The sequence below is a fragment of the uncultured Eubacterium sp. genome (genome assembly GCF_937958975.1).
In the GTDB taxonomy this organism is placed as follows: domain Bacteria; phylum Bacillota; class Clostridia; order Lachnospirales; family Lachnospiraceae; genus Eubacterium_G.
In genome coordinates this window covers 1-40,699 of the sequence record NZ_CALGRE010000058.1, presented here as the reverse complement: position 1 = coordinate 40,699, position 40,699 = coordinate 1, and the positions used below count along the sequence as shown (strand labels likewise).

29 protein-coding genes, 1 tRNA gene and 1 other annotated feature are annotated in these 40,699 nt (G+C 36.2%); of the genes, 27 read left to right on the top strand and 3 right to left on the bottom strand.

Going from position 1 to position 40,699, the window contains the following annotated elements:
• Positions 1 to 2,512: 2,512 nt before the first annotated feature.
• Positions 2,513 to 3,892: a citrate/2-methylcitrate synthase gene (locus Q5O86_RS10730; RefSeq protein ID WP_302627147.1), complete on the bottom strand. Its 1,380-nt coding sequence runs from the start codon at positions 3,890 to 3,892 to the stop codon at positions 2,513 to 2,515.
• A gap of 336 nt (positions 3,893 to 4,228) precedes the next feature.
• On the opposite strand from Q5O86_RS10730, the gene Q5O86_RS10725 reads away from it, so the two are divergent.
• The 16 genes from Q5O86_RS10725 to Q5O86_RS10650 all read left to right on the top strand — a co-directional run bounded on the left by Q5O86_RS10725 (position 4,229) and on the right by Q5O86_RS10650 (position 20,986).
• Positions 4,229 to 5,551 carry a replication-associated recombination protein A gene (locus Q5O86_RS10725; RefSeq protein ID WP_302627146.1) on the top strand — a complete coding sequence of 441 codons (1,323 nt, stop codon included), beginning with the start codon at positions 4,229 to 4,231 and terminating at the stop codon, positions 5,549 to 5,551.
• On the top strand, positions 5,552 to 9,088 hold the full coding sequence (locus tag Q5O86_RS10720; protein ID WP_302627145.1) for a DUF5717 family protein: 3,537 nt from the start codon (positions 5,552 to 5,554) through the stop codon (positions 9,086 to 9,088). It begins immediately after the preceding gene.
• A gap of 47 nt (positions 9,089 to 9,135) precedes the next feature.
• Entirely contained in the window at positions 9,136 to 10,374 is a 1,239-nt protein-coding gene (locus Q5O86_RS10715; protein WP_302627144.1) for a DUF5716 family protein, read from the top strand.
• A gap of 21 nt (positions 10,375 to 10,395) precedes the next feature.
• Positions 10,396 to 11,175 (top strand): tetratricopeptide repeat protein, encoded by a 780-nt coding sequence (locus tag Q5O86_RS10710; RefSeq protein WP_302627143.1) that lies wholly within the window; start codon positions 10,396 to 10,398, stop codon positions 11,173 to 11,175.
• A 133-nt stretch (positions 11,176 to 11,308) separates the two neighbouring features.
• Positions 11,309 to 11,986 (top strand): SatD family protein, encoded by a 678-nt coding sequence (locus tag Q5O86_RS10705; RefSeq protein ID WP_302627142.1) that lies wholly within the window; start codon positions 11,309 to 11,311, stop codon positions 11,984 to 11,986.
• Positions 11,983 to 12,735: a DUF3307 domain-containing protein gene (locus Q5O86_RS10700; RefSeq protein ID WP_302627141.1), complete on the top strand. Its 753-nt coding sequence runs from the start codon at positions 11,983 to 11,985 to the stop codon at positions 12,733 to 12,735. The genes Q5O86_RS10705 and Q5O86_RS10700 overlap by 4 nt, the downstream gene beginning before the upstream one ends.
• 60 nt (positions 12,736 to 12,795) lie before the next feature.
• Positions 12,796 to 13,005, top strand: a binding site (T-box leader).
• 125 nt (positions 13,006 to 13,130) lie between these two features.
• Positions 13,131 to 15,770 carry a valine--tRNA ligase gene (locus tag Q5O86_RS10695; RefSeq protein ID WP_302627140.1) on the top strand — a complete coding sequence of 880 codons (2,640 nt, stop codon included), beginning with the start codon at positions 13,131 to 13,133 and terminating at the stop codon, positions 15,768 to 15,770.
• 12 nt (positions 15,771 to 15,782) lie between these two features.
• A complete protein-coding gene (locus tag Q5O86_RS10690) occupies positions 15,783 to 15,926 on the top strand; it encodes a hypothetical protein (RefSeq protein WP_302627139.1) in 144 nt (47 codons plus the stop codon).
• Positions 15,927 to 15,950: 24 nt separating this feature from the next.
• The gene (locus tag Q5O86_RS10685; protein WP_302627138.1) at positions 15,951 to 17,429 is read left to right on the top strand and encodes a tetratricopeptide repeat protein; all 1,479 of its coding nucleotides are present in this window, start codon (positions 15,951 to 15,953) and stop codon (positions 17,427 to 17,429) included.
• 84 nt (positions 17,430 to 17,513) lie between these two features.
• Positions 17,514 to 17,843 (top strand): anti-sigma factor antagonist, encoded by a 330-nt coding sequence (locus tag Q5O86_RS10680; protein ID WP_302627137.1) that lies wholly within the window; start codon positions 17,514 to 17,516, stop codon positions 17,841 to 17,843.
• Positions 17,844 to 17,852: 9 nt separating this feature from the next.
• Positions 17,853 to 18,323: an anti-sigma F factor gene (gene spoIIAB / locus Q5O86_RS10675; protein ID WP_302627136.1), complete on the top strand. Its 471-nt coding sequence runs from the start codon at positions 17,853 to 17,855 to the stop codon at positions 18,321 to 18,323.
• A gap of 2 nt (positions 18,324 to 18,325) precedes the next feature.
• A complete protein-coding gene (locus Q5O86_RS10670) occupies positions 18,326 to 19,039 on the top strand; it encodes a SigB/SigF/SigG family RNA polymerase sigma factor (protein ID WP_302627135.1) in 714 nt (237 codons plus the stop codon).
• A 196-nt stretch (positions 19,040 to 19,235) separates the two neighbouring features.
• Positions 19,236 to 19,862: a stage V sporulation protein AA gene (locus tag Q5O86_RS10665; RefSeq protein WP_302627134.1), complete on the top strand. Its 627-nt coding sequence runs from the start codon at positions 19,236 to 19,238 to the stop codon at positions 19,860 to 19,862.
• Positions 19,859 to 20,299, top strand: a complete 441-nt coding sequence (locus Q5O86_RS10660; protein WP_302627133.1) for a stage V sporulation protein AB — start codon at positions 19,859 to 19,861, stop codon at positions 20,297 to 20,299. The genes Q5O86_RS10665 and Q5O86_RS10660 overlap by 4 nt, the downstream gene beginning before the upstream one ends.
• A gap of 21 nt (positions 20,300 to 20,320) precedes the next feature.
• Positions 20,321 to 20,779, top strand: a complete 459-nt coding sequence (spoVAC, locus tag Q5O86_RS10655) for a stage V sporulation protein AC (protein WP_302627132.1) — start codon at positions 20,321 to 20,323, stop codon at positions 20,777 to 20,779.
• Between the two features lie 15 nt (positions 20,780 to 20,794).
• The gene (locus tag Q5O86_RS10650; RefSeq protein WP_302627131.1) at positions 20,795 to 20,986 is read left to right on the top strand and encodes a hypothetical protein; all 192 of its coding nucleotides are present in this window, start codon (positions 20,795 to 20,797) and stop codon (positions 20,984 to 20,986) included.
• A gap of 54 nt (positions 20,987 to 21,040) precedes the next feature.
• On the opposite strand, the gene putP is transcribed toward Q5O86_RS10650, so the two are convergent.
• Positions 21,041 to 22,570, bottom strand: coding sequence for a sodium/proline symporter PutP (putP, locus tag Q5O86_RS10645; protein WP_302627130.1), 1,530 nt, complete (start codon positions 22,568 to 22,570; stop codon positions 21,041 to 21,043).
• 138 nt (positions 22,571 to 22,708) lie between these two features.
• Here putP and spoVAD point away from each other — a divergent pair, with 138 nt between their 5' ends.
• The 3 genes from spoVAD (at position 22,709) to gdhA (ending at position 25,743) form a co-directional block, all read left to right on the top strand.
• Positions 22,709 to 23,716: a stage V sporulation protein AD gene (gene spoVAD / locus Q5O86_RS10640; protein ID WP_302627129.1), complete on the top strand. Its 1,008-nt coding sequence runs from the start codon at positions 22,709 to 22,711 to the stop codon at positions 23,714 to 23,716.
• 19 nt (positions 23,717 to 23,735) lie between these two features.
• Complete coding sequence (spoVAE, locus tag Q5O86_RS10635) at positions 23,736 to 24,089, top strand: stage V sporulation protein AE (protein WP_302627128.1); 354 nt, start codon at positions 23,736 to 23,738, stop codon at positions 24,087 to 24,089.
• Between the two features lie 319 nt (positions 24,090 to 24,408).
• Positions 24,409 to 25,743, top strand: coding sequence for an NADP-specific glutamate dehydrogenase (gdhA, locus tag Q5O86_RS10630; RefSeq protein ID WP_302627127.1), 1,335 nt, complete (start codon positions 24,409 to 24,411; stop codon positions 25,741 to 25,743).
• A 97-nt stretch (positions 25,744 to 25,840) separates the two neighbouring features.
• On the opposite strand, the gene Q5O86_RS10625 is transcribed toward gdhA, so the two are convergent.
• Complete coding sequence (locus Q5O86_RS10625; protein ID WP_302627126.1) at positions 25,841 to 28,399, bottom strand: transglycosylase domain-containing protein; 2,559 nt, start codon at positions 28,397 to 28,399, stop codon at positions 25,841 to 25,843.
• A gap of 147 nt (positions 28,400 to 28,546) precedes the next feature.
• Here Q5O86_RS10625 and Q5O86_RS10620 point away from each other — a divergent pair, with 147 nt between their 5' ends.
• From Q5O86_RS10620 to Q5O86_RS10585, 8 genes are all read left to right on the top strand, one after another.
• A complete protein-coding gene (locus Q5O86_RS10620) occupies positions 28,547 to 29,182 on the top strand; it encodes a YigZ family protein (protein ID WP_302627125.1) in 636 nt (211 codons plus the stop codon).
• 76 nt (positions 29,183 to 29,258) lie between these two features.
• On the top strand, positions 29,259 to 31,091 hold the full coding sequence (gene typA, locus Q5O86_RS10615) for a translational GTPase TypA (protein WP_302627124.1): 1,833 nt from the start codon (positions 29,259 to 29,261) through the stop codon (positions 31,089 to 31,091).
• Positions 31,092 to 31,093: 2 nt separating this feature from the next.
• On the top strand, positions 31,094 to 31,741 hold the full coding sequence (gene deoC / locus Q5O86_RS10610; RefSeq protein ID WP_302627123.1) for a deoxyribose-phosphate aldolase: 648 nt from the start codon (positions 31,094 to 31,096) through the stop codon (positions 31,739 to 31,741).
• A gap of 202 nt (positions 31,742 to 31,943) precedes the next feature.
• The gene (locus tag Q5O86_RS10605; protein WP_302627122.1) at positions 31,944 to 35,930 is read left to right on the top strand and encodes a glycosyl hydrolase family 18 protein; all 3,987 of its coding nucleotides are present in this window, start codon (positions 31,944 to 31,946) and stop codon (positions 35,928 to 35,930) included.
• A gap of 192 nt (positions 35,931 to 36,122) precedes the next feature.
• A complete protein-coding gene (locus Q5O86_RS10600; RefSeq protein WP_302627121.1) occupies positions 36,123 to 38,813 on the top strand; it encodes an ABC transporter ATP-binding protein/permease in 2,691 nt (896 codons plus the stop codon).
• 133 nt (positions 38,814 to 38,946) lie between these two features.
• Positions 38,947 to 39,957: a DUF5688 family protein gene (locus tag Q5O86_RS10595; RefSeq protein WP_302627120.1), complete on the top strand. Its 1,011-nt coding sequence runs from the start codon at positions 38,947 to 38,949 to the stop codon at positions 39,955 to 39,957.
• 111 nt (positions 39,958 to 40,068) lie between these two features.
• A tRNA-Arg gene (locus Q5O86_RS10590) sits at positions 40,069 to 40,140 on the top strand.
• Positions 40,141 to 40,230: 90 nt separating this feature from the next.
• Positions 40,231 to 40,699: hypothetical protein (locus tag Q5O86_RS10585; RefSeq protein ID WP_302627119.1), on the top strand; the 469-nt coding region annotated here is incomplete at its 3' end.

Sequence of the window (40,699 nt, the reverse complement as noted above, 5' to 3'; positions counted from 1 at the left end):
GGCATACGAGATCTGCGTATGTGACTGGAGTTCTGACGTGTGCTCTTCCGATCTCAGAAGGATTGAGTGTCGGAGATGAACCATATGTATTAACAACTCAATATGGTAAATTTGGTCTCGCTTTAGGACAGGAGTTTTCAGACGTTGCTGAACTTGGAAAATATTATTATGGTTCGTCTGTAAGGATGGTTCTGGTATCACAGTCTTATGGATATGAAACCGGAAATCATATAAAATTCAGTCAGGCAGAGTACGATATGTATACAACAACTTATGCTTATGTGAGAATGTATTCCAGATATGTTGCTGTTGCCAATTTGTATACAGCTGATGGAGATACAACATATTTTGGTGAAAGTCATGCCTGTACATCTTATGGAAGTGCCAGTGGATGGATTGCCGGTTGTGACGGAGGTGTGAAGCCGTCAGTAACAACAGAGGCAGGAGTTGTGAGTGGTAAAGTTTCTACAAGTTCCAGAGATACATCGAACGGAATGAGTTCCAGAAGATTAAATCAGTTAGCAGACTGGTATGGAAAGCTTACACATTACAATCTGCCGGCATATGGAAAAGAAAGCAAGTATAAAGATAATGTAAAGGTTGCATCTGTAAACTTTCATCCGGTATGGGGAGATTTAGATACCAATGTGAAGTTAATTAAAGATATTATGAAGAAAGCCAATAAGGACGGAATCGAGTTGCTGGTATTTCCGGAGATGGCACTTACCGGATATGATGTTGTAGTGCCGGACAGCTATGACGAGGAATTAAGGGCAAAGTTTGGTGACAAATATATGCAGCATGTATTGGCACAGACCGTTCGTGGTGATAAGCCGTCGGAGTGTATTACAGAAATTCAGAAGTTGGCAGAAAGTTATGGAATGTATGTGTTAATTGGTTTGCCTGAAAAAGATGAGGTGGATTCGGATTTGTACTGGAACTCAGTTGCTATTCTGGGACCGGATTTAATTCAGTCATATAGAAAAGTAAATCTGGCATCACCGGAACCAAACTGGGCTGCGTATGCAACAGAAAACGATGGTGTGTTTGAGACACCGTTTGGATATGTCGGTGTGGCGATTTGTGCAGATATTTATAATTATCAGGAATTACAGAGGACATATGCACAAAAAGGCTGTCGAATTGCAGTGAACTGTACAGCGGGTGCTGCAAGCAATAATTGTTTTGACGGTTCATGGCAGTTAACTTATCAGAACCGATTAGAAAGTTTCATGCTTAGGGATGACAGTTTTATGATAACATCTAATCTTGTAGGATATGAAGGACCTGTTACAGAGTCAGTCATAAATTTGCTTGCGGGTTATGGTTATACGGTAGACGATATGGATACAACATGGTTTGCAGACGCTGATAAAAAAGCAATATTTAATCAGGTTACAAATCTTTATGGACAGAATAATAATGGAAGAATATCGGCGAGAACTTATATTTTTCCAGGAGCGTCTGTTTGTATCGGATTAGACGATACAACTACAACAGGAACATATGTATTTGGTAATTATACAGAGTCAGGAGTTACATCAGATGGAACCAAATATCCGTATATGAATATCACACCGGATACATTCAATCAATATTATAGTGGAGAGTTTGATTTATCGAAGGCAACACTTTATAAATTCTATAGTGATAATCCGTATGATTATAGACCGGAACTCTATTATAAATGGTATACGAAATTGTTTTATGATACATATGGGTATACGGTTGATAGTAAGACATATGAAGACAAAGCAAGCGGAGTGACAATTTATGGTGATAAGATAATGAAGGAAACTGAGTTGTCAGTTACGAAATCAGAAGCAAAAACAGCAGACTATAAATTAAGTGGTTATACCCCAATATCTGCTGTATCATATACAGTGACAAGTAAGGCAGAGCTTACTACAACGTATAATAAGCGTACATTAACAAATACAAATGGAATAACAACGGAGACGGTTACAGGAGAGTATACAGGTAAATATATTCCGTATGAAGGGGAAATCCTCGTATCTGTTCCGGTAGATACAAAGGCAGATATCGTCCAAATTTATACTTTGAAGGGAAGGATAATAGCGCCTGTTTCAGAAGGATTTGCCACAGTAAAACTCACATCGGATGAGATTATTACAGTAGTTGGATTTACAAAGAACAGGAATAAAGTCGCTGCTCCTAAAAAAGTAACTGTGGGAAAGACCGGGATTAAAAAAGTTAAGAGAATAAAAAAGACCAGAGCTAAGATTACTTTAAAATCAGTAAAAGGGGCAACAGGGTACGTTGTTAAATATTCAACAAAGCGTAAATTCAGTAAGAAGACAACGATTACGAAGAAAGTAAAAAAAGCCATATTTACATTGAAAAAATTGAAGGCAAATAAGAAATATTATATCAAGGCAAGAGCTTATAAAATAGTAGATAAAAAAGAATACTACAGTAAATGGTGTGATTCAAAAATAATTCGCAGATAGGTGTGTAAAAGAACTCATTAAAAAACCGATAGTGCAAAGCACTACCGGTTTTTTAATGGAATATAATCTGTTGGTCTTGCGACATTCTTGTAAGCAGGACGAATGATTTTGCCTGCATTTATAATTTCCTCAATACGATGTGCACTCCATCCTGCCATTCGGGCAGCGGCAAACATAGGGGTATATAATTCGTCAGGCAGTCCCAACATAGAATAAACAAATCCGCTGTAAAAATCTACATTTGCACTGACACGTTTTTGTCTCTTATGAGATTTTGAAATAACTTCCGGAGCGAGGCGTTCCACATTCTGATATAATTGATATTCATCCATGAAGCCTTTTTCCTTAGCAAGTTTTTCGGTAAATCCTTTGAGTAATTTAGCTCTGGGATCTGAAATAGCATAAACAGCATGCCCTATGCCATAGATTAAACCTGATTTGTCGTAAATTCGTTTGTCAAGTATCGCTTTTAAGTAATTTGTAATTTCTTCATCATCATTCCAGTCGTTTACAGTTTCCTTCATGTGGTCGAACATTTTCTTGACCTTAATATTAGCACCGCCATGTTTTGGCCCTTTTAGAGAACAAAGAGAAGCGGCAATTGCGGAATAGGTATCTGTTCCGGATGATGAGACAACATGATTCGTAAATGTTGAATTGTTTCCGCCACCGTGTTCTGCATGAAGTACAAGAGCTAAATCAAGTATTTTTGCTTCTAACGCAGTGTATGAACTGTCCGGTCTTAAGAGTCTTAAAATATTTTCAGCGGTGGAAAGCTCAGGGTCCGGATTTATGATATGGAGATTGTCACCATAGTGATAGTGACGCATAGACTGATATCCATATACGGAAATAAGAGGTACTCTGGCTATAAGACTTAAGCTCTGGCGCAGGACATTTGAAATTGAAGTGTCGTCAGGGTTGTCATCCCATGAATATAATGATAAAACGCATCGTGCTAACAGATTCATCATATCTTTACTGGTAGCTTTCATGATAATATCACGCACAAATGATGATGGAAGATTACGATATTCGCCTAGGACGTGATTAAATTTTTTGAGTCTGTCATTGTTTGGAAGTTCTCCAAATAATAAAAGATAGGTTACTTCTTCAAAACCGAAGCGGTCTTCGGCAATAAAACCGTTTACAATGTTATTGATGTCGATACCACGATAGAATAACTGACCTTCGCATGGTACTGTATTACCATCAACAACTTCAAATGAATGAACATCTCCGATTTCTGTAAGACCGGTCAAAACGCCTTTACCGCCTTTCTCTCTGAGACCTCTTTTTACATTAAATTGGTCGTATAAGTCCGGGTCAATACAGGAATTATTGATACAGCGGTCTGCGTATCTGTTAATTTGAGCGGTAAGTTTATCTTCACTTTCGATTGTCTTTTCATTTATTAACATACATTCCCTCCTTTTCTTTTTTATTTACAATACAAAATGCACCATATGAAGGATAAGTTTACCATAAAATGCGAATTATCTCAATAAAACAGAGAAAAAACATTATTTTGTAGAATGACTGTATAATCAAGAAAGTTTAGAAATATTCTGTATATTTCTATAATTATATGTATTTTTGTGGTACAATAACGAGGAAAATACCGATTATGCTTGCATAAATCGGTATTTGACGACAAACTCCATGGAGATGGTAATCGACATGGTACAATAACGAGGAAAATACCGATTGTGCGAGTACAATCAGTGGATACATATGCGTTGTAATAGAGGTTAAGAATGGACATATTTGATTATGCAAGAAATATAAATAGTGAAAAGGAATCTCCCCTTGCCAGCAGGCTAAGACCGGTTACACTGGAACAGGTTGTTGGTCAGGAACATATTATCGGTGAGGGAAAGCTTTTATACAGAGCTATCAAAGCGGACAAGGTTCGTTCCGTTATCTTTTTTGGACCGCCCGGTACAGGAAAAACTACATTGGCAAAGGTCATTGCCAATACAACCAGTGCAGAATTTACCCAGCTCAATGCTACGGTGTCGGGTAAAAAAGATATGGAGAGTGTAGTGGAGAAGGCGAAACAGAATATGGCTATGAGCGGAAAGAAAACGATTCTTTTCGTGGATGAAATTCACCGCTTTAATAAGAGCCAGCAAGATTATCTTTTACCTTTTGTGGAAGATGGAACGGTTATATTAATTGGCACCACAACAGAAAATCCATATTTTGAAGTAAACACAGCTTTAATTTCCAGGTCAATTATTTTTGAACTCCATCCATTAAGTGTGGATAATATTAAAGAACTAATTTTCAGGGCTGTAAATGACAGTGAAAATGGAATGGGTGTTTATAATGCAGTAATCGAAGACGAAGCAGTAGATTTTCTTGCAGAAATATCTAACGGAGATGCCAGAATGGCACTCAATGCAGTGGAGCTTGGAGTGTTAACTACAGATAAAGCAGCGGATGGAAAAATACATATTACCTTGGATGTGGCAGAGCAATGTATACAAAAAAGGGCGCTTCGATATGACAAGTCGGGTGATAATCATTATGACACAATCTCGGCATTTATAAAGAGTATGCGGGGGTCAGATCCGGACGCCGCAGTTTATTATCTGGCAAAAATGTTGTATGCCGGAGAAAGCGTTGATTTTATTGCAAGACGAATTATGATTTGTGCTGCAGAGGATGTAGGAATGGCAAATCCTCAGGCATTAGTTGTAGCTAATTCAGCAGCACAGGCGGTACATCAGGTAGGTATGCCGGAAGCACAGATTATTTTATCGGAGGCTGTCATATATGTGGCAACATCCCCTAAGAGTAATTCTGCATGCAATGCAGTATTCAGTGCAATGGAAACAGTAAAGAATACAGTTACTGCTAAGGTACCGGCACATTTAATGGATTCCCATTATAAAGGTTCGGCAAAACTGGGACATGGATTGGGATATAAATATGCACATGATTATCCGAATCATTATGTGGAGCAGCAGTATCTTCCGGATGGTCTGGAAGACGAAACGTTTTATGAGCCCGGAAATCTGGGATATGAGATAGAAGTAAAAAAACATTTAAATAAGTTAAGAGGTATTTTTTAATTGAAAGCATTAATTGAAAAACTGGCATCGGGAAACGCGGTATTTGAAACGCCGGATGCAGAGATATCTGAAAATAGAATCGCAGTGGAACTAGAACAGGGAGAAAATTGGCGTGGTGAAATCAGTATAAAGGGAAAGCATGGAATGCCGGTAAAAGGTATTGTCTTTTCTACGGATAATCATGTTTCCTTTGAGAATAATCAATTTTATGGAATTCATAACACTGTAAAGTATGTTGTTTCCAGTAGAAATATGCTGGAGGGACAGATTATCAGTGGTACAATCAGTATAATTACGACGGCCGGGGATTATGCGATTCCATTTGCCATTACTATAAAGAAAAAAGAAATAAACTCTTCTATTGGTAATATTACTGATTTGAAAGGGTTTGTTCGGCTTGTAAAAAACAGTTATGATGAAGCATTAATTTTGTTTCTCTCGAAAGAGTTTAAAGATTTTTTCCTCAGGGATGATGACCATGCAATAACGTTATACAATCAGGTAATGAGAAATACAAACAGAAATATTGCATTAGAAGAGTTTCTTGTTGGAATGAAATTGAAAGATAGGGTTAAAATCAGCATTGTGGATAAAATTAAAGAGTACACGGATATTAAGGAAAATTATGGTGATATTCTTAATGTGTCAAGAAGCGGCTGGGGATATGTTGATATAGATGTGGAAGTACAGGGAGACTTTTTCTATAATTGCAAGGATAAGATATCGGGTGATGAATTTAATGGAAAAATTGCAGAATATCAATATTTAATTAATGCGGGCAGACTTCACGGTGGAAGTAATTGTGGAAGAATTATTCTTCGTACTGCAAATGAAAAACTCGTATATGATGTTGTAATTGTCAACCAAAAAGAAAGTATTGATGAATATTTGAGAATTAAAAAAAGTAATATTGATTTTGTAAAAAACTATCTGGATTTTAGGACTGATATTATCGATGGAAAAAGATGGAAGGATAGAGTTTTAGAGCTTGCGCAACAGAGGTTGATATATGATAAAAATGATATTACGGGAGTTCTGGCAAAGGCACAGATATCTATTTTGAATAGCAATGATGACCAGGCAAAAGAATATTTAAACAGAGCGGCACAGCTTGTTTCAACAGTGAATGAAAGAGATGTTGTGTATTACTGTTACTATCTTTATTTGAAATCTTTATATAAAAATGACCAAGGGTATACGCATGATGTGAAGGAAGAGATTAAGGGTTATTTTGAGGGAGGCTATGACAGGTGGCAGCTCCTTTGGATTTTATTCTACATGGACGAGAGATATGATGAAAATCCAAGTCTGAAATATACTTTAGTAAAGCGTATGTTTAACAGTGGATGTACCAGTCCGGTTATGTATTACGAGGCGGCAAAGGTATTAAATAAACAGCCTGAATTGTTGAGGATGATGAATAAATTTGAAGTTCAGGTGTTAAACTTTGCCGGTAAATATCATATGGTTGGTATTGAGCTGGCAAAGCAGGCAGCAGATATTATTGGCAGAGAAAGGGAATTTAATGAGAGTTATATAAAGATTTTAAGCAGACTCTATGAAGATACGGAAAGTACAGATGTGTTATATTGCATCTGTGGCGCCATTATTAATGGAAATAAGGTAAACAAAGAGTATTCTAAATGGATTAGTGAGGGAGTCAGAAAAGAACTTAAAATCACAAACCTTTATGAATATTACATTTACACAGCGGACACGGGAAAATATGAAATGCTTGAAAAATCGGCATATAAGTATTTCTCTTATGGAACAGATACCCTGGCATATAATAAAGATTATTTTTTTGCAAATCTGGTTTCGAACTTTAAAGAGACAGACGAGCTTTATGTGAAGTGCCGTGAGGATTTAGAAAAATATGTAACCGATGAAGTGAGGAAAGGCAATAATAACTGTCATTTAAGGGTGATATATGAGAGGGTTCTGACGGACGACTTTATTGTTGGTGAACTGATAAATAAAATGCCGGAAATTCTTCATACATATCAGATTCGGGTAGAAAATAAACATGTGAAGCATGTGATTGTCAATCATAAAGAAATTATGGAAGCGCAAACGGTTTCATTTAACGACAATGTGGCATACATACAGTTGTATACAGATAATCCTGTAATTGTATTTATGGATGGCAGGGGAAGAATTATATCTGATATTAAATATGAAATTACAAAGATGGATATTCATGTACCTTTGAAAAAGCAGGGAAGTAATCTTTTAACAGAACTTTGTGAGATAGAACAAATCATGAAGCTGCCGGAAAATAATACGGGGAGGATTATTGAATTAAAAGCGATGGTACAGGCGCCCGGACTTACCAAGGAGTTCCGACAGAGATTAAAAGAATTTATCGTTGATTACTATTATAAAGGATATGATAAAGGTGATTTAGATATTTATATATTACAGTTTAATATGTCAGAACTTTCCATGAGTGCCAGAAATAAAGTGATGGAAATCATGATACGGAAGGATTTCAATGAAATGATATATCCTTATATGGTGAAATACGGATATCAGGGTATCTGTCTTCCATTGTTAGAACGGGTTTGTATTGCGTTGTCTGTGGAACCGGAATATGATGGAAACGAATTGCTGATAGAGATGTGTGCAGATGTGTTTCGAAATGGATGCAGAGACGAAAATATTCTAATATTTTTAGGAAAATACTATGAGACAGGAACGTTAGAGCTTTATCAATTATTTCTGGCAATGAAATCTAAGGAAATCAAAGACAATACATTGGCGGAAAGGTTATTGGTACAATATATTTTTGAGGGAAATACAGAAAATAAAATTTATGATATTTATTTGGCCTATCTCGAAGGACCTACAGGAACTGTTATAAGAAAGGCATTTTATACCTATGTGACATATAACTATTTTATTAAAAAGCTGCAGTGTCCGGATATCATATGGGAAATTTTAGAGCAGGAATATGACAATGGCTTAAACACACCGGTGATATGCAGCATTGCATTTGTTGAGGCATTGTCGAAAAAAATGAATTTGACAGAACAGCAGATAAAGATAGTACAGTCTTTAATTGAAACGTTGGCAAAAAATAATGTAAATTTTGAATTTTATAAGAAGTTTAATAAATGGTTTAAGATTCCATTTAATCTTGTTGATAAGACCATTATCGATTTTCGCACGAATCCAAAGCATAGAGTGGATATCACCTATAGTATCAAAACACCTGAGGGAAGAACAAAAAAAGTGACAGAAGAGATGGGCAGCATTTACCAGGGGATTTTCACAAAAGAAATCATCATGTTCTATGGAGAAGAGATTGATTACAGCATTACAGAGTATTCTGATGAGTTTCCGCTTGGAAAAGTAGTAGATAACTATTCCGTGAGAATAACGGAAAAGAATATTTACAATGATGAAACCCGTTTTGGAATGATAAATGGAATGATGATTTGCAGAGCACTTGGAAGAGAAGATGCTGCAAGGGAAATTATGCACTCATATGCACTTTGTAAGGAAGCCGGAAAAGAGATATTTAAGCTTCTTTAATATACGAAATAACAGATATAAGATATCTGTCTTGGGAGGAAAAGACTTTGGGAAAAGGAATGATTCTTGGCATAGATTTTTCAATGGATTATGCACAGTTAGCATATTTGGATAGTGAGGGAAATCCTCAGTCGGTCAGTGTTGGAACAGGAGATAATTATTTAATACCTTCTGTTGTGTGTTACAACAGTGAATTACAGGAATGGTCAGCCGGGGAAGAGGCAATCAACAAAGGAAGGCTAGAAAAGAGTACGGTATATAAAAAACTTCCGGAGATTTTTAATGAGACAAGCGGTATAAAAAAAGAAGAGGCAAAAAAAGTAATAACAACATTTATGTCATATCTATTAAAGTTAGCCGTGAACTTTAGTAATGGCAGACTGATGAAAAATGTGCTGCTCACCGTAAATGAAGTAAATCCGCAGATAATCGAAGGGTTGACAGAGGTTTTTACTGATTTGGGATATAATGGAGAAGATATTAAAGTAATTAGTCATTCAGAAAGTTTTGTATATTATGTTTTGAATCAGAACAAAGATATATGGATTAATAATGTTCTGTTTTTAGAATTAAACAATAATGAATTTTCCTGTAGAAAATTAAATGTGATTAAGGGAAAACAACCTCATGTGGCAGATGTTTCGGTTACTGATTTGAGCAATCTTTTTTCTATGGAGTTAGTTTTCAAAGAGCCGCTTGGTGCAGATGAAATTCTTGCAGAATATCTGGAAGAAAAGATGAAAAAATATGTTGTATCCGGAGTGTATCTTTCCGGAGAAGGATTTTATCAGGATGGATGGCAGAAAACTTTGTCAGTTCTTTGTAGAAACAGGAGAGTATTTAAAGGAAATAATTTGATTGTAAAAGGCGCTGCATATGGGGCAAAAGAGTTTTTCCATCTTCCGGTTTTGGACAAATATCTTATTTCATGTAAAGGCAGAACAAGAGTGAAAGTTATTATGCCTGTAAAATATAAAGAGAGAGACAGTTTTATTACTTTGTCAAATATAGGAGATTATTGGCATCAGGCGGACTCTAAAGCAGAGTGTTTACTGGAAAAACCAACAGAGGCAGTATTTGAAATTCAGGATATTATGAATCGAACGAACGAAAGTTTTAAAATTGACTTGAGAGAATTTCCAAACAGAGCGCCAAATACAACGCGTATAGAGATTCATTTTAAATATCTTACAGAAAATACTTTTGAGATAGAAATCAGAGATTTGGGGTTTGGAGAGTTTTTTAAATCATCGGGAATGTCGGTGAAAAGAGAAATTACGTTATAAAGTTTTGACAGAGGAGACGCTATGAATTACATTACATTGTGTACGATACATACAGAAAAACCTTATTATATCAAGGAAGTAAATAAAAACATATATTCTATAGAGGAATTATGTTACTATCTTTCAAATTATTTATACCTGATTGATGACCAGTTTTTCAGTGATTCTTTAATTGATTATATAGAAACAGAATTAAAGCAGTCGACAATTGCTTCGGGATTAAAACAAATTATTGCGAAGAAAGGGCAGCTTGGAGAAAAGATTGCATTTGTGATTAAAAACGCCGGATACTATTCGGAGAGAGAAGCAGAAAAACTGGAAAATCATTTAACTGCATTGTGTTCTAAGACAACCGCAGAGCGAATAAAAGCGAAGGCCGACATTCTTATGGATACAGAAAAATATAATATGGCTATTAATTATTATAATAGTATTCTAAATAAGGCGATTAATAATGAATTGCCTGAGCGATTTTACGGTGATGTCTATAATAATTTGGGAGTAGCTTATGTAAGACTATTTGAATATGAGCAGGCGGCAACAGCATTTCGATGTGCATATAGATTAAACAAGGCAGCAGAATCCTTAGAATCGATTATTATGTGTGATTTAATTTGTGATAATGAAAAAAGATTGAAAATAGATAAAGAAAAGTATGGTGTTACAGATACTGTTATCAATCGTCTGCGTTCGGAGTTGATAAAGAGAAAGGTTCATATTCAGTCGGAATGGAATGTGGAAAATGAGGATTTGTTTGTAACTCAATGCAAGAAAGAGTATATAGTGGAAATAAATAGTTAATTATAGCCTTAATGGGCTATAAAACAAAAATATAGCCTTGAAAGGCTATAAAACAAAAATATAGCCTTGAAAGGCTATAAAACTTGATTATTTTCTCGGGAAAATATATAATTGGTTTAGGAGGAGATAGTCTATGTTTTTTTATTTTGATAAGAATCCATTTATTGCGATAATTGGAGATATAAGAGATTCCAGAAGCTTGAGTTTGAGAAATGGAGTTCAAGAGAAACTCAAAATAGTATTAGATGGAATCAATAATAAATATGAGCAAGAGATAGCATCAAAATTTGTTACAACCTTGGGAGATGAATTTCAAGGATTATTATCTAATGGAACAAGTGTATTGAAAATAATTGAAGAGATAAGAATGCAGTTATATCCGGTTGATATGCGTTTTGGCATTGGGATAGGAAAAATAACTACAGATATAAATACAGAAATGGCTTTAGGAGCAGATGGTCCGGGGTATTACAAAGCCCGTGAGGCAGTTGAGAAAATAAAAGAGAATGAGAAAAAAAAGAAGGCTGTAGTATCTGATATAAGATTAGAGCAGGAAATGGGCAATGAGCAGCAGATTGTTTTAATTAATACTGTTTTTGAATTGTTAAAATCAATTGAACAAAAATGGACAGAAAGACAAAGAGAAATTATTTGGAATATGTTGAAATACCAGGACGGACAAGAAAAGGTTGCCTGCCGAATGGGAATAACTCAGTCGTCAGTTCACAAATCATTGGTTTCGGGACAATATTATACATATGAGAAAGCAATGAAAAATGTACAGGATATATTAGGAGAAATTAGAGTATGATAAAATATAACTTTATAGTGTTGCTTATAATACATGTATTATGTGATTTCTACTTCCAGTCAGAAAAAGTGGCGGCAAATAAACAAAAGAAGTTTGTCTGGGTTGTATTACATTCTATATTATATGCATTGCCTGCAATGACTTTTCTTATCATTATAATGCCAGGACTGCCAATGAGATATTTAATTTGTTTTTTATCATCCCATGCAGTTCTTGATATTGGGAAATATGCTATTTGTAACTGCAAAAGTGTGAAAGGTGTCTTTTGGAAGGAGCAGAGAAATTTATTTATTATAGACCAGACACTACATGTTTTAGTAATTCTTGCAATTGTATATTTTTTGCGTGGTTTTGAAATGAATACATTGTACAATAGCAAAATAGAAAATGTTTTTGATACATTTGGTATTTCAGAAACAATATTGCTGATTTGGATAATTAAGATATTGTTGATACATAAACCCATAAATATATTTATTGTTAATGTATTATATAAGTATAAGCCCGATAATAAAAATCAGATTAATGTATCAGATAAAAATGCAGGAAGATTTATTGGCACACTAGAAAGAATTATTATGACAATTTTTATTTCATTAAATCAATATTCAGCAGTGGGGTTAGTATTAACTGCAAAATCCATTGCACGTTATGATAAAATTTCAAAAGAACAGGAATTTGCAGAATATTATTTACTGGGGACATTATTAAGTACGATATGTTCAATTTGCGTATCTATAATTTTTTAAAAGAAAAACATTTATAGGCTGTTGACAAACCTAAATAAAATAATTATGATGGACTATATGTAAAATGCATTGAGGAAAAGGAGTAGTAAATAACCTCCTATAGAGAGAAAGGGATGGTGGAAGCCTTTCGGAGAAGTGTTTATGAAGGTAGTTTCTGAGCAGTTATGGTGAGAAAGAGCAATAATAGTTGATTAGCCATAAACGGTTCATCCCCGTTAAAGATAAGATAAGTGATAAACAAAGGTGGTACCGCGAGAAATCGCCCTTTTGACCGTGCTGCCAATACATAAGAAAAAGAGTAGCATGTTGCTACTCTTTTTCTTGTATACGGCTGATGTCGCTTCTGGTGATTATATATAAAGCAGGTTACGAATTACAAGAATGGAGAAAAAATTATGAAAGAGTTTGAGAAGAATTATAATCCAAAAGAGATTGAAGACAGATTGTACAGTAAGTGGCAGGAGAAAAAACACTTTCATGCCGAGGTCGATAGAGATAAAAAACCGTTTACGATTGTAATGCCACCTCCTAATATTACAGGACAGTTACACATGGGACATGCTCTTGATAATACTATGCAGGATATTTTAATTCGATTTAAGAGAATGCAGGGATATGAGGCCCTCTGGCTTCCGGGAACAGACCATGCATCAATTGCTACGGAAGCAAAAATCGTAGAAAAAATGCGCGAGGAAGGTATTACAAAAGAAGAAATCGGAAGAGAGAGATTTTTAGAGCGTGCGTGGGATTGGAAAAAGCAATATGGTGGACGCATTGTATCACAGCTTAAAAAAATAGGTTCTTCCTGTGACTGGGACAGAGAAAGATTTACGATGGATGAAGGCTGTTCCAAGGCAGTGAAAGAAGTTTTTGTTAATCTTTATAATAAAGGTCAGATTTATAGAGGAGAGAGAATTATTAACTGGTGTCCTCATTGTCTTACATCTATTTCAGATGCAGAGGTAGAATATGAAGACCAGGCAGGCAAGTTCTGGCATTTAAGATATCAGTTGTCGGATGGAAGCGGTTATGTAGAACTTGCTACAACCAGACCGGAAACATTACTTGGAGATACGGCTATTGCTGTAAATCCAAATGATGATAGATATAAAGATATTATTGGAAAGACAGTTATTCTGCCGTTAGTTGGCAGAGAAATTCCGGTAGTTGCAGATGACTATGTAGGTATTGATTTTGGAACAGGTGTTGTTAAGATTACACCGGCACATGACCCTAACGATTTTGAGGTGGGACTTAGACATAATCTTCCAATTATCAATGTTATGACAGATGATGCTAAGATTGTAGATGATTATCCAAAGTATGCCGGAATGGACAGATATGAGGCTAGAAAAGCTATCGTAGCTGACCTTGAAGCAGAAGGAGCATTGGTTACAATTGAAGACCATTCGCATAACGTAGGAACATGTTACAGATGTCATACAACTATTGAGCCTAGAGTATCAAAGCAGTGGTTTGTAAAGATGGAAGAACTTGCCAAACCAGCTATAGATGCGGTGAAAAAAGGTGATACAAAATTTGTTCCACCACATTTTGATAAAACATATTATCATTGGTTAGAAAATATTCGTGACTGGTGCATTTCAAGGCAATTATGGTGGGGACACAGAATCCCGGCATTTTATTGTGACGAATGCGGTGAAATGGTCGTTACAAAAGACAATCATGCGGTATGCCCTAAGTGCGGCAAGGAAATGCGACAGGATCCGGATACACTGGATACATGGTTCTCATCTGCCCTGTGGCCTTTCAGCACACTTGGCTGGCCGGATAAGACAGAAGAGATGGATTATTTTTATCCGACAAATGTTTTGGTTACAGGATATGATATTATATTTTTCTGGGTAATTCGCATGATGTTCTCAGGACTGGAACATGCAGGGCATGTTCCGTTTGATACAGTTTTGATACATGGACTTGTTAGAGATTCACAGGGACGAAAGATGAGTAAATCCCTTGGCAATGGAATCGACCCATTAGAGGTTATTGATAAATACGGTGCGGATGCATTGAGATTTACGTTGATTACCGGTAATGCACCCGGAAATGACATGCGTTTTTATTGGGAGAGAGTAGAGGCTTCAAGAAATTTTGCCAACAAGGTTTGGAACGCTTCGCGTTTTATTCAGATGAACATACCGGAAGAAGGTATCGATTTAAATAAGAAACCTGAAAATCTTACAGATGCAGATAAATGGATTTTATCAAAAGTTAACAGTTTAGCCAAAGATGTGACAGAAAATCTTGATAAATATGAATTAGGTATCGCAGCCGACAAAATTTACCAGTTTATTTGGGAAGAATTTTGTGACTGGTATATTGAAATGGTTAAGCCAAGATTGTACAATAATGAGGACGATACAAAACAGGCAGCGCTTTGGACTTTGAAAAAAGTATTAATAGATTCACTGAAACTGCTGCATCCATATATGCCGTTTATTACAGAAGAAATATTCTGTAATTTGCAGGATGAGGAAGAATCTATTATGATTTCAAAATGGCCTGAATATTCAGACGAGTATTGTTTTAATGCAGAAGAGGCAGCCGTGGAAACGATAAAAGAAGCGGTACGTTCTATTAGGAATATTCGTTCAGAGATGAATGTTGCTCCGAGTAAGAAGGCAAAGGTATTCGTAGTTTCAGATGATAAAAATGTTAGAGATATTTTTGAAAAAGGAAATGTATTTTTTGCCACATTGGGATATGCCAGTGAAGTAATTATCCAAAATGATAAAGACGGAATCGATGATGATGCAGTGTCCGTAGTAATACCGAAGGCTACAATTTACATGCCATTTGCGGAATTAGTAGATATTGCAAAGGAAATAGAGCGTCTCGAAAAAGAGGTAGAAAAGTTAAACAAAGAACTTGCAAGAGTAAATGGAATGCTTTCGAATCCAAACTTTGTGAACAAGGCTCCTGAAAAGAAGATTAATGAAGAAAAGGAAAAGAAAGCAAAATATGAGCAGATGATGGAGCAGGTAAAAGAACAGCTTGACAGATTAAAGAAATAAGGAGAATAGTGAATGATTAATTTTGAAGAAGAAATTAAAAAATTTCATCCGAGTCTTGAAATAGAGGAAGCAGAGAATGCCATTTATAATAATAATATTTCAGACATTACAGATGTTATGATTCAAATGGTAGAGGAACTTAAGGGCGAAAAATAGAACAGGCAAAGGATGGATGAGTAGATGATATGCTATAACTGCGGAAATGTCCTGACAAATAGTGACTATTGCAGTCATTGTGGAATGGATGTCAGCGTGTATAAGAGAATCGTGCGTTTATCTAACACATATTATAACGTTGGTCTGACAAAGGCTAAGAATAGAGATTTGGCCGGAGCGGCAGATACCTTGAGACGTTGTGTGAAGTTAAATAAACGTAATATTGATGCGAGAAACCTGTTGGGACTGGTTTACTTTGAGATGGGTGAGACAGTGCAGGCTTTTTCAGAATGGGTTATGAGTACAAATATTCAGCCGGACAATAATCCGGCAGATAGGTATTTGGTAGCAATACAGCAGGAAAAGGGAAAGGTGGATGAACTAAACCATACGATTAAGAAGTTCAATGTCGCTTTGAATTATGCAAAGAGTGGAACGGATGATATGGCAATTATTCAGTTAAAAAAGGTTTTAAATCAGAATCCAAATCTGATTAAGGCTTATCAGCTTTTAGCGCTTCTTTACACAAAAAACGGACAGTATGAGAGAGCAAAGAGAACAATAAAGAAATCCCTTAAGATTGATAAGTGCAACCCTTTGAGTATCAGATATTTAAGAGAAATCAATGAGTATCTTGAAGATGAAAAAAAGAACGACCCAGATAAACGTATGGAGAGAAGGCGCAGTCTGCGGGGAGTTATGGTGGACAGACCATATCTCAGTGGAAATGATGTAATTGTTCCTCAAAATAATTTTAAAGAGGCAATTACAAGCGCACAAAGTATTCTTCATATCGTGATTGGTATTTTATTGGGTGCAGCGCTGGTTTACTTTATTGTAACACCGGCCAGGATAGCAAATGTTTCTGATAAAATCAATGATACAAAGGTTGAATACAATCAGAAGATTGCAATAAAAAATTCTACAGTGTCTGAACTTCAAAATCAGGTAGATACATTGAAAGAGGAGAGAGATAAGTTAAAGACAAGTCTCGCCCAGTATACGGATACAGGAAATACATTAAGTACAAATTATAGTAATTTGTTAGAGGCTGCACAATACTATATAGCCAAAGATTATAAGAAGAGCGCTGAGTCGCTTGAAAAGGTAGACTCAAAAATGAAGATGGATTCTGCCTCATTTACAGCCGTATACAGGGCCTTGAGTGACCAGTTATCTTCAAGGATAGAAGAGGGTGCGTTTAATGACGGTATGAGCGCTTATGAGCGGGGAGATTACGACACAGCGATTACACAGTTTAAGAAATGTATTGATACAAATAAAGATAATGTGAAAGCAATATATTATTTGGCATATTCTTATAACAGAAATGGTGATATGAGTAATGCTGAAAAATATTTTAAGAAAATTGTTGATGATTATCCGGATTCTGAGTATGCAGATAGGGCGCGAAACATGCTTGGGGATGATGGTGATAATGGAGACAACGGAGATAATGGGGATAACGGAGATACAGGTGGAGAGCCCAGTCCAATAGAATAACAAATAGGATTCACAAAAGAAGAGGACATGAAGTTCTCTTCTTTTTTTATAAATGACAAAATATTACAAAAAATGGGGGTAAGAATGGAAGTATTATATGAAGTGAGAGGGGAAAATTTATTAATTTATTTACCGGAGGAATTAGACCATCATAATGCCAAATTGATAACGGAACAATCCGATTGGTATATTGTGTCAAATCAAATAAAAAATATTATTTTTAATTTTAAGAGAACAAATTTTATGGACAGTTCAGGGATTGGTGTAATCATGGGCAGATATAAACTGATTAAGGGACGTGGTGGAGAAATTACTGTGACAAATATTAATAGTGCGATAGATAGAATTTTTACAATATCAGGCTTGTATAAGATTGTCAATAAAACAGTTACTCCAAGTCTGACAAATTATTAGGAGGAAAGCATGGAAAATAATATGAGCATTGTTTTTGACGCAAAGTCACAAAACGAAGGATTGGCAAGAGTTGCAGTAGCGGCATTTCTTACAGAGATTGACCCGACAGTCGAGGAATTAAATGATATTAAAACAGCAGTGTCTGAGGCAGTGACAAATGCAGTGATTCACGGGTATGGAGAAGGACCGGGGAAGGTGCATATGAAATGCATGTTACTGTCAAAGCCGGAAAAACAGGAAAATGATACATATAACATGGACATAACAATAAAGATAGAGATAAAAGATGAAGGTGTCGGTATAGAAGACATAGAAAAAGCAAGAGAGCCGTTATTTACTACAAAACCGGAATTAGAACGTTCCGGTATGGGGTTTATGTTTATGGAGATGTTTATGGATGAGTTAGAAGTACAGTCAGAAAAAGGAAAAGGGACAACCGTAAGAATGACAAAAAAAATGAAAAAGACATCTAAGGTGTAGAGATGGATATAATAACATTAATAAAAATGGCTCATGAAGGGGATAAACAATCAAGAGATAAAATATTATTGGAAAATACGGCGCTCATATGGAGTATTGTGCGTAGATTTTTAAATCGGGGATATGAAGGGGATGATTTATTTCAGATTGGATGTATTGGTATGCTCAAGGCAATAGATAGGTTTGATACGAGTTTTAACGTGTCGTTTTCTACTTATGCGGTACCTTTGATTACAGGGGAAATTCGAAGATTTTTGAGAGATGATGGAATTATAAAAGTGAGCAGAACCATCAAAGAAAATCAACTGAAAATTTATTTAGAGACAGAGAAATTTAGAAAAGACAATAACAGAGAGCCCACACTTGAGGAGTTGGCAAGGGAATGTGGACTTTCCAGTGAAGAAATTATTACAGCTCTTGAGGCATCAAGAGAAGTGGAGTCCATCTATAAGGAGATAGATGGGGGTGACAATAAAAATCAGACAATAATTGAAAAAATAGAGGATAATAAAGACCATGAAAACATGGTAATTAATAGAATTATGGTACGGCAATTATTAGAAACCTTAAATGAAAAAGAAAGAAAAATTATTATTTTAAGATATTTTCAAAATAAAACACAATCTGAAATTGCCGGCTTAATCGGTATGACGCAGGTTCAGGTTTCCAGAGCGGAAAAGAAAATTTTAGAAAACCTGAAAAAACAAATTGGATAAAATAGAATATTATAACGTTATATGGATATACTGTATGTCATAAAAGGTTATAGAAAGGATTTTACAAAAATGAAAATCTTTAAGATAATAATTATTTTAGTTGCGATAGTGATGGCGGCAGGCCTGGGATTTTATTTGTGTTCCGATGCAAAAGAAACGGAAAAGCTGGAAGCAGCAGTTATGATTTAGGTGGATTATGAGTGATACGTTATATATTAAATTAGAGCAATCAGCTGAAATTACAGGAAAAGATGTGACAATCGGTGATGTCGCAACATTAGAATGTAAAAACAAAACAGTTGTGAACCGATTAAAACCGATTAAGCTTTTGAGTGATGATTCCAATGGAAAAAAACGTTACATTGTTTCTATTATGAAAATATTTGAGATTGTGGACGATACATTTCAAAATGTCGACGTACAAAGTGTCGGAGAAACGGATTGCGTTATAGAGTTTAAAAGGGCAAATATAAAAAAGAACCATTTTGAAGTTATAAAGGTGATTTTAATATGTTTGATTTTATTCTTTGGTGCAGGATTTTCCATTATGTCTTTTAATAATGATATTTCTGTGGAATCGATGTTTGAAAAGGTATGTAAATTACTCACCGGTGACAAAAATACTGGAAAATCGATTATGGAATTGTGCTATTCTATTGGGTTAGGAGTGGGAATCTTAGTATTCTATAATCATTTTGGGGCAAAAAAATTATCCAAAGACCCAACTCCAATTGAGGTGGAAATGCGTAAATATGAGATGGATATTAATCAGACCTTAATTGATGGTCATAACAGACAGGATGGAAAGTTGGATGTAAAATGATGATATGGAAATATATTGTTTTAGGACTGACTGCATTAGGCGGTGGAGCAATTATATCTGCCGGTGTTTTTGCTTTGATATCGTCCACCGGAGTAATTACCAGAATGGCAGGAAAAACCCATACAGGAAGTCATATACAAAAATATGAAACAGCAGTTATTGTTGGAGGAGTATGGTGGAATATATTTTGGATTTTTTCCATTCAATTTCATATTCCAATGGGGATTACAAATATATTCCAGCCGTTAATGGGACTGGCACAGGGGATTTTTGTAGGATGTCTGGCAATATCCCTTGCAGAGGCTTTGAACGCTACAGCAATTTTTGCCAGAAGAACAAAATTAAAAGTGGGAATGAGCTTTGTGATTTTATCGGTTGCAATCGGCAAAGTGTTGGCAGCAATTATTCAGTTTACAAACGGATGGGTTAAAAAATAGATAAACATAGGGGGGAAGGTAATGGAAAGCGAAGAGAAAAAACAGCAATATAATGAGTATGTAGAACGGATTACGCCGAATAATAGTCTTGCCAAGGATATGTTTAATGCATTTTGGATTGGCGGACTCATATGTCTTATGGGACAGGTTTGGATGGCAATTTTTATGTATTTTGGTATGGGGAAAGAGGATGCCGCAAGTTGGACAACTCTTGTGCTGATTTTAGAGAGTGTTATTTTAACAGGTTTAAACATTTATCCGAAAATAGCAAAAGTTGGCGGAGCGGGATGTCTGGTTCCAATTACAGGTTTTGCCAATGGAGTTGTTGCTCCTGCAATAGAATTTAAAGCGGAAGGACAGATTTTTGGTGTAGGTGCAAAAATATTTACAATTGCAGGACCAGTTATTCTTTATGGTATCTTTTCCAGCTGGGTAGTCGGAATCATTTATATGATATTAAAAGCTACGGGAATACTTTAATTGGAGGTACAGGTTATGAATGGTAAAAATAAAGACAACGAAGAAATGCCTATGGGATTAGGATTTGGACTGGCAATGAATGAAAATGCCATGAAGAACTTTTCAGCTATGCCTGATAATGAAAAGAAACAGGTTATAGAGGCTGCAAGGGCTGTCAATTCAAAAAGTGAAATGAAAAGCTTAATTAATGATATTGCAGGAATATAAGGGTGATTCAAAATAATAGCCGGACTTTTAAAAGTCCGGCTATTATTATATAATTTACATTTTTGCATTTTTTATGGAATCAAACTCGTCTAATATTTCCTGTTCCGGAGCTTTCGTAAGCAGGCTGACAACAATCATAAAGATTGAGGCAACAATGAAAGCCGGAAGAAGTTCATAAATATCCCATATACCACCCAATGGTCGTACGATAAACTTCCAAACAAATACCATAATTCCGCCGATTATGATAGCTGAAATAGCTCCGTATTTATTGGAACGTTTCCAGAATAAAGCAAATAACATTACTGGACCAAATGTTGCACCAAAACCGGCCCATGCAAATGAGACAATCGTAAATACGTTGCTATTTGGGTCAGAAGCAAGGAATACTCCGATAATAGCAATAACGATTACAGAACATCTGGCAACAATTACTTTTGCTCTTTCAGATAATTTGATACCGAAGACACCGTCCATCAGGTTTTCTGTAACGCTGGAAGAGGCAGCAAGTAACTGTGAGTCGGATGTTGACATGGTGGATGCTAAAATACCGGATAAAATAATGCCGGCTATAATAGCAAAGAAGAGACCGTTTTCACTTAGCGCGCGTGCAATCTGTACAATAATTGTCTCAGAATCTGCAAGATGTGGAATGACTCCTGCATTAGACATACTAAATCCTATAACACCGATTGCAAGTGCAATCATCATGGCAATTGCAACCCATATACTGGCAATTCTTCTGGAAAGCTTCAGTTTATTGCTGTCTTCGATAGCCATGAATCTTAATAAAATATGCGGCATACCAAAATATCCAAGTCCCCATGCAAGTGTGGAAATTATTGTGATAATTCCATATGGGGAAGAAGTTCCGGTTTCGGCATTATATGATGCATTTAAATCTAAAAAGCCAGGTAAATCTTTCACATTGGAAATAACCGCATCGATACCGCCTACAGAAGAGATTCCAAATACAATTACAATAATTAATGCAATTGACATAATAATACTCTGAATAAAGTCGCTTGTACTTGCGGCAAGGAAGCCTCCGAGAGTGGTATATGCAATGATAACGATAGCGCTGATAATCATTGCCGTCATATAATTAATTCCAAATAGCGAGTTGAAAAGTTTACCACATGCGGCAAATCCTGAAGCGGTATAAGGAACGAAGAAAATAATAATGATTAATGCGGAAACGCATTTTAAAACTTTTTTATCACGATATCTGTTTGCAAAAAAATCAGGTATTGTAATAGCGTCACCGCAGATAACAGAATATGTTCTTAATCTTTTTGCTACGATTAACCAGTTTACATATGTACCGGCAGCAAGTCCCACAATTGTCCAGAAGACATCGCACACACCGGTGAGATATGCTAAGCCCGGAAGTCCCATAAGCAGGTAGCTGCTCATATCGGATGCTTCCGCACTCATGGCAGTAACGAAAGGTCCAAGTTTTCTTCCACCCAGGTAGAAATCTCCTGTGCTGTTGTTTTTTCTGGCATAATAAATACCTATGCCAATGACTAATGCCATATAGGCAATAATGGAAATAAGTATTCCAATTTCTGATGTTGTCATATAAATTCTCCCTTTGTATATTTTTTTAGTTCTTTTCTATTTTATATAAAATCGTTGCTTTAGGCAAGGGAAAATGAATATTTATGAATAAAGAGGAAATATTAAATAGTGAAAAAATAGAAATGAGGTGATTTTGTCATGGGGAGAATGTTAGGAAGACAAAGCGTAGTGTTCGATAATCCTCCAAATATCATTGAGGGAGCATCGATAGTCGGGCAAAAAGAAGGAGAGGGACCTCTTGGAAAACTATTTGATGTAGTGGAGCAGGATCCGATGTTGGGAATGGATACATGGGAGGAAGCTGAGAGTTTATTACAAAAAGAGGCAATTCAGAAAGTTTTATTTAAATCAAATCTTAATAAAGAAGATATTAGATATATTTTTGCGGGAGATTTATTAGGGCAGTTAATCGCTACTACGTTTGGAATTTTAGAGTTTGAAATTCCGTTTTTTGGTTTGTATGGCGCATGCTCCACGATAGGAGAAGCTTTAAGTATCGCGGCAATGACCGTAGAGGCAGGAAACGCAGAAAATGTTATTGCTATAGCATCAAGTCATTTTGCCAGTGCGGAGAGACAATTCCGATTTCCTTTAGCTTATGGTAATCAGCGACCTTATGCAGCTACATGGACAGTAACAGGGTGTGGCGCAGTGATTGTAGGAATGGGCAAAGGATTTGCAAAAATTACAGGAATAACAACGGGCAAAATTGTAGATTATGGTGTGAAAGATGCTCAGAATATGGGGGCGTGTATGGCGCCGGCGGCGGCAGATGTGATTTATCAGCATTTTAAAGATTTTAATTCTTCACCAAATGATTATGATAAAATTATAACAGGCGATTTGGGAATTGTAGGTAAAACAATTCTTTTTGATTTATTAAAAGAAAAGGGATATGATATATCAAAAGTTCATATGGATTGTGGAATAGAGATGTTTGATGCAAGCACGCAGGATACCCATGCAGGTGGAAGTGGATGCGGATGTGCGGCAACTGTTCTGACGGGCTATGTATTTAAACAGTTAAAGAAAAAAGCATTTAAGAGAATATTATTTATTCCAACAGGAGCGCTGATGTCACCGGTAAGTTTTAACGAGGGAAACAGTGTTCCGGGAATTGCACATTGCGTGCAGATAGAGGTATAGTTAAGAAAAGAGGGGAAATATGATTTTTATAAAAAGTTTTTTGGTCGGCGGTGTGATATGTGCAATCGTTCAGATTTTTATTGATAAAACAAAATTGACACCTGGAAGAATTATGGTTGGTCTGGTATGTCTCGGCGTCGTCCTTGGTGCAATAGGACTATATCAGCCGTTTTCAGACTGGGCAGGATGTGGGGCTACCGTTCCGCTTCTTGGTTTTGGAAATAATTTATGGAAGGGTATGATGAAGGCAATAGAAGAAGGCGGAGTGTTGGGACTGTTTAAAGGTGGTTTTACCTCCAGTGCAGTTGGAATTTCAGGAGCACTGATTTTTGGATATTTAGCATCTTTAATTTTTAAATCAAAAATGCAATAAAATGCAAAAAATATGCATAAATATAAAAAATAGAATGCCAAAATTTACAAAATTTCATGAGAACTTAATTTATTAAAGAAAAAACACAAAATGCCTTATTTAATTAAGTTAAAAAACACAAATGCTTGATAAAATTAATCTTTTATAATATAATTTTAATTGAATGTGCTGCAATTTTAGAGCATTGAAAAATATGTAGGTTAGTCTTATGTATGAGAGGCTTAGGCGTCTAAGATGAGACGTTAATTAGAGAGGCGTATATGATTATACGCGGCACATGAGATTAAGTAAAATTATATTTAAGAAGGAGGACTACAGAATGTCATATGTAGACGAGGTGTTGGCAAAGGTTCATGAAAAAAATGCCAGCGAGCCAGAATTTTTACAGGCAGTTGATGAAGTGTTAGAGTCACTTAGACCTGTAATTGAAAAGAACGAGGAAAAATTTAAAAAGGAAGCTTTACTTGAAAGAATCTGCGAGCCGGAAAGACAGTTCAAGTTCAGAGTTCCTTGGGTGGATGACAAGGGTCAGGTACAGGTTAACACAGGTTACAGAGTACAGTTTAATTCAGCAATCGGACCTTACAAGGGTGGTTTAAGACTTCATCCATCAGTTAACCTTGGTATTATTAAATTCCTTGGATTTGAGCAGATTTTCAAAAATTCTTTAACAGGACTTCCAATTGGTGGTGGTAAAGGTGGTTCTGATTTCGACCCTAAGGGAAAATCAGACAGAGAAGTTATGGCATTCTGCCAGAGCTTTATGACAGAGCTTTGCAAATATATTGGGGCTGATACAGACGTTCCTGCCGGTGATATCGGAACAGGTGCCAGAGAAATCGGTTATATGTTCGGTCAGTACAAGAGAATCCGTGGCGTATACGAAGGGGTTCTTACAGGTAAAGGACTTACATACGGTGGTTCTTTAGCAAGAACAGAAGCTACAGGCTATGGATTACTTTATTTAACAGAAGAATTAATTAAGTGCCATGGTGAATCTATGGAAGGCAAGACAGTAGTTGTATCAGGTGCTGGTAATGTTGCTATCTATGCTATTCAGAAAGCACATCAGATGGGTGCTAAGTGTGTGACATGCTCCGATTCAACAGGTTGGATTTATGATTCAGAAGGAATCGATGTAGAACTTTTGAAAGAAGTTAAGGAAGTTAAGAGAGCAAGACTTACAGAGTATGCTGCTGCAAGACCATCAGCTGAATATCATGAGGGTCGTGGAGTATGGCAGGTTAAGTGTGATATCGCTCTTCCATGTGCTACACAGAATGAATTACATCTCGATGATGCAAAACAGTTAGTGGCAAACGGATGTAAATGTGTCTGCGAGGGAGCAAACATGCCTACAACAATTGATGCTACAAAGTATTTACAGGAAAACGGTGTATGGTTTGTCGGTGGTAAGGCTGCAAATGCAGGTGGTGTTGCCACATCAGCTCTTGAAATGTCACAGAATTCAGAGAGACTTTCATGGACATTCGAAGAAGTTGACGCTAAATTAAAGAATATCATGGTAAATATTTATCATAATATTGACGATGCAGCTAAGAGATATGGTTTTGAAGGCGACTACGTTGTAGGTGCTAACATTGCCGGATTTGAAAAAGTTGCTGAAGCTATGACAGCTCAGGGAATTGTTTAATTATAAACTTTAAAATAATCAAAAACAGCGGCAATAGCCGCATACAAAAAACAGTCGACAAAATAATGTCGGCTGTTTCTTGTATTTTCTAAATTAATTAATCTTCTTCCGGTTTAGCTGTGGCCGGTGAACCATTATCATCTCCATCTTCCTTATCTTTTGGTGATTTCTTTTTAGAAAAAGTATCTTTGTCGGTTTCTTTTTCTGTTTCGGCATTTCCAGCTTTTGTTGTGCTATCTTCCTTAGTATCATAATTGTTATTATAAGCGGAATGCCAGCTGCATTTATCAGGTTCACTGCCTTTGACAAAATATTCTTTGTGTGTCTTTGGACAAACACCCTTAATTGCAACCTTTCCTGAGGAATCACAAATTGTATATTTCTTGACACTCTCTCCGGTAGCAAAATCTTTGGCTTTATATTTTTTAACTTCATTTATCTGGTTCATTACTTTTGCCCAAATTTTTTCATGATAATTCTGGCTTCCCGTCAGAGCGGTGTTCTCATCATACCCGGTCCAGATTGAGGCTGTAAGGTATGGAGTATAACCGCAGAACCATAAATCGTAGGCGCTGGAAGTCGTACCGGTCTTTCCGGCTGACGGCATACCATTTGCAAGCTGACAAGGAGTACCGGTTCCCTCTTTTACGACACTTATCATAGCCTGTGTCAAAAGATAAGCTGTGGAATCCTTTAAAATAGTTTTGGTATTTGGTGTTGTATTATCTAAAATGATACGTCCGTTACTGTCGATAACCTGCGAGTAAAATACAGGTTTTGTATATTTTCCGGTATTTGCAATCGATGCATAAGCCGCGGTCATTTCCAGATTTGTTACACCGTCGGTAATGCCGCCTAACGCAAGAGGCTGATTAATATCCGAAGAAATGGAACCGTCTTTTTCCACACGGTTATCTACCAATGTAGTAATACCAAAATTTAACAGATAGTCATAACCAAGCTGAGGTGTAATGGCAGTAAGAGTTTTTACTGCGCATACATTCATTGATTGGGCAATTGCCTGTTTTACGGTTACGGTACCTTTATAGGTATGATTCCAGTTTTCAACAGGTCGGCCGCTGCTATAACTATATGGTTCATCAACAATAGTAGTAGTCAGAGTATATCCCATTGTGTCAATAGCAGGTGCATATGTGGATAAAACTTTAAATGTAGAACCCGGCTGTCTTTTAGAGTTTGTTGCTCTGTTTAAAGACAAACTAACATTTTTCTTACCGCGCCCACCAACAATCGCTTTTACATATCCTGTAGTCTGGTCCATTACCGTAAATGAAGCTTGTGGCTGTGGATTATAGTAGAGAGTCTCGTATTGGGTATATCCGTCTTCCTCTTTTAACCCTTTTTTATAATATTTTTTCTTAAGGTGTTTTTTATAATCTTTGACACACTGTTTTGCAATATCTTTGGAAGAAAAAATTAGTTTAAACTTTGATTCTCCAAGAGAATTTTTGTGATAATTCAATATATCACTCTCATCAAAATTATCTACCGTTCCATCGGGATTTTGTACTGACCATGCCCAATTGATGGAATAACTGATAGGATAAGGATAATTTTCTTCGTTGGATAATTCATTATCACAAATTTTCTGGATTTGAGAGTCCTGTGTTGTATAAATTTTTAAGCCGCCGCTGTATACAGCATTATAAGCCTGATTATAAGTGTATCCCTTTGTTTTTTGTAAATCATCCATTACCTGTTTGACAACTTCGTCCACAAAGTAAGAATAAACTTTATCATTTTTCTTTTCTAATTTATTGTTTACTTTCTGAATGCGGGCATACACATCATCAGCCATAGCTTCATCATATTCCTTTTGTGTGATATGATTTGCATCGCGCATATTGCTTAAAACCTTTTCGCGTTTCTTGGCATTCTTTTCCGGATTCGTGATAGGGTTGTATACCTCAGGGCTGGAAGTGATTGCTGCGATAACTCCGGCTTCGGAAATTGTAATTTTACTCACGTCCTTGTTAAAGTATCTCAGAGATGCTGCCTGTACCCCTAAGGTGTTTGCTCCCAGATTAATGGTGTTTAGGTATGTCTCTAAAATTGTTTCTTTTGAAGTTACTTTCTCTAACTGCACTGCCAGATATTGTTCCTGAATTTTTCTCTTAAGAGAAGACATAAATGAATTTTCAGACGTCCAGTCTGTAAATACATTATTTTTTAATACCTGCTGTGTTATTGTGCTGGCTCCCTCTGATGCATGTAATGTAGTGGCTGCAATAAAGGCAGCTCGTCCAATACCCTGAATATCGATACCGTTATGGTCATAGAATCTGGCGTCTTCGGTGTCGACAAATGCCCATCTGAGATGTGTTGGAACCTGGTCCAGTGAAACTTTTATACGGTTAGAACCACTGGTAATAAGTTTGGCAATCTCCTTATTATTGGCATCAAATACTGTTGTCGAGTAAGAGGAAGGAACAATCGATACGTCATCTATGGAAGGTGCGCTTTTGATAATTCCGTGTACAATACCGAGCAGCAGAAAGCCAATTGTTAAAATAAGAAGTAACATTATATATAGAAATATTTTCAAAACTGAAACAAGAGACTTAGACATTACTTTTTTTTGTACGGAAACTAAGTCTTTTTGTTTGGTCATCGTCTCCTTATATCCGAAATTCATTATATAATCTCCTATTCTTCGAAAAATGATTACAATTATTATAGCAAAAGGATATGATTTAATAAAGGGGAAAAATGTCGCCCTATGAAAAGTTCATTCTTCATTCCATATTATAATTGTGTTATAGTATTGGAGAGGTGAATACATATGAATGAATTTTTTATTGTGAGCAAAAGCGGCGAGGGTGAGATTGTAGAAAAAAAGTCTAGGTTTATAGCACATGTTATTCCTGTGGAGACTGAGGAGGAAGCTCTTTTTAATATTGAATTAATAAAAAAACAGTATTGGGATGCGAGACATAATTGTTTTGCTTTTGTAATAGGAAGAAACAACGAAATCCAGAGATTCAGTGATGACGGGGAGCCGCAGGGAACTGCAGGGAAACCCATTTTAGAGGTGTTAATAAATGGAAACATTCATAATACATTAATTGTTGTAACCAGATATTTTGGAGGAACGCTGCTTGGCACAGGCGGACTTGTCAGAGCGTATGGTTTGTCATCAAAAGAGGGGTTAAAAAATGCACAGGTAATGCGGGTGTGTTCGGGTGTAGCGTTTACAGTGGAGACGGATTATAACAGCATTGGAAAAATAAAGTATATTATGGGACAGTTCAACATAAAGGCACAGGAAGAGTATGGTGCAGGTGTAAAACTTTCTATAGAAATGAAAAAGGAAGATTTTGCTAATTTTAAAAACAATATAGTAGATGTGACAAGTAATCAGGCGGTGTGGAGTGACGTGACAGAAATTGATTACGGAGAACCTATTATAAATAAGTAGATATTGAAAAAAAATTATATTGTGATACAATGCGTAAGGATGAATTTGTAATAACCAAAGGAGATATAGAGATATCATGATAAGAGAAGATGTTAGAAATATTGCCATTATTGCCCATGTCGACCATGGAAAAACAACATTGGTTGACGAACTTTTAAAACAGAGTGGTGTTTTTAGAGAAAATCAGGAAGTGGCAGAACGTGTTATGGATTCCAATGATTTGGAGCGGGAGAGAGGAATTACTATCTTATCTAAGAACACGGCAGTTACTTATAAAGATACAAAGATTAATATTATCGATACTCCGGGACATGCCGATTTTGGCGGAGAAGTTGAACGTGTATTGAAAATGGTAAACGGTGTAATTCTCGTAGTGGATGCATTTGAAGGTGCTATGCCTCAGACAAGATTTGTGTTAAAGAAAGCATTAGAGTTGAGCCTTCCTGTAATTGTCTGCATCAATAAGATTGACAGACCGGAAGCAAGACCGGATGCTGTGATAGATGAAGTCCTTGAATTATTTATTGAATTAGATGCAAACGAAGAACAGTTGGAATGTCCTTTTGTTTTTGCATCTGCAAAACAGGGGTTTGCAAAACTTGACATGGATGATGAAGATGTGGATATGAAACCATTATTTGAGACAATAATAGATTATATTCCGGCTCCCGAGGGCAATCCGGATGAGGATACACAGGTACTTATCAGTACAATCGATTATAATGAATATGTTGGCCGTATCGGTGTTGGCAAGGTAGATAATGGAACGATTAAAGTAAATCAGGATGTAACCCTGGTAAACTATCATGACCCGGAAAATACAAAGAGGGTAAAAATTAGCAAGCTTTATGAATTTGAAGGATTGGATAAGAAAGAAGTGACAGAGGCTACAGTGGGAGCTATTGTGGCTATTTCAGGTATTGCGGATATCAGTATCGGAGATACGATATGTTCTGTGGAAAATCCGAAGCCAATTCCGTTCCAGAAAATTTCTGACCCGACAATATCTATGAATTTTATGGTAAATGATAGTCCTTTGGCAGGTCAGGAAGGAAAGTTTGTGACATCGCGTCATATCAGAGACAGATTGATGAGAGAGTTAAATACAGATGTATCACTTAGAGTAGAAGAGACCGGGGATATGAATGCATTTAAAGTATCCGGTCGTGGTGAACTTCACTTATCTGTATTGATTGAAAATATGAGACGTGAAGGTTATGAGTTTGCTGTAAGTAAGGCTGAGGTTATTTACAAGGAAGACGAACGCGGTAAGAAATTAGAGCCTATGGAACTTTGTTATATTGATGTGCCGGATGAATTTTCAGGGGCAATTATCGAAAAATTAAGTAACAGAAAAGGTGAGTTGCAGGGAATGGCTCCAACGGGAGATGGTTATACAAGACTTGAGTTTTCTATTCCTTCCCGTGGACTGATTGGGTATCGGGGTCAGTTCCTTACAGACACTAAGGGAAATGGAATTATCAACACTGTATTTGATGATTACGGTCCTTTTAAGGGAGAAATTCAGTACAGAAAACAGGGCTCTCTAATTGCTTTTGAGGCAGGAGAAGCAATTACCTATGGTCTCTACAATGCGCAGGAGAGAGGAACCTTATTTATTGGACCGGGAGAGAAGGTTTATTCAGGAATGATTGTAGGTCAGACAGGAAGAGCGGAAGATATTGAAGTTAATGTCTGCAAGACAAAACATCTCTCAAATACGAGAACATCAAGCTCAGACGAAGCTTTACGATTGGTTCCAAAGAGAGAATTAAGCCTGGAACAGGCATTGGAATATATCGATACCGATGAATTGTTAGAGATTACACCGGAGAGCTTGAGAATCAGAAAGAAGATACTTGACCCGACGCTTAGAAAGAGAGCAAATATAAGAAAGCAGAATAGTTAATTATGGAGATAAAAGAAATATTAGAAAGAGTAGACCATACACAGTTAAATCCGGGTGCAACATGGCAGCAGATTCAGAAATTATGTGATGAGGGAATGCAATATAAAACCGCATCTGTCTGTATTCCGCCATCTTTTGTAAAGAGGGCAGCAGAATATGTGGAGGGAAAACTTCCCATATGTACTGTTATTGGATTTCCAAACGGTTACAATACGACTGCCATAAAGTGTGCTGAGGCAGCGGAGGCAGTAGAAAACGGTGCGTCAGAGATAGATATGGTTATCAATTTAGGCTGGGTAAAGGAAGGCAATTATGATGCTGTGTTTAGTGAAATCAATAAAGTGAAGGATGCATGTCACGGCAGGCTGCTCAAAGTAATCGTTGAGACATGTCTTTTGACAGAGGATGAGAAAGTCAGAATGTCTGAAGTTGTTTCCATGTCTAAAGCAGATTATATTAAAACATCTACAGGATTTTCTGTTGGCGGTGCAACTTTTGAGGATGTTAAAACACTTGTTAAAAACATTTCAAACAATACTAAAATTAAAGCAGCAGGTGGTATAGGCTCAGTAAAAGAGGCTGCAAAGTTTATTGAACTTGGCGCAGAAAGGCTGGGAACAAGCCGAATTATTCAGGAAATAAAAGAATAACATAAAAATGTTTAGAAGAGAGGATGTAAAAAATTCTCTCTTTTTTATTTGTAATATATGCATAAAACATTAAAAAAATAAAAATGTTTTTTGTCACTTTTGTATAAAAACTGTATTGACTATATGGAAAAATAATGTAATATTAACTTTGAAAGGGCTTGGATTAAAAAATATAAAACAATATTTTTTAAGGGGGTCTTCTATGTTTAAGAAGTTATTATCAGTTCTATTGACATGTTTGATGATAGTATCAATATTACCATCAGGCTTGTCGGGAACACAGACACAGGCTGCCGCTACATGGCGTAGTGCATTATATCCTGAAAATTGGGAGTCGGGATACACAAATAGTAGTGGGCAGTTTTTACATGATTTTTCATATGCCGGTTATGAAAAAGGAGAAAAAGATTTGCCCACAGAGATGTCGGGTAAGTATGCCAATGTAGTTGATTACGGCGCAGACGCAACCGGTACCAATGATTCTACAAGCGCGATTCAGAGCGCAATTAATGCCGTTGAGGCAGCAGGCGGAGGCACTGTTTATCTTCCGGAAGGAACATTCAAAGTAAAGCCTTCATCTAATGAATATTCAGCAGCTCTCAGAATTAAAGGAAGCAATATTCTCTTTAAGGGAGCCGGAGTTGGAAAGACCTTTATCCGATGTTATGCTGAAAATATGAGATATTGTCAGGTCATTAATGTATCTCCAAACGGTGCGACATGGGATAGTGCGGATGATGGAAAAACCTATTACTTAACACAGGATGTTCCGGAGGCGCCGACAACAACGATTCATGTCAATGATGTGAGCAATTTCAAAAAAGGCGACTGGGTCATTATCAGAAGCAACAGAACTTCAGCGTGGATTAATGAACATGGAATGTCCGGGTTCTGGTCAGAAAGTGTCAATGCATCTACAATGGGTGTGACATTCTACAGACAGATTACATCGGTTAATATATCGGCAAAGACTGTCGAAATTGATATCCCTACAAGATATTATATGAAGACGAGAGATAATGCCAGAATTTATAAGGTAAGTCCAAAGCAGTCGAATGTGGGATTAAGTGATTTTTCAATTGGAAATAAGTCAAACAGTAATTCTAACGGATGGGGAGAAGAGGATTATAAGACAAGTGGAACCGGAGCTTATAATACAAATAATGCATTTCTAATTAAGTTTTCATTGAATATAAACTGTTTTGCAAAAAACATAGCGACATATCAGGCGGGAAACGCTAGTCGGGTTCATATGAGTTCGAACGGTCTTGACATTAATAAGACAAGAAACTTAACAGTAGACAGTTGTGATTTTAGCCATCCACAGTATGAAGGTGGCGGTGGAAACGGATATGGTATGAATATATGCGGACAGGAAACATTGATTAAAGACTGTTCATCCACAAGTGCAAGACATAGTTTTTCGTTTAAGTATTCTTATGCAAATGGGAATGTAATTTATCATTACACATCGACAGACCCAAAGTATGGCAGTGATTTCCATATGTATTTGAGTATGTCAAATTTGATTGATAATGAAGAATTAAACGGTGATTTTGTAGAGTCAAATGTCAGACCATATGGAGGAACTGCCGGAAACAGACACGGATATACTTCAACACAGACTGTTTTCTGGAATACAAAGGGAAACCGTTATAAATCAGGAAATAATTATATTATTGATTCCCGTCAGTACGGATATGGTTATATTATCGGAACACAGGGAGCTGCGACGGCAGTTAAGACAACACCGACAACAATGAGTTCTCAATATGGAACCGTAAATACTGCACCGGAAGATTATAAAGAGGGTATCGGGACCGGCAGTACATTATCTCCGCAGTCGTTATATTATGACCAATTGGCGAAAAGACTTGGCGGCAGTACAGAACCGCCGGCAGTGACGAATCAGATTCCGGGAACAGTATCTGTAGGAGCATATACATCAAAGTCAGACGGAATTACATTTAACAAGACGGGAGATATACTTTACGCAGGAAACTTGAATAGTAATTCGTATCTGGATTATACAATTAATGCAGCGGAGTCAGGAAGTTATCAATTAAATTTCAAGTTTGCAGCAGGTAATACACAGTGGAATGCAAAAAATATGTTGATAAAACTTGATGACCGGACAGTAGCAACAGTACCGGTGCAGGGAAGTACAGATTGGGAAATATTTATAGACCATACTGTTACAATTAACATTACTTCCGCAGGGCAACATAAATTATCTATCGTAGCAGATGGCGGCTCATGTAATGTAGCAGATTTTACAGCACAAAAGGTAGATGATTTTACGACAGAGCAGACTACACAGCCTGAGGAAATAGCCACACTGCCACAGGAAAACATTACCACTTCGGCGAATAGAGTTGTAGGATATTTACCGTCTTATCGTTCAGGAACAATCAATAGTATCGATTTTTCAGCATTAACGCATTGTGTATTGTCTTTTATGACTTATGCAAATGGCACATTAACATCGGGATTTGATGCAGGAACAACACAGAATATTGTAAATAAGTGTCATCAGAATGATGTTAAGGCTTTGATTGCTATTGGTGGCGGTGGAGGATTTAACACCAGTGATAATCCATTTGGTACCACTGCAAAAAGGACAAGTATCGTAAATCAGATTATGAATTATGTAACCCAAAATAATTTGGATGGTGTAGATATTGATATTGAAGTTTCTGATGCAAATACATGGAGTAATTTTGATTCGTTTATCAGTGAGTTATCAGGAAGATTAAAGGCGCAGAATAAACTTCTGACTATGGCAGTGTCTTCATGGTTTACAGGTTCTATTCAGAATAGTACATATAATTATTTTGATTTTATTAATCTGATGACCTATGATGAAAATGCGGGAAACGGTCCGGTTGCATCCATGAATTTTGTAAATAATCAGCTTTCTCATTACAGGAGCAAGGGAATTGGTGATGACCGCTTAGTCATTGGTGTACCGTTTTATGGATATGGACCAGGGGGATACAGTGATGCATTTACTTATGCAGAGATTTTAAGTGCGAATGTAAATAACAGATGGTCTGATACAGCGACGGTGAACGGAAAGACTGTGTATTATAACGGTGAGAATACTATTAAAGAAAAGGCAGAACTCAGTAAGTCCTATGGCGGTATCATGATATGGGAATTAGGACAGGATTCTTTTGGAAGCAATTCCCTGTTGAAAGTAATTAAAGATACAGTATCTACCGGAACAGGGGTAAAAGACCCGACAATTACAGATGTTCCGGGAACGGTTGCCGTAGATGCTTATGTATCAAAGAGCAGCAACATTACAATGAACACAGGGGGAACAAAATATGCCGGAAACCTAAAGGACGGTTCAACACTTGATTATTATATAAGAGTTCAGGAAAAAGGAACTTATACATTCAAGTTGAAACTTGCAGCAGGTGATGCACAGTGGAATGCAAAAAATATGCTTATAAAGCTGAACAATCAGACAACAGCGACGATACCGGTGCAGGAAAGCAGTGGTTGGGAAAATTTTGTTGAACATACAGCAGAAATAGCTTTCCCGGCAAGGGGAGAATATAAGATTTCGCTTACAGCAGAGGCGGGAGCAGTCAATGTCGCAGATTTTACAGTTACAAAACATGAAGAAACTACGACGGAACCGTCTGTCTCAAAAGAAATGTATATTGAAATGAATGGTCATCAGATTAGTACAACGCTTGGCGGATTTAGAACTGTCTATTCAGTATATGACCCGAATGATGAAGTTTCAGAGGTTGGACTCGTATATGGTCTTGGAAAATATGCGACAGAGAATGAGATGACCATAGACAGTCAGAGTAAATATGTCACAAATCATAAAGGTACTATAGAAATCGGGCGGTTGGATAATTTTACCTTTGGTGACAATCCGGATGCCTCAAGTTATGCCATGACAATGACATTTGGTAATGTACCGGCAGATTTTTATGGTGAAAAGATGATGGTCAGGGCGTATGCAAAGATGAAAGATGGAAGTGTGAGCTATACTGCCATAAACGCTACAACAATCTATGATGTAGCAGATGTGCTTTATCAGAACAGAAAAATGACGAATAAAGATTCGCATGATTACTTATATCAAAATATTCTTTCAAAAGTTCAGCCTTCTTATAAAGAGGTAGACTATGATTGGGGAACAACAATCGTAAAAACACAGTAAAATAAAAAACCTGTTTGCGTATTTTTCAGCAAGCAGGTTTTTCTGTGATTGTGATACCGCTTTCGGTGATTATTTTTTGGTAATAAAAAAATTGCTTGACATATTGTACCAGTCTAACTATAATACAATTGTACTAATTGAGATAGTACAATTAATTCGCGAATAATACAATCGAAAGAGTGGTATAGGAAAATGTTAGAGACAAGAAGTTTAAGAAAGAGTTATAAAACAAAAAAAGGCGTTACAGTGGAAGCCTTAAAAGGTATATCCCTAAAGTTTCCGGAAAAAGGAATGATATTCCTTTTGGGAAAGTCAGGAAGTGGAAAATCAACGCTTTTAAATCTCTTAGGTGGCTTAGACAAATATGATGATGGAGAGATTATTATAAAAGGTGTTTCATCTAAAGATTTTAAACAAAGTCATTTTGATTCTTACAGAAATACATATGTAGGATTTATTTTTCAGGAATACAATGTATTGGAAGAATTTAGTGTTGGCGCCAATATTGCTCTTGCAATTGAATTACAGGGGCGCAAAGCATCGGATGAGGAAATCAGTAAAATATTAAGAGAAGTGGATTTAGATGGTTTCGGAGATAGAAAACCAAATGAGTTATCCGGTGGTCAGAAACAAAGAGTTGCTATCGCCAGAGCTTTGGTAAAGAAGCCACAGATTATTATGGCGGATGAACCGACAGGGGCTCTCGATTCGAATACGGGAAAACAGGTATTTGATACATTGAAGAAATTATCAAAAGAGAAGCTTGTGATTGTGGTCTCTCATGACAGGGAATTTGCCGAAATATATGGTGACAGAATTATAGAGCTTGCAGATGGTAATGTGATTTCAGATGTTGAAAGAGTATCGGAGGATGATTCAGATTTTGATGCAGGAATACAATTTGAGGAAGATGGATTTATCATATCAGAGGGATATCATCTTACAGAAGATGACAGAATTGCCATTAACGAGTATATGGATAGTGTGTCAAAAGGTATCAAAGGAAAAATAAGAGCAGCTAAGAAGGGCAGTGGAAGATTTAAGGAAACGAATCAGCAGGATATCGATTATGTAGATGGAGAATTTAAGTTGATTAAGTCAAAGCTTCCAATGAAAAACTCCTTTAAAATCGGTGCAAGCGGATTGAAACATAAGAAGTTTAGGCTGGTGGTAACCATTGCTTTATCATTTGCAGCATTTGCGATGTTTGCCTTAGCAGATACTTTTGGAAATTATAATCACATAAAGACATGTACAAATTCTATCTCAGATTCTAAAATACAGTATGCTTCCGTTTCTAAATCCGTTTATGTAGATGAGGACGGATTTGGATGGTGGGATGAATGGAGCCATAAACTGACAGATAAGGATTTAGAAAAAATAAGCAAGGATACGGGAAGACAATTTAAGGGAGTGTATGTACCGGATGAAGAGGGCAGTGCATTGAGCAATCTGGACGAAAGTAAATCGTTGCTTGAGAGCTTATCGGAAAACGAGTCATATTGTGCTTATGCAACAAAATTTCAGGGATTTTCGGATATCACGAAACAAAGTCTGGACGATTTCGGTTATAAATTGTTGGAGGGAGCATTGCCGGATGGCAGCAAAAATGAAATTGCTATCAGTGAATATATCTATAAAACCTATGAAAAAATGGGTTATATGGATGGAAAAAATCTGGTTAAAATCGGTAACTATAAAGATATGATAGGTAAAAGCCTGGAAATACAGGGAAATAAATATATTGTGACAGGTATTATAGATACAAAAGTAGATTTTAACAGATATAAAAGTATTGGGGAAAGTACAAAGGGAAAAACGAATGCTCAGACGCTTGCGATGTTTGCCTTGAGCAGAGAGTTAGATGGAATACAGAGATATAGTTTAGCTACCATTGCTATGACCGGGGAAGGTCATGTGGAAAAGATGTTGCACAGTAATGATAAATCAGTTTCCATCGACGGATTTTATATGGATTTAAGCAATAATTCTTATAATTTTTATGCAGATTCCATCACAAAACTGTCTGATGTCGATGCATCGAAAATCACATGGGTAAATGGAGAAAAGAAAAAATTAGCGGATAATGAGATTATTGTTCCTGACTGTCAGATATACAACAGTGATAGTCAGGTGGACAGCAAGAAATTATTAGAGTATTTGAAAAATGACCCATCTTTTAATTTCGAATATGGAATGTATAATGAGGAGAGTAAGGTTGAGAATAATTGGAAAATTGTAGGTGTTATAAAGGCGAATGAGGAGCATAGTCCTTATGTAATACCGGATAGTCTGTATCATCAGGGTTGGGCTGAAAAACGTGGAAGTTATAATTTTGCAGTATCTTCTATGCCGGATAAAAAAGAGGATATTGAGAAGCTTGTAAGATATTGTTACACAAAAAAGGATAATGTAAAATATCAAATGCAAAATTCTGTTACATTTGAATTAGATACTGTGGATGAAGTGCTTAAGGTTCTGGCAAAAGTATTTCTATATGTAGGGTTAGGATTTGCGCTATTTGCAGCAATTATGTTGTCTAATTTTATTGCTACAAGTATTTCTTATAAGAAGCAGGAAATAGGAATCCTAAGGGCAATTGGTGCCAGAAGCAGTGATGTATTTAAAATTTTCTTCTCGGAAAGTTTTATTATTGCCATGATTAATTTTGTACTCGCAATGATTTCAACGGGAATGGTTACAGCATTGATTAATAGTGTAATAAGAAAAGAGGCTGGAATTTTGATAACGATTTTGAATTTCGGTCCGAGACAGATATTATTACTGTTAGTAATAAGTATCGGTGTTGCAGCAGTTGCAAGTTTTATACCGGTTTATAAGATTGCATCGAAAAAACCGATAGAAGCAATTAGAAATAAATAAAAAACAGTGTGGTGTTGGCAAATGCTGACACCACTTTTTGGTTGAAAAAAAATAAGAGACGTTATATAATTAAAAACATATCGAATATAAACTTTATGTAACTGAATATAATTCAAATACAGGGGGATACACCATGAATTATGAAAAGTTTACAAAGGAAGTAAAAAGAGGGCTTGAAAAACTGGTACAGGAAAAATTAGATGAAGGGATAGTGGTTATTAGAAATGTAACGAAAAATAATAATGTTAGAATGCGTGCAGTGAGTATTATGAGAAAATGCGATAAGGCTACACCCACGATATATTTGAGAGAGTATTATAATGAGCATAAACATGGAAAGGATATAGCAGATATATGTAATGAAATTTTTGATGTGTATTTACTTGGTCTCGATACTTTGAAGACGAACATAAGTATAAAAGATTTATCCGATTTTGATAAAATAAAAGAACAGATATATTATAGATTAGTGAATTATGAGATGAATAAAACGATGTTAAAAAGTGTTCCTCATATAAAATTTTTAGATTTAGCAATTATATTTTATATTATGGTAGCCTGTCACGAGGAAGGACAGGCCACAGCCTTGATTTATAACAGTCATATTGAACAGTGGAATAAGAGTTTTCATGAGATAAGGGATATTGCATTTCAAAATACATGGGAAAAATATCCACCGGTCATTAAGCGTATGGAAGATATTGTTTCGGAAATGCTGATAGAAGACATGTTAGCTGATGTTAATATGAATCAGAGTGAAGATGGAGAGATTGTGAGTGAAGAAACAAAATATGGTCAATATACTTATCATGAGGTCCGCGATATGATACGAGAGGAAGTAGAAAAGTTAAAATTGAATGAGAATATGGATATGTATGTCATGACAAATACTCTAAAAACGAATGGCGCTGTATGTATAACATATCCGGGAGCAATTCGTGAATTTGCTGAAAAGAAAGGAGAGGATATATATATTATTCCAAGCTCTGTTCATGAGGTTATTTTAATTCCCGGAGTGAGTTGGAATAAGGGGGATATAGACCGGATGATACATGAGGTAAACAAGACACAGCTCGAACCTGTTGATGTATTATCGAACCATGTTTATATTTACAGGAAAGATATTAATGAGATTGAATATTAAATAACTATCTTCTGAATAAATATCAATATAAAATTAAAATTATAGTTTCCTTAAGATTTTAGTTGCTTAATATAGTTTTCTAATGTAAAATATATTGGAATGTTAAAAATTGCATCCGTAGTTTAATGGATAAAACGCCGCCCTCCGGAGGCAGAGCTGTGGGTTCGATTCCCGCCGGATGCATTATAACATTACACAATAATTGTATTTTTACTGTTTTTTTGTTACTATATGTTTGAATATGTAATTTAAAGATAAAGGAGTGTATCTATTGTGAGCACTGAAAACAAAAAAAATCGAATCAGTTCAGAGCTGGAAGATTTATTAAAAGAGGTTGAAGAGGAACATAAGCAGACAAGGGCGGCACAAAGGGACAAAAAAGAAAAAAAGAAATCAAAATTGAGAATAGATATCATCATTGCAGTTTTATTGGCTGTAGTATTAGTGGCTGGAGTTATATTTCTGATAATTCATTTTACCGGAGATTCTTCAAAAAATTCTGAAAAACAGACGTTAGACAATCCGCTGGAAGATGAAAAATATCCTGAGATATCAGATGTAATAAAAAACTATATGAATGCATTTCTAATTGAAGATGAACAGAAGCGTTCTCAGGTATTAGCACAGTATGTAGGGAATATGTACGATATCAATAGCGTGAAACAGAGAACACATGTAGCAGGTTATAGCGATATAGAATGTTATACCAAGGAAGGTCCATATGATAACACATATGTAGTAT

Bases quoted from the DNA above. Each gene is read 5' to 3' on its own strand.
- Q5O86_RS10730 (WP_302627147.1), bottom strand. From the start codon at position 3,892: ATGTTAATAAATGAAAAGACAATCGAAAGTGAAGATAAACTTACCGCT.
- Q5O86_RS10725 (WP_302627146.1), top strand. From the start codon at position 4,229: ATGGACATATTTGATTATGCAAGAAATATAAATAGTGAAAAGGAATCT.
- Q5O86_RS10710 (WP_302627143.1), top strand. From the start codon at position 10,396: ATGAATTACATTACATTGTGTACGATACATACAGAAAAACCTTATTAT.
- Q5O86_RS10705 (WP_302627142.1), top strand. From the start codon at position 11,309: ATGTTTTTTTATTTTGATAAGAATCCATTTATTGCGATAATTGGAGAT.
- Q5O86_RS10700 (WP_302627141.1), top strand. From the start codon at position 11,983: ATGATAAAATATAACTTTATAGTGTTGCTTATAATACATGTATTATGT.
- Q5O86_RS10695 (WP_302627140.1), top strand. From the start codon at position 13,131: ATGAAAGAGTTTGAGAAGAATTATAATCCAAAAGAGATTGAAGACAGA.
- Q5O86_RS10690 (WP_302627139.1), top strand. From the start codon at position 15,783: ATGATTAATTTTGAAGAAGAAATTAAAAAATTTCATCCGAGTCTTGAA.
- Q5O86_RS10685 (WP_302627138.1), top strand. From the start codon at position 15,951: ATGATATGCTATAACTGCGGAAATGTCCTGACAAATAGTGACTATTGC.
- Q5O86_RS10680 (WP_302627137.1), top strand. From the start codon at position 17,514: ATGGAAGTATTATATGAAGTGAGAGGGGAAAATTTATTAATTTATTTA.
- spoIIAB (WP_302627136.1), top strand. From the start codon at position 17,853: ATGGAAAATAATATGAGCATTGTTTTTGACGCAAAGTCACAAAACGAA.
- Q5O86_RS10670 (WP_302627135.1), top strand. From the start codon at position 18,326: ATGGATATAATAACATTAATAAAAATGGCTCATGAAGGGGATAAACAA.
- Q5O86_RS10665 (WP_302627134.1), top strand. From the start codon at position 19,236: ATGAGTGATACGTTATATATTAAATTAGAGCAATCAGCTGAAATTACA.
- Q5O86_RS10660 (WP_302627133.1), top strand. From the start codon at position 19,859: ATGATGATATGGAAATATATTGTTTTAGGACTGACTGCATTAGGCGGT.
- spoVAC (WP_302627132.1), top strand. From the start codon at position 20,321: ATGGAAAGCGAAGAGAAAAAACAGCAATATAATGAGTATGTAGAACGG.
- Q5O86_RS10650 (WP_302627131.1), top strand. From the start codon at position 20,795: ATGAATGGTAAAAATAAAGACAACGAAGAAATGCCTATGGGATTAGGA.
- putP (WP_302627130.1), bottom strand. From the start codon at position 22,570: ATGACAACATCAGAAATTGGAATACTTATTTCCATTATTGCCTATATG.
- spoVAD (WP_302627129.1), top strand. From the start codon at position 22,709: ATGGGGAGAATGTTAGGAAGACAAAGCGTAGTGTTCGATAATCCTCCA.
- spoVAE (WP_302627128.1), top strand. From the start codon at position 23,736: ATGATTTTTATAAAAAGTTTTTTGGTCGGCGGTGTGATATGTGCAATC.
- gdhA (WP_302627127.1), top strand. From the start codon at position 24,409: ATGTCATATGTAGACGAGGTGTTGGCAAAGGTTCATGAAAAAAATGCC.
- Q5O86_RS10625 (WP_302627126.1), bottom strand. From the start codon at position 28,399: ATGAATTTCGGATATAAGGAGACGATGACCAAACAAAAAGACTTAGTT.
- Q5O86_RS10620 (WP_302627125.1), top strand. From the start codon at position 28,547: ATGAATGAATTTTTTATTGTGAGCAAAAGCGGCGAGGGTGAGATTGTA.
- typA (WP_302627124.1), top strand. From the start codon at position 29,259: ATGATAAGAGAAGATGTTAGAAATATTGCCATTATTGCCCATGTCGAC.
- deoC (WP_302627123.1), top strand. From the start codon at position 31,094: ATGGAGATAAAAGAAATATTAGAAAGAGTAGACCATACACAGTTAAAT.
- Q5O86_RS10605 (WP_302627122.1), top strand. From the start codon at position 31,944: ATGTTTAAGAAGTTATTATCAGTTCTATTGACATGTTTGATGATAGTA.
- Q5O86_RS10600 (WP_302627121.1), top strand. From the start codon at position 36,123: ATGTTAGAGACAAGAAGTTTAAGAAAGAGTTATAAAACAAAAAAAGGC.
- Q5O86_RS10595 (WP_302627120.1), top strand. From the start codon at position 38,947: ATGAATTATGAAAAGTTTACAAAGGAAGTAAAAAGAGGGCTTGAAAAA.